The organism is Ruminococcus sp. AM42-11, assembly GCF_003480145.1.
Classification (GTDB): Bacteria; Bacillota; Clostridia; order Lachnospirales; family Lachnospiraceae; genus Blautia_A; species Blautia_A faecis.
Genome location: NZ_QUIO01000034.1, coordinates 1 through 43,921, shown reverse-complemented (window position 1 = coordinate 43,921; position 43,921 = coordinate 1). Strand labels below are relative to the sequence as shown.

Here is a 43,921-nt window from a genome sequence, read left to right as displayed (position 1 = left end):
AATTCTACCTTTCTGATAATCGTTACCTCCATCTGTTGATGGAAGCATTATACTACATTGGGACATTTTCCTTTATGGTATATTAGGACATTATCATAAATGGTTCATAATTCTTTTGCTTTTGCTTATGTTTGACTTGTTCTTTTTCTTCCGCTATACTAAAATATGTTTAAAAAATGCTTTCTGCAAGATGTGTTTCACAGTTTGCGTGAGATTTTTTGCAGACATTTTTTTCATATCTAATTCTATTTCAGTACTAAGGAGATTTTTCTATGGATTCAGATAAATTATCAGCTCTGCCTCAGGCTTTTCTTCATCGGATGGAGGATATGCTTGGGGATGATTTTGAACCTTTTCTGGCAGCTTATGAACAGCCGCGTACTTATGGGCTCCGGGTAAACACGGCAAAGATTTCCTGTGAGGAGTTTGAACAGATTGTGCCCTTTGAAGTAAAAAAAATCCCATGGGTTTCGAATGGTTATTTTTACAATGAGGATGTAAGGCCATCCCGGTGTGCTCTTTATCAAGCCGGACTTTATTATCTTCAGGAACCAAGTGCCATGACCCCCGCTTCCCGTATTTCGGTGGAGCCAGGAGAATATGTGCTGGATATGTGTGCAGCTCCTGGAGGAAAAGCAACTGCAGTTGGTTCCGCCCTAAAGGGTGAAGGACTTCTGGTTGCAAATGATATCAGCACTACCAGGGCAAGAGCACTGCTTCGAAACCTGGAACTGTTTGGGATTCCCAATCTTTTTGTTGCCAATGAAAAACCTGAAAAAATGGTAAAAAATTTTCCAGAATTTTTCCATAAGATCATTCTGGATGCACCTTGTTCCGGGGAGGGGATGTTCCGTAAGGAGGAAGCTCTTGCCAGGGACTGGACTCCTGAGAAGTCTGAGGAGCTTTCCAGAATTCAGAAACAGCTTTGTCTGAATGCGGCAGATATGCTGCAGCCGGGAGGCAGATGCTTTATTCTACTTGTACCTTTGCACCTTGTGAGGATGAGCAGATCATTTCCTGGCTTCTCAGGGAACGGCCGGAACTGTCTCTGATTTCCATGGAGGATTATGAGGGCTTTTCCACCGGAAATCCTGAATGGGGAGACGGGAATCCACAACTGAAAAAATGTGTGCGCATTTTTCCTCATAAGATGCAGGGGGAGGGGCATTTTCTAGCCCTCTTGCAAAAGGAGGGAACGGCTGGACCTTCCGCTGGTACTTCTAAGACCAGTCGTCTGGCTGCAGATGTCCGGAAGTATATGGAAGAATTTTTCAGAGAAATCGGGTTGAAAACTTTAGATGGCCAGGAGTTTGACTGGAACCGGGTGGAGGTCCGGGCAGATAAAGTTTATTATCTGCCGTCTGTTTCCTGTAATTTCAGAGGACTTACGTTTATTCGGAACGGACTTTATCTGGGAGATCTGAAGAAAAACCGGTTTGAACCGGCTCAGCCGCTTGCACTGGCTTTCCGGAAAAATGAAGCTGAAGCTGTGATTTCCCTTTCTGTAGATGATCCAAGACTGGAGCGGTATCTGAAAGGGGAAACTCTTACGATTGAGCCTGAGGAGGCTGCTCATTCTAAAGGATGGCATTTGCTTTGTGTGGAGGGGTATCCCCTTGGGTTTGGAAAGCTTGTAAATGGAACATTGAAGAATAAGTATCCAGCGGGGTGGAGAGTGTAAGGTTGTCAAATTTTTGCTTTCCCTTCCGCCTGCGACGTGCGTGGATGTGGCGTGCCTGGTCTGAGGGCTTTGCGGAGGTTCCGAGAAAATCTTAGAGGACAGGATTTTGCGTTGAAGACATGAGAGGACACTGTCTGAGCTCCGAAGGAGCGAGTTTGGCCTCTCATGTCTTCGCTTTTAGCAAAATCCTGTTCTCTTAGATTTTCCGGGTTCTTCGCACAGTTCTCAGATCAGGCACGCCACATCCACGCACCCTCTGCGAACACAAGCAATCATCCTAACAATATCTCTTTTTTCAACGTAAAGGAATAAATATACTTCTCTTTCACCCTACGCCCAGTCATTCTATGAAGTGCCTGAGCATAATCCTCCAGCTGGGTGTGATACAGATCAACCAGCTTCTGCTCTTCCCCTCTGCGCACACGATCCGTCTTGTAATCAACCAGCACGATCTCATCCCCTTCCAGAAAATAAGCGTCTATGATTCCCTGCACAAGCACACGTTCCTTGGGATCCCATGCCTCATCTATTTCAGCAGCACTTCTGGAAATGACAAAAGGCTGTTCCCTGAAAAGAAGCCCCGATAATGCAGCGACTTTCATTCTCTGCCCCAGTGCCCCATTCACAAAAGACTGAATATCTGAAATTCTGATACATTCTGCTTCTGCCTCAGACATTTTTTTGCTCTGAACCAATGCGTTGATCTGCTCTTTCAGCTGCTGTGCACTATCCGTTTTATTGTACTCAAGACATTCCATCACACGATGGTAAGCAGTACCTCTTGCCGAACCTGTGAACGCCTCTTCCGTTTCCTTCTTTTCCTCAATAAATCTTGGAACCAGCGGAACAATGTCCGGTTCGAAATATACAGCTTCTTCAATATCCGTATCTTCATGGTAACTCTTCTTTTTCAGATCCGATACGCTGACCTTCACCGGAATATCTTTACGATATTCATAAGGATATACAAATCCAAAACGCTTTTCCAGTTCCGCTTTGATTTCAGGATCCACGATTTTCTCACAATCCCAGTTATCCAGAATATCGTCTTCCATCTGCCCGACAGCCTGTTCCACCACTTCAGCCTCCGTTAAAGTCCGCGCTGTGATCCTTTTCACCTGAAACTCTGCCGGATCATCATAAAGCAGATTATCATGGGATGGCAGCAATCCAAACTCCTCAAAAAGTTCATCCATGCAGCGGTGCCTTGCAAGCGCAGGAAGCACATAATCCCAGTAAGTTTTTCCATTCAGTCTCGTTTCTGCCGGAAGAAGTTCCTGTTCATTTTCGCGGAATCTGTATAAAGAAAGCAGCCTTTTTTCCAGATTTCCTATTGTTCCGGTCATGATCAGTTTCTCCTTGGCACGCGTCAGGGCAACGTAAAGTACTCGGATTTCCTCCCCCAGAGTCTCTTCCAGAAGCTTACGGCGGATCACCTGCTTATACAGTGTTGACACAATCATCCGCCGGTCTGGCAAAATGGCGTCAGCGCCAAGACCGTAATCCGGATGAATCAGAAGTCTGGCGTTCAGATCCTGCATATTGAACTGTTTTCCCATACCGGCAAGGATTACAATCGGAAACTCGAGTCCCTTGCTCTTGTGGATCGTCATGATTTCCACGGAACCTTCTCCTGCGCCAGAAAGATTTACTTCGCCATAATCAACTTCATATTTTTGCAAATGTTCAATATATCGGACAAAATTAAATAAGCCTCTGTAACTGGTCTTCTCATAATCCATTGCCTTTTCCACCAGCATAGCGAGGTTGGCGCTCCGCTGTGCACCATTTGGCAGAGCTTTCGCATAATTACCATAGCCGGTTCTGCGGAGAATCTCAAGAATCAGCTCATGCACAGGAGTGTACACCGCAAGATCACGCATTTCATTCAGCAGGACTATAAAACCATGTAATTTGTGGTAAAGAGTTCTTTCCTGCCCCTCATATTCTTCCAGGAAATTCAACACGCTGTCATACAGCATCCCCTTCGGATGTTCTTCCCGCAAAACGGCAAGCTCCTGGGTAGTACATCCCACCAGCGGCGACCTCAGCACACCCGTCAAAGGAATATCCTGAAGAGGATTATCGCAGACCTGCAGATAATTCAGAATCGTAACCACCTCAAGTGCGGAAAAATATCCCGTCTTTGAAGCGGCATACACAGGAATTCCGTGGGCAGAAAGCACCTCTGTAAAGGTTTCTGACCAGCCGGAGGCGGTGCGAAGAAGGATTACAATATCTCCGTATTTCGCAGGACGATATTCTTTGGTTTCTTTATCAAGTACCAGCTCTTTTCCCACAATTTCCTTAATTCTGTGGGAAATAGCAAGAGCCTCCAGTTCCCGGGCATCCTTTCCTTCCATCAGATCCTCCAGTTCTTCAGAATCCTTTTCTACCAGAAGAACTTCTGCAGGAAGAAAGCTTTCCTTGTTTCCTTCCGGAAACACAGCTCCAGGATAAAGAGCTGCGGCTTTATCGTAGGCAATTCCACCAAGATCTGTTCCCATAATCTGACGGAAAATAAAGTTTGCACTATCCAATACCTGAGACCGGCTGCGGAAATTTTTATGAAGATCGATTCGCTGTTCCGTACTGTCCGTTAAACTGTACTGTTCATACTTTTCCATAAAAAGCTCTGGTCTGGCAAGGCGGAACCGGTAAATGCTCTGCTTCACATCACCTACCATGAATATATTTTTTCTTCCATCTGCCCAGCCGGAAACACAGTTAGTGATCATTTCCTGTACCAGGTTACTGTCCTGGTACTCATCCACCATGACCTCGTCATATTTCAGGGAAAGTTCACGTGCTGCCGGACTCATGTGATAAATATACTTGCTCTCTCCAGTCCAATTACCGTCGTTTTCGCCATTTTCTTCCGCTGCATGAACCCTTTGAATCAGGATTTCCAGCGCAAAATGCTCCATGTCCGTAAAGTCCAGAATATTTTTTTCCCGCTTCTTCTCTCCATACATACGGATAAATTCCCTGGTAAGCTCCACCAGCATTTCTACAGGCTCCCGGCAGGTTTCCAGAAGCACTGGAAGTTCCTCCTCCTTTACGGAAAAATACCGTGTTCCAATATCCTTTAAAATATCCTTTGCATTTTCCCGAAGAGATTTTACCTGCTCTTTCAGCGTATCATCTACAGGATCTTTTGGTTTCTTTCTGGAAAGAGCGGCAAAAGCCGGTTTGCCAAGAAGCTCTCCTGCTCCGTCAAAATCACCGGCGGCGGCTTTCTCTTCTGCTGCACGAATGAGGATGAGATCACTTTGCAGTGCTTCATCATACAGGTATGGTCCTCCTGGCGCATTGCAAAAGCTTCTTGCCTGGGTAATCAGTTCCTTTGCCTGGCAAAGATCCTCCGTAATGTTTTTCCATAACAAATTCATCCATTCTGATGATTTTACAGACTCTAAATCCGTATTTCTATAACTATCTATGCATTCTTCCAGCCAGGTATCCGGATATGGATTGCTCATGGCAGCATTATACAGAGAATAAATCAGTTCTTTGATTCCATCATCTGTTTTGCCTGATGCGTAGCATTCGATAAAATACTTAAACTTTTTGTCATCTTTTATGTAATAGTTCTCCAGAAGCTCCTTCATCACGTCCTCTTTCAGAAGCTTCAATTCTCCCTCTTCTCCTGTCCGATAACCAGGATCCAGACCAATAAGATGGAAATAATTGCGGATCACATAAGCACAGAAGCCATCTATCGTGGTGATCTGCGCCGTATGGATCAAGGTAGTCTGGCGCTGCAGATGCTCATTGTCCGGATTCTCACAGAGAGCATCCTCCAGGGCATTTGCAATTCGTTCCCGCATTTCCCCTGCTGCTGCTCTTGTGAACGTCATGATCAGCAGCCTGTCAATGTCAACAGGATGCTCCGGATCCATCACCTTTTTTAGAATTCGCTGCACAAGCACCGCAGTCTTTCCGGAACCAGCTGCTGCACTTACCAGAATATTCCGGTTTCTTAAATTAATAACCTGCTCCTGCTCTTTCGTCCAGTTCACTGCCATTATTCATCCACCTCCTTCACAAAAGCATCCCACAGCTCTTCATCTGTAAAGTTTTTCAGCCTGCGGAATTCATAGCCTGGAATGTCCATGTCAAAACCGCATACGCCGCTGTAAGGACAGTAGGTACAGGCATTTTTCTTTCCCAGCATATATGGAGAAACCTGGGCATCTCCGGTCATAATGGACTGTCTGATATGAGAAATCTTTGTTTTTACATAACGGTTTAAAATATCAAACTGCTCTTTTGAGGCTACAGAAGAATTTTTCCGGAAGCTTCCGTCTTTGTTAAAGGATACGGGAATTGACACAAGGGAACTGTCCATTTTTTGTACCAGTTCTTTATCTTTCAGAACCAGTCCGTTCATCTTTAGTTCCTTCAGCACTTTTTCCTGGACAGTCTCTATATCTGCATCTATTTTTTCCTGAATCATAGGATCCTTGATATTGTAATAAAATACCCCTGCAGGAATCACATCTTTATCCTTATGCTTGTTTTGCTCTACGGTAAGGGCACCGTCCATGTAGATCATCAGCTGCAGCTGCAGACCATGATACAAAGAAACCAGATCAAAAGAAGTATTCCCGGTCTTATAATCAATGACCCGGACATACAGCTTCCCATCATCTGTCTCCATAGTATCCACGCGATCGATCCGACCGCCCTGAAAAACAACTTCCACACCTTCCGGCTCAAATTCCCCGGATTTCAGCTGTTTCTGAATTGCCCACACAGTTCTTCGTACCATTCGCTTGGTGCGCTGAATCATATATTCATTGCGTGCACTGCTTTTTAGAATGGTATTGCCATAATCTGCACTTATTTCATCTACCAGGCGGTCTGCCAGCGCATCCCGCTCTTCCTCAGAAAGCTCTGCCAGAGAAAGCTTTTCTTTGTTCACTTCCTTTATCAGAGACTCCAGCACCTTGTGCATAATATTTCCCATATCCATGGCGCGGAATTCATACTCTGCACGCTCCGTAAGTTTGAGACCATACTGGAGGAAATGGGCAAAAGCACAGGCAGAATAACGCTCCAGCCTGGTGGCACTGTAGGGCGACACCTCTCCATAGAGAACCTTTGCCACACTTTCGCTGATAATATCGGCAGGCTTTCTGGTTCTGGAAGCCTCCACCAGCTTCCTGGCTAAAGTCCTATATTTAGGACTTCTAAGATACCAGCTGTAAAGCTCGCTGTACAAAGGACTTCCCTGTCCCACAGCGCCCTCTCCAAGACCTTTCAGGAAGCATTCCAGACTGGTTCCCGGAAGCTCCATGGCGTTCAGGCTGAATTCCTCATCACCTGCATTTTTCACCTCCAGTCCGGGATATAGAGCCTGTATACTGTGGATCAGATATGCAGGACTTATAGGTTCTCCTTTTCCATTTGATAAACTGTAGGAAAGGCACAAATGCTCACTTGGCTTTGTCAGATTCAGATACAGATAAAAGCGCTGGGTGTTCATCAGCTCTTTCGGACCTGGTGCAAGCTCCATTCCCTCATCTGCAAAGAATTCTCTGTCCATCTGGGTCAAAATTCCGCCAGAGTCTGTATTTTTCGGAATATTCCCCTCGTTTACACCTACAAAAAACAATGCCTTTATTTCTTTCAGACGGGTTCTTTCCATATCTCCAACAAGGACCTGATCCATACTGGGCGGGATCAGCGCAACCTTTGACTTGGCAAAACCAGTTTCCAGAAGCTGGACAAATTCCGTTCTTGTAATTTCTTCCTCTCCAAGGATCTCTACCATGCGGTCAAGAAGTTCCATAACAATTCCGTATATCTGGGCGTATTCTTTTTCCAGAGCTTTTTCTCCTTTTTCTTTAAAGAAAAGCTCCTGTTTCTTTAGTTTTTTCTGTATTTCACAGCTTTCGATAAACTGATATAAACTATAACAATATTCACATACTTTTCTCTTTCCACTGGAAATCCCTGAGCCAGGATCTCAGCCTCCCTCACAAATATTTCCCGGTATTCGTTCAGGACTTGAATATCCTCCGGATCCATGGTCCGGTAAACTCTCACCCACTTCTCGGACCACTTTTTGTAACCGCGAATTCCAAGGGCAAGCACATAATTCTCCAGCATATCCACCTGGTCCCTTGCAAGGCCTGACATATCACAGCGCAGATACCGGAAAACACTTTCGTAGGAAAAACCCTTTGTAACCATTTCAAGAGCAGCACGAATATATTCTATAAATGGGTTCATCAGAATGGTGTGCTTCTCATCCAGGAAGTAAGGGATCCGGGATTCCTCGAATACCTGAGATGCAATACTTTTGTACGCCTCCAGATTTCCGGTAATCACAGCGATTTCTCCGTATTTCAGATTTTTTTCACGGACCAGACGGCGTATTCTCCTGGCTGTCTCTTCCAGTTCTTTTACAGGGGATTCTGCTGCAAATATGCAGATTTCTTCCTGTTTCTTCTCATAGACAGATCTTCTGTAGCGGAAAAGATGCTTCTCCAGAAAGTCAAGAGAGGTGAAATTTCCAAAGCGGCCCTTTCTCTCATCTTTCAGAAGAATGGGATCATCCAAATTGCTGGTCAGATCGGACAAGGTGTGGATCATTTTCCTGCTCATATAGAACAACTGATGTGGTTTTCCCATCTGTAAAGGATTTTCTCCGGCATCCATGGTAACAGTTACCAGAACCTTATCGCAGACATTTAAAAGTTCCCGGATCACGTTCATCTGCACCGGAGTAAAACCGGTGAAGCCATCCAGAAGGAGTACGGATTTTTTCAGTTTATCAGAAAAAGGAATGGCTTTTTTCAAAGCGTCCATCACGCCTTCGCCGGTCATATAATGACCTTCCAGATACTGAAGAAAGGCCTGATAAAGGACACCCACATCCTGCATTTTCATATGAAGAAGAGAGTCCTCCCCTGTTTTTCCCAGCATGTCCTGCAGTTCTTCTTCCCGGATATCATACTGCATAAATTCTGAAATCAGAGATTTCACTTCGTCCAGATAGCCCGGTTTGTTCATCTGGCTGCCAAGATAGGGCAGATTTTTTCGATGCTGCTGCACCAGCTTCTGAAGAACCATACTTTTTCCAGTGTCATCCAGAAGCACTTCCATGGCACCGCCTGTCTCCTCGAAAATACGATAGGCAAGGCGCTGAAAGCTGAGCACATCGATATTCAGGATTCCCTTTCCGGGGTGCATTTCGACTACGTTTTTCTGTGTCTGCATGGTGAACTGTTCCGGGACGATAATATAGTACAGGTGCTGTGGATTTTCCATAGATTCCCGGATGATCTGTTCACATGCATAATGCGTCTTGCCAATACCGGAGCTGCCGATGATGAATTGTAGGGACACGTTTTTTCCTCCTTCTGCCAATTGTATGGAATAAAAAAAGCCTGTATCTGATAAAAAATCATTCTGTTTTATATTCTATCATATTTTCCATGCTTTGATAATAGGATAGAATAAGAAGATTAAAGCCTGGTTTTTGCGGCCAGGATTATTTTTTTCATTATCAATGCGATACAGGAGGCGCAGTCCATGAGTTCGAAAACCAGGATCATCGTGTTACATATGAAGGAAGTGGTATATACCATTGCCTTTCTGATTCTTGCTGTTCTTCTGGGAATCCTGATCTACTTTATGTTCGGGCCTGGAAAAAGCCAGACTACTTCTGCTGCCGGAGAGGGGCTTTATACGCCTGGCATTTACCGCAGTTCCCTTACTTTGAATAAAAATACTTTTGACGTGGAGGTTACAGTAGATCAAAACAATATCCAGTCTATTGAGCTGGTAAATTTAAGTGAAAGCACCACTGCCATGTTTCCGCTGGTAAAGCCTTCTCTGGAGTCACTGGCCAGCCAGATTGTTGACAGCCAGTCCCTGGACGACCTGAAATATTCCACAGACAGGAAATATACGTCACAGCTGCTTATTTCTGCCATTGAAGATGCATTAAAAAAGGCGGAGAACCATGTAAGTTCTCCGCCGGCAGAGCAATAAACAAACCTAATTATTTCCCACCTTTACAGCTGCATGCTCCGCGAAATACAGCTGTAAAATACATGGAAAGCATACCGCACAATCGTTTTATACTTCAAGCTTCTCCAGAGCTTCCATCCATACCGCTGCGCTTGCATCACTTGGCATACGCAGGTCACCTCTTGGAGACAGCGCCACACTACCTACCTTCGGGCCGTCAGGAAGACAGGAGCGTTTGAACTGCTGGGCAAAAAATCTGCGGTAGAAGATTTTCAGCCATTTCAGAATCGTAGCCTTGTCATAGGTACCCTCAAAGGTACGGCAGGCAATGCGATAGATCTTATCCGGTTCAAAGCCTGCACGAAGCATATAATACAGATAAAAATCATGAAGTTCATAAGGACCAACCAAATCTTCTGTTTTCTGCGCGATCTTGCCGTCCTTAGGCGGCAGAAGCTCCGGACTTACCGGAGTATCCAGAATATCCAGAAGAACTTCTTCCAGCTCTTTCTCTCCGCAGGTATCTGCATAATAGCGGACAAGATGTCTTACAAGCGTTTTGGGAACAGAGGCATTTACACCATACATGGACATATGGTCTCCATTATAGGTTGCCCATCCAAGAGCAAGCTCGGAAAGGTCACCGGTTCCCACAAGAAGTGCTCCCTCCTGGTTTGCCATATCCATAAGAATCTGCGTACGCTCTCTGGCCTGACAGTTCTCATAGGTTACATCATGAACGGAATCATCGTGACCGATATCACGGAAATGGATATTTACCGCCTCTTTAATATTGACCTCCGTCAGAGAAGCACCAAGGCACCGGCTTAATTTGCAGGCATTCTGGTAAGTTCTGTCTGTGGTACCAAAGCATGGCATGGTAATGCAGCGGATATTCTCAGATGGCAGTCCCATCAGCTGGAAAGTACGTGCAATTACAAGCAATGCCAGTGTAGAATCAAGTCCCCCGGAAAGTCCGACCATTGCCTTTTGGCAGTGGATGTGGCTCATTCGCTTCTTAAGTCCCATAGCCTGAATGTTCAGAATCTCCTCGCAGCGCATATCACGCTCTTCTTTTACAGAAGGTACGAAAGGATAGGGGGCAAACTTCCTGGTAAGAGAGGTCTCTTCCACTTCCACATCAAAAGGTACGATCTGGCAGTCAGCATCATCAGATGCCGGATAGGTGGAAAGTCGTCTTCTCTCATCTGCCAGTCTCTGCACATCAATTTCTCCGTAGATCACAGTGTTCTGGAAGCGCTTCGCCTCTGCCAGCATGGTGCCATTCTCTGCGATCAGGTTCTGTCCGCCAAATACCAGATCCTGGGAGGATTCACCCTCTCCTGCTGTGGCGTAAATATAGCCGCACACCAGTCTGGCAGACTGACCCTTCACCAGATCACGGCGGTAGGAATCCTTGCCAACCATCTCATCACTGGCTGAAAGATTGACGATAATATGGGCACCGCCCTGTGCCAGATTTACACTAGGCGGAAGTGGAACCCACAGATCCTCGCAGATCTCCGCGCCAACTGTCAGCTCCGGCAGTCCTTCACATGAGAAAATCAGATTGCTGGCAAAAGGTACGCTTTCCTCCCCAACTGTCACATCTGTCCACACATCCGCCCCGGAAGCAAAGTGTCTCTGCTCATAGAATTCATTATAGTTTGGAATGTGAGTCTTAGGTACAAATCCAAGAATATTTCCGTGGTTCAATACTGCTGCCACATTGTAGAGCTTGCCGTTCATCCGCATAGGAAGTCCCACAAAGATCAGCGCATCCACATCCGCAGTCTCCTCTGCAATAGTCAGAAGGCTCTCCCAGGCACTGTCCAGCAGTCTTCTCTGAAGGAAAAGATCCTGGCAGGTATAGCCTGTGATGCAAAGCTCCGGCAACACCATCAGCTTGGCATGCTGTGTCTCCATTTCACGGATTACTTCCAGAATTGCCCTGGTATTGGCCTTACAATCAGCAACTGTAACCTGCGGCGTTCCTGCCGCTACTTTAATAAATCCCTGATTCATATCCTAATCCTCTCTTATCTAACCATTTCCACGCCTTAGAGCATGTTTGAAAAAGGCTTTCTGCAAGATGTGCGTCTACGACGGAAAATAGTGATTCTGTCTCAATTCAGCTTATTTGCATCTTCTTAGAATTTCTTTCAGCTCTTCTACTGTAAAATTGTAGTTGGTATTACAGAAATGGCAGTTCATCTCGATTGGCTTGCCTTCCTGGATCATTTCGTTTAATTCTTTTCTGCCGATGCTGATCAACGCTTTCGCTACTCGCTCCTTGGAGCAGTTGCAGTGGAAGCGGGTGTCCATCTTCTCGTTAATCTGCATGTCAAAGCCTTCCAACACTTTCTCCAGCAGACTCTCCGGGGTATGTCCTTCCTCTAACAGGTTGGTGACAGAGTTGATCTTCTGTACGTTCTGCTCTAACCTGGAAATCACTTCTTCCTCTGCAAATGGCATCAGCTGTACAATAAACCCACCTGCCTGGCGTACTGTATTATTCTTATTCATCAGGACTCCAAGTCCAACTGCGGACGGTACCTGCTCACTTGTTGCAAAATAATAGGTCAGGTCTTCTGCAATCTCACAGGTCTGAAGCATAACCTGTCCGCTGTAAGGCTCTTTTAGCCCCATATCTTTAATCACAGTCAGGAATCCAGGACCAACTGCTCCTGCAACGTCCAGCTTCCCTTTGGAATTTGCTGGAATGCAGACATCTGGATTTCCTACATAGCCCTTTACATTTCCCTGGGAATCGGCAGTTACCGTAATTCCCTGAAGTGGACCGCCGGCCTTAATCTGAAGGGTAAGAACATCTTTTTCCCCCTTCATCATGGAGCCCATCATGCTCCTGCAGTCAGAAGTCTTCCAAGCGCTGCCGTAGCCACCGGACTTGTATTATGGTGCTCTCTTGCAGTCTCCACCATCTCAGTGGTCACTGCCGCAAATGCACGGATCTGGTCGTTAGCTGCAGTCGCGCGGATGATATAATCATTCATGTGTATTCTCCAATCTATACTGTTATAATGTTAATCGTAATCCTATAGCTATTTATCTTATTATTATATTATCATTTACCATGTTCCCTTACTACAAAGGTAAGCCTTCCGCTATCTTCCTTCGGTGGCTCCAGTGTATAAGCATCATACACTGCCAGAAGCTCCATTCCCGCTTTTCCAATAAGTTCCTTGATCTTCTCCAAAGAATAGGCTCTCTGATAGTGAACCTCCTCATCCTTCTCATAAAGTCCGTCTTCTCTTGGAAGAAACAGAGCCAGCTCATACGTATTAATCCCGGTCTCCTCATCATAACTGTTCTCCCAGATAAAGCTTCCCTCATCCCGGTTCTCAGCAATCGTAGTATTCCCGATCATAGTCTGATACTTATAAACCGTATTCATATCAAACAGAAAAATCCCCTGAGGATCCAGATAATTATTTACCAGGGCAAACACATGCTCCAGCTCCTCTTCCTCTGTTATGTAATTCAGACTGTCACACACGCTTACCACAGCCCGTACGGTTCCATAAAGTTCAAACTCCTGCATATCCTGAAGAAGATACAGGATGTCATGCCCGGACTCTACCCGTTTCTCCATGGCCTCTGCCAGCATTTCCCCGGAATTATCCACTCCGATCATGTCATAGCCAGCCTCTGCCAGTATCTCAGTCATGGTTCCCGTACCGCAGCCAAGATCCAGCACAAGTCCGTCTGTGATTCCCTGCGCTGCAAGCTGCTGCTTCAGCCATTTGCCCCAGGTCTGGTAGTCCACATTGTCCTGGAACATATCATATACTCTGGCAAATTCGCCATAAGCCTGAAAATTATCCATATTCCCTCCAACTGTCACGGACACAGCCATCCATCCCGGGTAGCTGTGTCCGTGTAAGTCAACATTCTGCTTTTTCTGTTATTACTCTACAGGCATATAATATACGTCTGCACCTTCTCCATGCCAGTAATAATCCACATCATTTTGATCGTAAACGTCCTCATTATTTACAAAACGATAGGTATTTCCATCAAAGTCAACCCAGTTTCCATTTCCATCCGGAGTAATTACAAGGGGATGGCCATCGGAGTTACGGTAAATAGTTCTGGTCTGGTTGGTGTCTGTAAGCTGCTCCTGGGTAAATCCGCCGGAGTTTGTGATTGTTCCATCACTGCTTCCATCACCTGAGGACGCAGAATCAGTACCTGCACTCTGTGTTCCGTCAGTGGAACCATCTGTACTTCCCTCAGTGCTTCCGTCTGCACTGTCAGAAGACTGTACCGGTGCAGCAGCTTTCAAAGAAGACTCTCCTGCAATTCCGAAGGAATCAATTGCAGCCTTAACTCCTGCATAAGAAGCCTCATCCACAACAGATCCGCAGATATTGTAATACTCATCAGAGCTCTTATAAATTTTATGGATCGCATAAACATATCCGCCGCTCTTGGAAGCATCTGTGTACTTCACAGTGTAAGAATAAACGCCTACTCCCTCCACATCACTGGCGGTATAATCCTGGATCTCAAAGTCAGTACCTTCTGCAAGGTCAGAAGCCTGCTCTAATGCCACAGCCAGATCCTGCGTATCCGGAAGCATAGCAGAAGACATGTCCTCTTCTCCCTGTCCATGAAGGATCAGGATCTTACCCTGCTCCAGGGATTCGAAGCTGAGCATATCTGCCTCATCCGCCTTATTGGACCAGGTAGCATCTGGAAGCTTAATGGAGACAGCCCCATTGCTTGATGTATAGGTGCTGTCCTGTACGTCTGGCGCGATGGTTGGCTCCGGAGTAGGTGTAGCGGTTGCTTCCGGAGCAGGTGTCTCAGTTACCACTACCTGTTCTTCCGGCTCGTCTCCGCCAAAACTGCAGCCTGTAGCAGCTGCAGAAACAATTGCTGATATCGTTAAGATGCTAAAATCTTTTTGTTCTTCATAGTATCCTCCTTATTTCTTTTCATAAGTAAATTTTGTAAATCTACATTCTTCTATTTCATTAACAAAACGAAAATATTTCTCGTTTATAAAAATCTCCCGAGCTGTATTTTACAATTTTATTACAATCCTGTCAATGGATTTCCCACTGCAGAATCTAAATTGTTACTGTTCACTCCGTTCACAGTAACACGCTTCGCGATGCACAGAAATCATGCTTTGCATGATTTCGCGCCGCAACTCTCGGGTTTTCTGTGAACTTTGTTCACAAAAAACACCTCGCGGAATATTACCAGTGAACAGTAACTCTAAATTGAAAATATTATAAACTTTTGTGACGAACTTTATACATTTTTTCAAAGAGTGTTGGTAAAATCCTGTCTGCAAAATGTACATTGCATTTGACAGCATGTTCCGACAACCTGAATTTCTTTTTTTATTTTACGCTCTGTTTGTCATACTTTTGTAATATTTATTTTCCGTATTCGTACATATGCAATTTATGAAGCGCTCTGGTAGCTGCAATATAACGTCCCTGTTTTGCAATCGGGCTCTGATCTGCTGCAGGGAACAGGGAAAATACCTGGTCAAATTCCAGACCTTTTGCAAGATAAAACGTAGTAACTGTAAGGCCTTTGCAAAAGCTGGTACTGTCACGATGCAGGTACGAGAAACGATTTTCCACATCAAACCCTGTATTTTCCAGTTTTTCTTTCAGAATGCGGGCGGCATCTTTTGCCTCAGATTCCGTGCGAAGGATCAACGCAGCTGTCTCAAACTGTTCTGCTCCCAGCTGAAGCTTATTCACAAGCTCATCCAGAGCCACTTCCATTGCCTGCTGTTTTTTCCCTTTAAAAAATAATTCTTCCACTGGCTGGCCATGACGATCAAACAGATCCATATCTGTAATCCCTGCAAGCTGATTCGCATAAGAAGCAATCTCCACAGTGTTTCGGTAGCTTTTGTTCATGACGATCCTGCGGATCTCTTTTCCGAAATTTCGTAAAACCCAAGGACATCCTGAGCCTCATCTTCCATAGTCTGGGCTTTGTCCCCCAGGATGGTCATACGGCAGGGAAACATCATTTTAAGGATCAGATACTGAAGCCTTGAATAATCCTGCATTTCGTCTACTACCAGGTGCTTGATACCATTGTGACTGGTCTGGCGAAGAAGGCGGTACTTCATGTAAAGCACCGGATAGACGTCCTCGTACCGAGCTTTCGCTCCTGAAGCTGTACATGGGGAAGTCCCGGATAGCCGCAGCTTTCCAGAAAACGGCTGTAGATCACATAGAGATCCTGAGTCTCATACATATTCATGAATTTCTCCATTACAATGGCACGTTCTTCCTCATCCATATCATTGTCCCGAAGCGTCTCTACCTCATCAATGAAATTCTCTGCAACTGCCTCCATACGTGATAACAGAGGGATATCCTGGAATTTAAAATAAAAAAGATCAATGATCTCCTCTTCTTTTTTCGTAAAGTTCTTATATTCCACATCACGAAAATCCATCAGCTCATCTTCTAAGGAGGTGAGATACCCCTCCATCCGATTCAAAAATTCCCTGGACTGTTTTTCCTTATATAAGGAAGGCATATCCGGGAAATTCAGGCTGCGCTCAATCTGGTCATAACGGTCTTCACAGTCAGATACCGTATCTTTTAGCTGTCTGTAGGCAAAAAGATCAAAGCTCATTTCTTTAATATTTTCCTCTCCCAGTTCTGGAAGTATATGGGAAATATAATCAGAAAAGATGCTGTTGGGAGACAGGATCAGGATATTGGAGGATTTCAGATTCTTGCGGTCGTGATACAAAAGATAGGCAATCCTGTGCAAGGCAATGGAGGTCTTACCGCTTCCGGCTGCGCCCTGGATTACCATGATCTTATCCCTGGTGTTTCGGATGATGGCATTCTGCTCCTTCTGGATGGTGCGGACAATATTTTTCAGCGCAGTGCTGCCTCCGCTGCCAAGCTCTGCCATAAGAATCTCGTCATCAATCTTCACATCACTTTCAAACTGGTAAATCATACGGCCATTTCGAATCTTGTACTGCCACTTAGAAGCAATTTCACCGCAGATGGTTCCCAGCGGTGCCTGGTAAGACGCCGGACCTTTATCATAGTCGTAGAAAAGCCCGCTGACAGGAGCACGCCAGTCATAGATCAGCGGCGTATGCCCTGCCTCTTCTGCGAAATTTCCGATTCCAATATAAAAAATCTCCGGCTCCTCATCCCCTTCAAATACGAAATCCACTCTTCCAAAGAAAGGGGAATCCAGCATTTTACGAAATCTTTTTCGCAGATGGATCTGCTGCTCGTTGGCGTTGATCTGGTGAAGAAGCGCCTGCTGGTTATCGAAATTTTCGTAGCCATACTGGTCCATCTCCGTATAGTTCTCCCAGTAATACTCATGCATTCCTTCGATATCCTTCTGTCCTTCCAGAATGGACTGGCTGATATGGGCGATTCTGGTTTCTAATTTATCTGTAACGTATGCAAGAAAAGCTGCTCCGTCTTTATTATCAATTGTCATTGGGGGTATACTCCTTTAACATTCGCGCTGCAGCCCTTTCTACCAGTCTTGTAAAAAGACACCTAGGGCTGCGGCAATAAATGAGTTTTTTCGTTGTCATGACTTTGTCCCTGCCTTCCTTTTCGGCAGAAACTTTGCTCCATTATACATTATCTGCGGGTAAAAGTACAGACAGCAAATCCCTGGATTTTTTCTCTCTGAAGACAAAAAAAACAGCAGTTTTTCCGTATATTTTCCGAAAAAGCTGCTGTATTTTTTTATCTGTTTCACTTACTTTTATGCAGTCTGCGTCTTATCAAACTGGCTGTTGTAAAGATCTGCGTAGAAGCCTTTCTTTGCAAGCAGCTCTTCATGGCTGCCCTGCTCGATAATGTCGCCATCCTTCATAACCAGGATCAGATCTGCGTCCCTAATGGTGGAAAGTCTGTGAGCGATGACAAAGCTGGTTCTGCCTTTCATCAGGTTATCCATAGCTTTCTGGATCTGTACCTCGGTTCTGGTATCAACGGAGGAGGTAGCCTCATCCAGGATCAGGATCTTATTGTCTGCAAGAATGGCTCTTGCAATTGTCAGGAGCTGCTTCTGGCCCTGGGAAACATTGCTGGTCTCCTCATCCAGAACCATGTTATAGCCTCCCGGCTGCTGCATGATAAAGTTGTGGATATGAGCAGCCTTTGCTGCTGCGATCACTTCCTCATCGGTAGCATCCAGCCGTCCATAGCGGATGTTTTCCATAATGGTTCCGGAAAACAGCCAGGTATCCTGAAGCACCATTCCAAACATTTCATGAAGCTCGCTTCTGTTGAAATCTTTTACATCATGGCCATCTACCTTAATAGAACCACTGTTTACATCATAGAAACGCATAAGCAGCTTAACCATGGTAGTTTTTCCTGCACCGGTAGGCCCTACAATCGCAATTTTCTGACCATCTTTGACCTTTGCCGAAAAATCGTGGACAATGATCTTTTCCGGATTGTAACCGAAGCTTACATGATCAAATTCTACATTTCCGCTGAGCCCGTCAATAGAAACAGCATTCTCTTTGGTGGTCTCCTCTTCCTCCTCATCCAAGAACTCAAACACACGCTCGGAAGCGGCTGCTGAGGACTGAAGCAGGTTGGTTACCTGTGCGATCTGCTGGATGGGCTGGGTAAAGTTACGGATATACTGGAAGAAGGACTGAATATCACCTACTTCAATAGAACCCTTGATCGTGAACCATCCTCCAAGAAGGGCTACCATAACATATCCAAGGTTTCCAACAAACTGCATGACCGGCATCATGATTCCGGAGAAAAACTGGGATTTCCATGCTGATTCGTAAAGCTTCTGGTTGTCTTTTTCAAATTCTGCAACTACGTCTTCTTCTTTATTAAATACCTTCACTACATTGTGTCCGCCGTAGTTCTCTTCAATCTGGCCATTTACCTCCCCCAGATACTTCTGCTGTGCCTGGAAATATTTCTGGGAGTGCTTCATAACGAAATTGATGATAAGCATAGACATCGGAAGGATCAGAAGGGCAGCCAGGGTCATCCACACATTGATGGACAGCATCATCACAAATACACCGATCAGGGTGGTAACTGATGTGATCAGCTGGGTAATACTCTGGTTCAGGCTCATCTGAAGGGTATCCACATCGTTCGTTACGCGGGAAAGGATTTCTCCGTTTGTCCGGCTCTCATAGTAGTTCATTGGGAGGCGGCTGAATTTCTTTGAAATATCTTTACGTAAATTGTAGGTGACATCGTTGGAAATTCCGGTCATCACATAACCCTGGATAAAGGAGAAGCAGGCACTTGCCAGATACAGTCCTAATGTCCATAACAAAATATAGCCGATTTTTTCAAAATCAATGCTTCCGGTGCCGTTTACCTTGGCTACCAGACCGTTAAAAAGCTCTGTTGTTGCCTTTCCAAGGATCTTTGGTCCTACAATGTTAAAAATGGTTCCTGCAATTGCAAACAGAAACATGAGAACGAAACGGAATTTGTAGCGTTCCATGTATTTCAAAAGTCGTTTCATTGCTCCTTTAAAGTCTTTTGCCTTTTCCCCGGAGTTCATTGCACGGCTCCGATGACCACCCATCATAGGGCCTCTGGCTTTGTTTTCACTCATGCTAATTCCTCCTCTGAAAGCTGTGACATGGCGATCTGGCGGTAAACCTCGCAGTTCTTCATCAATTCCTTGTGGGTGCCGATGCCTGCCATATTTCCGTCATCCAGCACAATGATCTGATCTGCATTCAGGATAGTGCTGATTCGCTGTGCTACGATAATCGTGGTAATATCCTTTGTCTTTTCCTTCAGAGCCTTGCGAAGCTTGCTGTCAGTCTTGAAATCAAGTGCGGAAAAGCTGTCGTCAAAGATCAGGATTTCCGGCTTTTTGGCAATCGCTCTTGCAATGGAAAGACGCTGCTTCTGGCCACCGGATACATTATTTCCTCCCTGGGAAATAGGTGCTTTGTAGCCTTCCGGTTTCGCTTCAATAAAGTCATCGGACTGGGCAATCTGAGCTGCCAGTTTTACATCTTCCTCTGGCATATCCGGCTTACCGTAACGAATGTTGGAATCGATGGTTCCAGAGAACAGGACTCCCTTCTGAGGTACATAGCCCAGACGGTCACGAAGCTCATGCTGTGTCATATTTCGTACATCCACACCATCTACTTTTACACAGCCCTTCGTTGCATCATAAAATCTGGGGATCAGGTTGACCAGTGTACTCTTACCGCTTCCGGTACTTCCGATGATAGCAACAGTCTGGCCTTTTTCTGCCTTAAAGGTAATATCGTTGATGACATTTTCCCCTGCTTCCGGATAAGCGAAGCTTACATGGTCAAATTCGACCGTTCCTTTTTCCTGCTTATCTGGCATTACCGGTTCCTCCGGATCATTTACAGATGGCTCCATTTCCAGGACCTCACAGATTCGGCCGGCTGCCACGTTTGCCCTTGGGAGCATAATGGAGATTGCTGTGATCATCAGGAAGGACATAATAATCTGCATTGCGTACTGGATAAATGCCATCATATTTCCTACCTGCATAGTTCCATTGTCAACGCCATGTGCACCGAAATAGATAATCGCTACAGATACACCGTTCATGATCAGCATCATGATCGGCATCATAAATGTCATACAGCGGTTTACAAACAGGTTTGTCTTTGTCAGATCCATATTTGCTTTTTCAAAACGCTCTTCCTCATGCTTCTCACGGCTGAACGCGCGGATAACCGGGATTCCGGTAAGGATTTCCCTGGTTACCAGGTTCAGACGGTCAATGAGAGTCTGCAGCCTGGTGAATTTCGGCATTGCAATCTGGAACAGTACAAAAATAACAATCAGAATGATAGCTACTGCGGCTCCAAGGATCCAGGTCATGGAGGAATCGGTCTGGAGAACCTTGAGCACGCCTCCGATGCCAAGGATGGGCGCATACAGAACGATTCTGAACATCATGGTCATAACCTGCTGCACCTGCTGCACATCGTTGGTACTTCGCGTGATCAGGGATGCAGTGGAAAATTTATGATATTCGTTGCTGGAGAAATGAATGCCTTGCGGTATACATTATCTCGCAGATCATGTCCAAGGGCTGCTGCCACTCTTGCTGAAAGGAAAGTAACACTTACAGCGGCCAGCATGATCACCAGCGCCATCAGGACCATCTGGATTCCGGATGTCCGGATGTAATTCATCTGAATTGCATCCAGATCCTCGCCCATAGCTTCGTATTCTGCTTTCACACCACTGACAGCGGCCTGTGTAAGAATAGATTCCGGCATGTCGGAAAGCTTCTCATCTGCAGCCTCCAGCATCTGTTTTTTTGCATCCTCCGGCATTGCTGACAAAACCTGCATTGGGTCCGTTCCTTCCGGTACCTGCATCTGGGAAAGCATTTTCTGGCTCTCTTCACTGCCAGAGGTAAAAGAGGTGTACATCATCAGAGGTTTGCACAGAAGATCGTTTAATTCCTCACGTTTATCCCCTGTAATGCCATCTTTCAGTTCATATGTGTCTCCATCCAGGACATAAGAGTCCTGAACTTCTTTCTGTGTGTCTTCGTCCATAAAAATCTGCAGATTTTCCATTGTGCTCTGACGCATTTTTTCCGGAACACCATCTGGTATTCCCCCCTGCTGGATACCTACGTTAATTACCTTGGAGGTATAATCCGGCAAGGACAGATCACAGTATGCCTGCAAAAACAGCAGTCCAATGATCAGGACGATATAGCCTGCTGATTTTTTCAGATACTTCATTAATTTAATCATGCTTGGGTTGTCCTTTCTACATTTTTTCAAAACATCCAGGCTTTTCTGCCTTTTGCTTTGTTTTTCAGTTTCCTGTGCTACTTTTTATTATGGCAAAAATGTCCCATGCACATTTCTTCCGGTGAAAATTCTGGTGCTGGCATTGCCTCAATATTTTCCTTGATCTGTATGCAGAATCGTTTCATCAGACATAACTCACTTTCGGAAAATCCGGTCAGAACCTGTTTTTCTCCTTCCTTTACCATTCGCATACCTTCATTAATTATTGCTTTTCCTTCTTCTGTAAGATAAATCCGGCTTATGCGTTGATCTTTTTCATCCTGTTTTCGAACTATAATACCGATTTTTTCTAGGCGTTGGATACTTACGGTAACAGTAGGCGGCTTCACGCCTAACTGGCTGGCCAGTTCTTTCTGGCTGCATCCGTCTTCTTTCCACAGAACAGCCAGAATCGGCATTTGTCTTGGATGGATTCCCAGACCTTTTAATTTACCAAAGCATTTTTCCACATACATGCGGCTGATTTCCATAATCAGACGTTGAATGCTTTTCTCATTGTCATTTTCCAAATTCTCACCTCACTTGCTGTCTGAAACTGGAATACAGGCTTTAGAGTGTGTATCACAGTTTCAGGTTCCTGTTCAGCTTTCTTATATTAGTTAGCCGACTAATTTTATAGTTTACACTTTTTCACAAGAAACGCAAGTGTTTTTTGTGCAGTTTATATTTTTTTTAGATTTATAGCTTAATTTTATTGAATTGAAAATATGTATTTATTTTGTCGACTAATTATTATGTATATGACCACAGTATCTGTTGTCCGGAGTTTTCATGATAAAAAGAATCCTGCTTGCAGGATTCTCCATTTACGGCGGGTCGCCTGGAGCGACAACACCCCTTCCGCCGCAGTGCAATCCTGCCCGGCAGGCTTTTTATGTAATGCGTAACAGGAATTTCCTGTTACAAAAAATACCGCCTGCCAAGCGGTTTTCACAGCTTTGACAAGCGGTATTAAATTATTGAATATTGTGATTTCAAATAAACTGGTTTGTCTCTTCGTCGTAGTGGTAGTCGATGGAATCCATCTTATCCAACAGAGATTCCCTGTTCAGTCCGCGGCAGGTGCACAGTGCTTCCAGAGAATCGTAATAATCCCGAAGCTGGGTATTTACATAACTAAGCAAAATCATAGGATCTTTTGGTATCATAAGACTTGGACTCCTTTTCTTTTCCTTTACTTCACTTTAACCACATACTCTCCATTCTCCACATCCAGTACCAGTGTATCGCCGGTATGGACTTCACCTGAAAGGATCTTCCTGGCAGTCAGTGTCTCTACATATTTCTGAAGATAACGCTTCAGAGGTCTTGCACCGTAGACAGGATCGTAACCATTGTCAATGACATCCTTCTTGGCTGCATCTGTCAGTTCAAGGGAAAGCTCCTGGTCGGCAAGCCGGTCATTCAGCTCTTTTACCATCAGGTCAACGATACTACCAATATTATCTTTTGTCAATGGCTTAAACAGAATGATCTCATCCAGACGGTTCAGGAATTCTGGACGGAAATGTCCGCGCAGATCATCCATAACCTCTTTCTGGGCTTCCTCCTTGATCTCACCATTTTCATCAATACCATCCAGCAGATAAGGAGATCCGATATTGGAGGTCATGATCAGGATTGTATTCTTGAAGTCTACAGTACGTCCCTGGGAATCGGTAATACGACCATCATCCAGTACCTGCAGAAGTACATTAAATACATCCGGATGTGCCTTCTCAATCTCATCGAAGAGTACAACGCTGTACGGTTTCCGACGAACAGCCTCTGTAAGCTGTCCGCCTTCCTCGTATCCAACATATCCCGGAGGCGCTCCGATCAGTCTGGATACAGAGTATTTCTCCATGTACTCACTCATATCGATTCGAACCATATTCTGCTCATCATCGAAAAGAGTCTGTGCAAGGGTTTTGGCAAGCTCTGTTTTACCAACACCGGTTGGTCCAAGGAACAGGAAAGAACCGATTGGTTTGGTCGGATCTTTGATTCCTGCTTTGGAGCGAAGGATGGCATCGGTTACACGGCGTACACCTTCATCCTGACCGATGACACGTTTATGAAGCTCATCCTCCAGATGAAGCAGTTTCGCGCGCTCACCTTCTGTCAGTCTGGCTACCGGAATGCCGGTCCAGCGGGAAATGATCCTTGCGATTTCATCGTCTGTTACTACTTCATGGACAAGGCTTCTGTCACTCTCTTTTGTATTGCGTTCTTCGATTTCCAGCTGCTGCTGTAATTTCGGCAGCTCGCCATACTGCAGTTCGGAAGCTTTCTCCAAATCATAGTTCTGTCTTGCGATCTGAATCTGTTTGTTCATATCCTCAATCTGTTCACGAAGCTTCTGAAGCTTCTCTACAGAATGTTTCTCGTTCTCCCACTGAGCCTTCTGGGTGTTAAAGGAATCCTGCATTTCCGCAAGTTCCTTCTGAAGTTCTTCCAGACGCTCTTTACTTAAATTATCGGTCTCCTTCTTCAGAGACAACTCTTCCATTTTCATCTGATCAATTTTACGGCGTTGTTCATCCAGCTCAGTCGGCATGGAATCCAGCTCTGTCTTGATCAGGGCACAGGCCTCATCTACCAGGTCAATTGCCTTATCCGGAAGAAAACGGTCTGTAATATAACGATGTGAAAGTGTTGCAGCTGCAACAAGTGCACTGTCTGTGATTTTAACACCATGGAATACTTCGTAACGTTCTCTCAGACCACGAAGGATAGAAATAGTATCCTCCACAGTTGGCTCATCTACCATAACCGGCTGGAAACGACGTTCCAGGGCGGCATCTTTCTCAATATACTGACGGTATTCATCCAATGTAGTAGCGCCGATGCAGTGAAGCTCACCACGGGCAAGCATTGGCTTCAGCATATTGCTGGCATCCATTGCACCATCTGTTTTACCTGCACCAACGATCAGGTGAAGCTCATCAATAAACAGGATGATCTGACCTTCGCTCTTTTTTACCTCTTCCAGAACTGCTTTCAGACGTTCCTCAAATTCACCACGGTATTTGGCACCTGCTACCAGTGCACCCATATCCAGGGCAAAAATTTTCTTCTCCTTCAATGCTTCCGGAACATCTCCTGCTACAATTCGCTGTGCAAGACCTTCCACAGCAGCTGTTTTACCAACACCAGGTTCACCGATGAGAACCGGGTTGTTCTTGGTCTTACGGGAAAGAATACGGATCACATTCCGGATCTCACTGTCACGTCCAATGACCGGATCCAGCTTCTGGCTTCTTGCCTTTTCCACAAGATCTTCGCCATATTTATTTAAAGTATCATAAGTGGCTTCCGGATTGTCGCTTACTACACGCTGATTTCCACGTACTGTGGAAAGTGCCTGCAGGAAACGCTCTTTGGTAATGCCAAATTCGCTCCAGATTTTCTTCATACTAGGGCTTGGATATTTCAGCAGGGCCAGGAAAAGATGCTCTACGGATACGTATTCATCTCCCATTGCCTTAGCTTCGTCTTCTGCGTTTACCAAAGCCTTATTCAGATACTGTCCGAATCTAAGTTCTCCGCCGGATACCTTTACCTTGGCATCCAGAGCTTTCTTTACAATATCAATAAAATAATCTTTATTTATTTCCATTTTCTCAATAAGCTTGAGAATCAGACTGTCTTCCTGTGTCAGGAGGGTATATAACAGATGTTCCTGTTCGATTTCCTGATTGCCGTATTCGTAAGCAACCTTCTCCAGATCCTGAACAGCCTGTACGGATTTCTGCGTAAATTTGCTGATGTTCATAGGCTCTCCTCCTTCAGCTGATATTAATATAAAGCGCAGCTTCCGCGGCTCTTTAAAAAAGTAACTCGCAGGGGCTGCGCATTTATAAACATTTATAATGATTTCCTTATTACGGTTATTAATATAGCACTGATTGTTAGCACTGTCAAGATGTGAGTGCTAATTATTTTGTGGAGATTGTGTGCACGCTACGAGCCATGCAAAATAGCGGTTTAAATCTTGTATTATTTTGTCTGTATCCACGCTGTCCTCCTACCTTATAATTTTCCAATTTGATTTTCGTTTTGTTCCGCCCTGTACCAAATGTCCATAATCCTTTTTTCCAGGTGACATTGTCATCACATTCACACCGAGTTTATGTAACCATTTCACGGATGTACGCGCCAGATAATCCTCCGGATCATCCCCGATCATTGCAATCATTGCACAGTCTGAACCTGTTTTGCATTTCCAGTATGCACCATAAAATCCATCTGATTTCACATCAAAATGTCTTTTCATCATCTATATCATCTCCTGCTTGTATAATATCAGCCACGTTTCTCCATAACTATTATTTTATTTGAGATGTTCCGAACGATTGGAAACTTTCCTATCACATGATAAATTGGCATAAGCTCTTTCATTCCTTCAATCAGACTGACTTCCTGTCGAACAGAAAATGCCGGTATGATTCTTTGCAGTTCCTTTCCATTCTTAACTCCCCATGTGAATTTTGCATTGCTCCCCTCTATAGATTTTTCTTTCACATGTTTCACAACAAAAGGGGACATGGTTTCAATCATTACGGTTACCTTCTGGAATGATTTCTCAATAATAGAAAACATTTTTCTAATATCCTTTTCACACAAATACATTGTAAGACCTCGATTATTACCAGAACATTCTCACCATGATAATCGATATCATCTACATAGAATTCATCCATTGCAGACTTTGCAATCTGATATACCGGACCAGTTTCGGTAAGGAACTGACTCCTTATCTTCATCGTTTCTGGCAGATCCACATTGTACCAGTGCAGATATTTTCTCTCCATCCGATAACATCTGGTATCCAGTCCACATGCAATATTTATAACAACTGTATTTGCATGCTTCTCCAGATATTGCTTAACCATCCGGTCTAATACGATTGTTCTCGCAATTACGCCATAATTCATGGCTTTATCCTTATCTGCTTTGGAAAAGTTATAGTCCAGCTTCTCCACAAGTTCTACTGCAATCTCATCCTTGATTTTGGCATTTTGCTTTTTTGTTTCTTTTGCTCTTGCATACAAAGTCTGTACCATCGTTTCCGGCACACCTGTCACATTCACTTTTTCTTTCATTGCCTGTCGCCTTCTCCCTTAGGCTTTCTCACAACACAATGCATCCTCATACCTTTACGGATTTCAAATTTTTCTACTTTTAACCCTGATTTTCTGCAGCACTTCATGACCATATCTCTTGTTGGTACCTGGACATCTCCGTGTCCGCATATATTTGCCAGAGGCATTTCCAGTGTATTCATCAGCCATACCAATACTTTATTGTCACTGGTCACATCTCTCAGAATCAATCTTCCATTTGGGCGAAGACATCTTTTCACACTGTCAAAAAATGCCTGTGGATTTGGATAGTGATGGAAGCTCATAGAACAAATAATTGCATCAAATGAATCGTTTTCAAAAGGAAAATTCTCACAGTCTCCCACAACAAATATTGCATTTGGAATATCTTTCTTTTTTGCCTGTTCAATCATCGCAGGAGTCAGATCCAGTCCTGTATAATGCCGGTCTGGATATTTTTCTGATAATAAAGAAATCATCGGAGCAGGTCCGCAGCCTGCATCCAATAAATCTCTAAATGGCTCCTTCTCTAATTCTTCCAGAATATCCGGATAATCCTTCTTGCACATTTCGTAAATACCAGCATGGTTACTTTCATATCTTCCTGCTGCTTTTGTAAACTCGTTGATTGATAATTTTTTGTATTCTTCGTTTTTCATGCTTTTTTCTCCAATCACACCTGCACCATAAATCAATATTCTCATAGAAATCTGTACTCTTTTACATTTCCCAATAAATTGTTATCATGCATATTAGTTGTATCTAACTCATGTTTTCTAAAAAACCGTGTGAAAACAAAATTGGAATCCCACACGGTTTCTTTTCTGCATTCAGTATATCACTTTTATCTGGTTTATCAACCAGTTTTTGTTATTATGTCTCAGTTTCAGAAGAATCCATATTTTTCCATCCATAGCGAAAAATGGAAATCGCCATAGAAACCTCACTGACTATTTCGTCTAATATTCCTGCCCTGGAACCAACAGCAATTTGTAGTAAACAGTATACACATCCTGTCATTTAATGCATTCCATAATGATCTTCTCACATCTGTCATATCCAAGCTGTGAACTGTTCAGACACAACGTATAATTACTGGCCTTTCCCCATTTATGCTCCGTGTAAAAGTTATAATTTGTCATACGTCTTTTATCTGTGTCTGCCATCATTTTCACTGCTTTCTTCTCATCTACATTATATAAGCGAATGATCCTCTGTGTTTTCTCCGGCATATTTCCATGAATAAATACATTCAGAACATCGTCACGGTCTTTCAGGATATAGTCCGCATTTCTTCCAATGATCACGCAAGGGGCCTTCTCGGCTAGTTCTAAAATAACTTTTCTCTGCGCCTCATGTACCATATCCTCCACAGATCTTCCTGTGATGTCACGTCCAGCAAGTGCATATGCAAACATCCCTTTTTTCGGAGATAATTCTGCATTTTCCTGAATGTATTCTGGCGATAATCCGGACTTTTCTGCAATTTCATTAATAACATTTTTATCATAATAGGCAATTCCCAGCTTCTTCGCGACTTCTTCTCCGATAAAACGTCCACCGCTTCCAAATTCTCTGCTGATTGTAATGATTCTTTTTGCCATTTCCAGTTCCTCCTTACCACAAAGTATCAACTTTGTTTTTTCTGATTCTTTTTAAAAATACATATCCTACCAGACATGCAATTACTTCTGTAATCGGAAATGCCCACCAGATCAGTGAAACGCCTGCCTGACCAGTTCTTACAAACAGGGAAAAGATTCCTGCCAGCGGCAGAATGATAATAAGCTGTCTCAAAAGTGAAATAACCAATGATTCCACACCACCGTCCAGCGCCTGATAAATGCCCTGATAAGCAACATTGATTCCGGCAAAGAGGAAGCTTACCGAGATCACTCTCATCGCGCCGATAAAATATTCTCTTGACTGTCCTGCATTAAACAGTGTTGCAAATGTTCCGGGGAAAATCTCCGTAATTGCAATTCCAATAATCATTAATGCAACGGTATAAATAAGTCCATATTTGATACCATCCTGAATTCTCTTTTTACTTCTCATTCCATAAGCAAATGCAATGATCGGAGTGATCGCATCTCGCAGACCAAATGCAAGGAAGAGAACAAACTGCTGGACTTTATAGAACAATCCATAAGCTGTCTGTGCTGACGGATTGAACTTCAGGATCAGATTCATCACATAAACCATAATAGACATCAGTGCCTGAGCGATAATCGCCGGAAGTCCGATCGCATAGATTTCCTTGATAATTCTGCCATCCGGCTTCATGTATTTTGCCCCATGCTCAAATTCCTTATCTAATTTGATATGAAAGATAAGCAGTAATACTGCGGATGCTACCTGTCCAATTACAGTTGCGTAGGCTGCACCTTTCACTCCCATTTCCGGGCAAGGTCCAATCCCATAAATCATGATCGGATCAAGGATGATATTTATAACTGCTCCAACCACCTGACCGATTGTAGAATAAAGAGAGCGTCCTGTGGCCTGTAACAGCTTTTCAAACAAAGAAAAGAAGATGATTCCAAAAGAAATCACACAACATATCCGCAGATAACTTACTCCCATCTCAAGTACTTCTGCATCTACTGTCTGAGATGAAATATATGCTCTCACTCCAAAGATGCCAAATAATAAACAAACCACATAAATGATCACACCCAAAAACAGGCTGTTTCCTGCTACCTTCGCAGCTTTTTTACGGTTTCCCTGTCCCAGTGTCCTTGCAAGAAGTGCATTGGTTCCTACACCCGTTCCGATTCCCACTGCCACCATAAGCATCTGAACCGGGAATACCAGGGTCAGTGCATTTAGTGCTGCTTCACTGCCCACTCTCATATTTCCTACAAACGCACTGTCTACAATATTATAAACAGCCTGCAATGCCATGGATAAGATCATCGGAATTCCCATCTGGACCATCAGCTTATTCACCGGCATCTCCTTCATCTTGTTGCTTTCCGCCATTTTGTTTTAACTCCTCTCTTTTTCTGTAAAAAAAAGCGCGCACCCTGTCATATAAGCTGGACTTACGCTGACAGGCTACACACTTTTTCATGGCGATATTCATTTTTAGTAAAACAAAAACGAGCAGCTTGTAAACTGGATTTACGCTTACCTGCTACTCGTTTGATTTAATTATATTGCCTGTTTTTCTAAAAGTCAAACAAATTTTTTTGCGTTTTCTATACAATTCCTCCATTTTTCAAATACGATTGTCAACTCTTTGATTCATATAATCAATAATTGTTTTACAAATTTGCTGCTTTGGTTTTCCAAGAGCAATTCCAAGCTCTACATATAACAGATTTTCGGCCACCTGAAAATATCTTGCATCTGTAGTAGTGCACTTTTTTCCTTGTGCAAGCCTTTTTTGTTTTCGTTGATAAATCATTTTTATAATAGCAACTAAGGCTTCAGGATCATTTGATTTTACTGCCTCTTTATAGCTTTGCTCTCTCATCTTTTCATTATTTGTCCATGCTGTCGGAATCTCTGGAATTCGTTTGATCAGATTCCATGCTTCCTCTTTTGTCAGACACAGTCGCAGCCTCGAAGCTGAATTTGAAACAGGAACATATATCTTTTCCTTTTCATCTTCTACTGGTTTCATGAGATAATACAATTTATCATTTTTTTCATCCTGCGGATTCAAATATAGAATGTTCTCTATTTTACAGATACCTGTAACTGGTTTGCTGACAAAATCTCCAATTTCATATTTCACAAAATCCTCTCCTTGCTGCCCGGAACTCTTATTCCGTAAAAGTATAACGTACAAAAGAACCCTGTTTGTCTCCTGTTACTATTACAACATCGCCGCTCTCATTGCATGTAGATTCCAGAACTGGAAATCTTCCGTTTTCTTTTACATAAGCTTCCGGACTTACTGCTTCTGCCTCAATCAAAGTTTTTTTACTGTATTGTTCTCCTCCACACGGATTTATTTCTTCAATAAAGATTTCATATTCATGCATGTATGGTTCCTCCTGAAATTCATTTTATAAACAACAGGCAGCATATAAGATGTTGCTTTCCCGCATCACTACGCTGCCTGCCGTTATTTTTATTATAAAACCATTTTGTTCTTATTTCAAAAGCGTTTTTTACTAAAAATGTATCTTCTTTTTTTAGATATTATTACCATATGTTTACATATACTCAGGCTGTTTCATACGTTCCAGATCTTTTCTGGTGTTGTGTCATTATATCTCACTTCATTCCAGACAGAAAAAAACGCAAGCCATATTTCTATGACTTACGTCTTTTTACAAATTTTACAGGAGACCTACTCTGATTACCTGCGGTGGCCAAGTCTGCCTTTAAAATCCTCGTAGCCGAAATCCGTCAGACGTTCCATGGTTTTATCACCATGCCGCAGCCAGATATCAGGCAGAGGCATTCCGTTAAAGGTATTGTTTTTGCAGGTTGTATATATGGCCATATCGCCAAACATGAGAAGATCTCCGTATGCCAAAGGCTTTTGGAAGCTGTAATCTCCTATAACATCCCCGGACAGGCAGGTTGGTCCTCCAAGACGGACGGTAACGGCATGCTCTCCTGGCTCCCCTGCTCCAAGAAGGGGAGGACGGTAAGGCATTTCCAGAACGTCTGGCATATGACATGCAGCACTTCCGTCCAAAATTGCAAGCCGGGTATCACCATTTTGCAGCACATCTAGCACGGTTGTCAGAAAGAATCCGGCATTTAAAGCCCACGCCTCTCCAGGCTCCAGGTAAATATCCACCTTCCATTCTTCCTTTGCCGCCTTAATGCACTTTTCAAGCCGTGCAATATCATAACCTGGTCTTGTAATATGATGTCCTCCTCCCAGGTTCAGCCATTTTACCTTAGAAATCAGATCTCCGAATTTCACCTTCACCGCTGCAAGAGTGGTTTCCAGATCAGAGGAATCCTGCTCGCAAAGGGTGTGAAAGTGAATACCATCCAATAATCCGGTCAGATCCGGATGTATTTTCACAGCGGTCTCCCACTGTGCTCTCGTGGTACCCATACGACTTCCCGGGGCACAGGGATCATAAATTGCATGTCCTTCCTGGGTAGAGCATTCCGGATTGATCCTGAGCCCTACGCTTTTTCCGGCCTGCTTCGCTCTTTTTCCAAATCGAAGAAGCTGGGAGGGTGAGTTAAACACTATATGATCTGCGAAGCAAAGCAGCTCTTCAAATTCATCCTCACGGTATCCGGCACAAAATACATGTACCTCTTTTCCTGGCATCTCCTGGGCGCCTAGCCTTGCTTCGTACAGTCCACTTGCTTCTGTTCCAGCCAGATAAGGCTCCAGAAAGTGATAGCAGTCATAATTGCTGAAAGCCTTCTGCGCCAGGAGCATTTTACATCCTGTTTTTTCGGCGATCTTTCCCATTAATTCTGCATTTTTTATAAGCGCTGTTTCGTCAAGAACATAACAAGGCGTCTTGATTTTCCAGAATTCCGGCGGAATAACTCCGCCGGATGCTGCAAAGGGTGGTCTTGTATCTGTTTTTTTCATTAATCAACCAGCTCCGGATTATGATTTTCACTGCGTGGAAGTCCGTATTTGTCAAGTGCCTCCAGGAACGGATCCGGATCAAATTCTTCTACTGTATACACTCCTGGACAAATCCATTTTCCGGTAAGCATCATTAATGCCCCACACATGGCCGGAACGCCTGTCGTGTAGCTGATTGCCTGGCTTCCAACCTCCTTATAGCATTCCTGATGGTCACAAACATTATAGATATAGTAGGTTTTCTCCTGTCCATCCTTTACTCCGGTGAAAATACAGCCAATATTGGTTTTACCTTTGGTACGGGGACCAAGGCTTGCCGGATCCGGAAGAAGAGCCTTCAAAAACTGGATGGGAACAATTTCCTGTCCGTTATAGTTGATCGGGGTAGTAGAAAGCATCCCCACATCCTCCAGACAACGCATGTGATCCAGATAGCTCTGTCCAAAGGTCATAAAGAAACGAATTCTCTTTACTCCCGGAATTGTCTGGGCAAGAGACTCGATTTCCTCGTGATGAAGAAGATACATGTCCTTATCGCCAACCTGGTCAAAATCATATTCCCGCTTAATGGCCATCGGAGGAATTTCCACCCAATGTCCATTCTCCCAGTAGCTTCCAGGAGCGCTTACCTCACGAGGTTGATCTCCGGGTTAAAGTTGGTTGCAAACGCATATCCGTGGTCTCCTCCGTTGCAGTCCAGAATATCAATGGTATCAATCTGGTCGAACTCATGCTTTAATGCATATGCACAGTATGCCTGTGTAACGCCCGGGTCAAAGCCGCAGCCAAGGAGTGCAGTAAGTCCTGCCTCTTCAAATTTCTTCCGGTATGCCCACTGCCAGGAATAATCAAAATATGCGGAAAATCCAGCTTCCTTACAGCGTTTTTCATAAATAGCCCGCCACTCCGGATCATCGGTATCTTCGGGCTCATAATTTGCCGTATCCATATAGTTTACGCCACATGCCAGACAGGCATCCATAATTGTCAGATCCTGGTATGGAAGTGCAATGTTCATTACCAGATCCGGTTTGTAACTATTGATCAGCTGGATCAGCTGGTTTACATCATCTGCATCTACCTTTGCTGTGGTAACAACTGTTTTTGTTTTTCCCTCCAGCTTCCGGGCAAGGGCATCACATTTTTCTTTTGTCCTGCTTGCAATACACAGTTCTGTAAATACCTCATCTGCCTGACAGCATTTCTGGATTGCTACACTGGCTACTCCGCCGCAGCCGATTACAAGTACTCTGCTCATATTTTTTATCTCCTTATTTTATATTTCACTATCGCAGCTGTTTTTATTTCGCCACTGCCAGCAGCAGTTCCCTGACCACCTTGCATGCTGTGGCTGTGGAAACACCGCTTGGATCCAGCATAGGTGCCAGCTCATTGACATCTGCTCCCACAATATTTAATTCTGATACCTTCCGGATAGCCGCAAGAAGCTCAAGGAAGCTTACGCCTCCCGCCTCCGGTGTACCGGTTCCCGGAAATACGGATGGATCCAGGCAATCCAGATCAATGGTAAAATATACCGGAACCTGCTCCCTGTCCAATTCCTGTATGGTCTCTTCCAAGCCTTCAAAGGTAAAGGGATGAAAATCTGTATGCTCCCTTGCAAACCGGAATTCTTCTCTTTCCCCACTTCGGATGCAAAACTGATGAATCCGTCCATCTCCCAGAATATCATGGCATCTGCGGATGACACACGCATGGCTTAAACGGGCACCAAGATAATCATCCCTCAAATCTGCGTGGGCATCAAAATGAATAATATGAAGCCCTGGATACTTTCTGGCTGCGGCTCTTACAGCCGCCAGTGTCACCAGATGCTCGCCGCCTAAAAGCAAGGGTATCTTTCCTGCTTCCAGAATTTCCCAGGCACGATTCTGTATATCAGCAAGTGCCATTTCACTGCTGCCGAAGCAAAGCTCCAGATCTCCACTGTCAAATACCTGAATATCTGTAAGGTCGCGGTCCTGATAAGGGCTGTAGGTTTCCAGTCCAAAGCTTTCATGACGAATGGCAGAAGGGCCGAACCTGGCTCCAGGTCGAAAGCTTGTGGTAGAATCAAAGGGCGCTCCGTAAAGAACAATCCCAGCTTCCTCAAAGTTGCTGTCACAGCCGATAAAATTCTCAATATTTGGTAAAATCATAAATCAGTCCTCCACCTCCTGAAGCATTTCCTCCAGAAAAGCCGGGAGATAAAATGCACCTCTGTGAAGCCTTGTGGTATAGTAACGGGTGCGAAGATTCAGGGCGTTCCATGCCTCCGGATCCAGATCATCCACCGGATGGTACTTTTTGCTTGCAAAACCAAACAGCCAGTAACCGGCAGCAAAGGTAGGAATATGTGCCTGGTAAACACGACTGATCTGGAACGTACTGGCAATTCTTTTGTGACTGCGCTGCATGGCATGGGCGTCCTCAGAATAAAAAGGACTTCCCTGCTGATTGACCATGATTCCATCCTCTTTCAGCGCATTATAACAGTTTCCATAAAATTCTCGTGTAAACAAGCCTTCCGAAGGACCAAAAGGATCGGAAGAATCCACAATAATAAGGTCATATTTATTTTCACAGCGTCGGATAAATTTCAACGCATTTTCATAATGAAGGTGCACTCTCCTGTCATCAACTGCAGGCATTTCCCGGAAGATAGGCACGACAGGCTTCCACTACCATGGGATCCATCTCTACCAGATCAATATGGCGGACACGGTCATATCTGGTCAGTTCACGTACAACTCCGCCGTCTCCGGCTCCGATCACAAGAATATCCTTGGCTTCTTTATGGACAGCCATAGGTACATGGGTAATCATTTCGTCATAAATAAATTCATCACGTTCCGTGAGCATTACATTTCCGTCCAGTGTAAGAACCCTGCCAAATTCCGGTGTCTCAAAAATATCAATTCGCTGATAGTCGCTCTGCTTTGAGTAGAGCTGACGGTTTACCCGGATACTATGCTTCACATCCGGTGTATGAAATTCCGAAAACCACATTTCCACTTTCTTTACCTCCCTGCCAGAGTATGTTTTAATATTATTCCCGCAAGATGTATGTCACAATTTGCAGACAGCCTTTTTCAAACAGTTACTGTTCACTCCGTTCACAGTAACTTCAAACATGCTCCAGCACATTTAACCGTAATATATCCGGATCTTCCGGACCTGTCATGTTGCATCCTTTTGCCTTGGCATATTCAATGTAATCCAGGATTTCCGGGGTGATCCGTTCCCCTGGAGCCAGAATTGGGATTCCCGGAGGATAACACATTACAAATTCACTGCATACCTTTCCTTCCGTTTCCCTGAGAGGAAGGCTGCATTTTTCTGCATAAAAAGCTTCCTGAGGGCTTGTTACTACCTGGGGATCAATATATTCCTGATCCAGCAATCCTGATTTATCCTTCTGAAAACGCCTGCGGATCTCCGCAAGGGCGCTTACCAGCCGCTCTACTTCCTGGGCACGGTCTCCAATTGACAGATAAGCCAGAATATTTCCGATATCACCAAATTCGATCTGAATATCATACTCATCTCTCAGAATGTCGTAAACCTCAATTCCTGCAAGTCCGATATCCAGAGTATGTACACTTAATTTCGTAATGTCAAAATCAAAAACCGAATCTCCATTCACCAGTTCTTTTCCAAATGCGTAATAGCCGCCAATGGCGTTAATCTCTTCCCTTGCATATTCTGCCATATCTGCTACCTGATGGAAAATCTGACGTCCGCGCTGTGCAAGATTCCGCCGGGAAATGTCAAGACTTGACATCAGAAGATAGCTTCCGGAAGTAGTCTGGGTCAGGTTGATGATCTGACGGACATAGCCGGCATGGACGCCAGGTCCAGTCAGAAGAAGGCTAGACTGGGTCAGGCTTCCGCCGCTTTTATGCATGGATACAGATGCCATATCTGCACCAGCTGCCATTGCCGAAACCGGCAGGCCTCCTCCAAAATAAAAATGAGTCCCATGGGCTTCATCTGCCAGACACAGCATTCCTGCTTCATGAGCCATCCGCACAATTGCACGAAGATCACTGCAAATTCCATAATAGGTAGGATTGTTTACCAACACAGCTACTGCATTGGGATGCTCCTTAATTGCCTTTGCCACCTGCTCACGGCGCATTCCAAGAGAGATTCCGAGTCTCTGATCTACTTCCGGATTCACATAAACCGGAATTGCTCCGCACAGAACCAGCGCATTCAGCACGCTTCTGTGAACATTGCGGGGAAGGATGATCTCGTCTCCCCTCTTACAGGCAGTTAACACCATGGTCTGTACAGAGCTTGTAGTTCCGCCAACCATGAGAAAGGCGTGAGCTGCTCCAAAGGCATCTGCTGCCAGTTCTTCTGCCTCCCGGATCACAGATACAGGATGACAGAGATTATCAAGAGGCTTCATGCTGTTTACATCCACGCCTACACATTTCTGCCCCAGAAACTCAGTAAGCTCCGGATTTCCTCTTCCTCTTTTATGTCCTGGCACATCGAAGGGTACCACCCTCATGCGCCGGAAATTTTCCAGAGCCTCGTGAATTGGTGCACGATTCTGGTCCAGTTTAAAACGAGTTCTGTTCATTGTGTCTCCATTTCCAGTTCCTTTGTCTGTATAAAGAATCCTGTTTGCAGGATTCTCCGCCTGCAAAGGGGCGTCTTCAGCGCCATCTGCTCTTCCGCTGCAGTGGAATCCTACCCGGCAGAGCTTTTTATATAATAGGAAATTCCAACGTAATTTTCTATTACACAAAAAAAGCAGGCTGCCTTAAAAACGCAAACCTGCTTGGATCATTCTTCCCGATTCTATCTCCATTGACTTATAATAAATATAGGAATCCTCGTATTTACATAAAATAGAAATCCGGATGATATATGTCAGAGTCTATATAGCAATCATACTTTTACTACTCTTATTGACCGTTTCACAAGTCTGCGCATTAGGCGCATAGTGGTTATCAAAGGAACCAACTTATAAAATTTGAGCTTCTAACTCAATCAATAAGGCAACCAAAGTTACCATCAGCGGCAGTGGACCCGGCTGTCCGTATGGCCTTAACCCCAAATGGAGTGATCCAAAATAATTGCTTTGAAAAGACTCTTTCTTTGTCTTTCAAAATCTTCATAAGCATAGCACATATGAAAATGCATGTCAACTGTTTCATTTTATGATACCAGCAGATTGTTTCATTTTATAATACCAGCAGATTGCAGAAATGATTTTCCAAACGCGCTCCTGTGCTGCAATGAAGGAAAGGCAAATATTTTTCTTGTCAAAACAAAATATTTTTCTAACATTTTCATTGAAATTTATGATAGTATATGATATTCTGTGTGTTAGTGTGTTTCTACACAGTACGAATGACCGTCATGCTCGTACATTTTATAGAAAATGTATAAGCAGGTTTTTCGTAACTCAGGAGAGTCTCTTCAAAAAAATTTATGGAAGAGCGCCGAAGGTGTACGCAGCATTTGTAATGCTGTTAATCTCTCAGGCAAAAGGATGGAGGAAAGAGAACATGTTTACACAAATCAACAACTTTATCACCTGGTTTGACGGAGTAGTCTGGGGACTTCCGTTAATCATTCTGATCCTGATCACAGGATTCCTTTTAACCGTTCGGTTAGGCTTTTTACAGGTAAGACATCTGGGAAAAGCACTGAAATTCATGGTAAAAAATGAAAAAGGCGGCGAAGGTGAAGTCACAAGCTTTGGTGCGCTCTGCACAGCTTTGTCCGCAACTATCGGAACCGGTAACATCGTAGGTGTTGCCACTGCTATTGCTGCCGGCGGACCCGGAGCCCTGTTTTGGATGATCGTTGCTGCATTCTTCGGAATGGCAACCAAATATGCAGAAGGACTTCTGGCCATCAAATACCGTACCATCGACAAGGACGGACACGTTCTTGGCGGACCATTTTATTATATTGAGAATGGTATGGGAAAACAGTGGAGATGGCTTGCGAAAATTTTTGCATTCTTTGGAGCCGGAGTCGGTCTTTTCGGAATTGGTACCTTTACTCAGGTAAACGGTATTGCTTCTGCAGTAAAGAACTTCTTTGACCCGGATACCGTACACACCGTTTCCCTTTTTGGAAATACATATTCCTGGGCAACTGTAATCGCCTGCTTGATTCTTACCTTATGCGTAGGACTTGTAGTTCTTGGCGGTATTCAGCGTATTGCAAAAGTTCCCAGATCATCGTTCCATTTATGGCGGTTCTTTATGTTGCACTTGCACTGATCATTGTGATCACAAATATTACTGCAGTTCCTGGTGCCATCGCTACAATTGTAAAAACAGCCTTCAACGGAAGTGCCCTTGCAGGCGGTGCCATGGGAACCATGGTTGTGGCAATGCAGAAAGGTATTGCCCGCGGTATTTTCTCAAACGAGTCTGGTCTTGGTAGCGCTCCTATTGCTGCAGCTGCCGCTCAGACAAAGGAACCGGTTCGCCAGGGACTTGTTTCCATGACCGGTACTTTTATTGATACCATTGTAATCTGTACCATGACAGGTCTTTCCATTGTCATTACCGAAACCTGGAATACAGGACTTGAAGGTGTTGCGATTACTACTGCAGCTTTCCAGAAGGGACTTCCCTTCCCTGCACAGTTTGCCTCCTTTGCTCTTATGCTGTGCCTGGTATTCTTCGCATTCACAACCATCCTCGGATGGGATTATTACGGTGAGCGCTGCCTGGAATACCTTTTCAACCGCAACATGACTGCAGTAAAGACTTACCGCTGGTTATATATCATCTGCGTCTTCTTCGGACCGTACATGACTGTTGCTGCTGTCTGGAACATTGCAGATATCTTCAATGCCCTGATGGCCTTCCCGAACCTGATTGCGCTGCTTGCTTTAAGCGGTGTAGTCGTAAAGGAAACAAAGGATTTCTTTAAAAAACATAAAAATTACGAATAAGATAAAATAAAAGAAAGAATTCCTCTCCTGAAAAACATAGAGCCTTGTCTGATACGATGCTTTTAGCCAGTCAGACAAGGTTCTTTTATGTGTAACTTTCCTGCTAAAAAGAGGCAAAACATGTTTGCCCCTGTCTTTGTTCCAATCCTTTTATAAGGAATTCGGATTAAACAGATCGCTGATGCTGTCTCCGTTTCTGTGAATTCCGTCTACAGAAAACTCTGCCCACTCTCCGATGTTGGTGGCGTGGTCGCCGATTCGCTCATAGTATTTGGAGATCATCAGAAGATCAAGAACCTCGTCACTGGAAAAGTCCATGGTGTTCTGGTCCAACGCATTTCTTACTTTATCGAAAAGATTATCCAGAATATCATCACTGCTGATCACCTTTTTTGCCAGGTCACTTTTTCCCTCTACATAAGCGGTAACACTGTCATTTACCATATGCATGGCATAATCTGCCATTTCCTGAAGCGGGATGGCTGTTACTGGTATATGAACACTGCCTGTGTTCAGAATCTCCGCAATATCAGTAGCCTGGTCGCCGATTCGCTCCATATCTGTTACCATCTTAAGTGCTGCGGAAATTTTACGAAGATCAGTACCAACCGGCTGCTGTTTCAGAAGAAGCTGCATGCACAGAGCCTCAATATTATGCTCTTTGTCGTCAATCTCCTTCTCAATTCTTCCAATCTCCTTTGTGGCAGCCTCACGGACCTCCACGCTTGCCAGAAGCTGACAGGTCTTCATGATGGCCTGACCGCACAGATTTCCCATTTCCAGGACCTCATCTGAAAGCCTGAAGAGCTTTGCGGTATACACATCTCTCATATCAACCAAACCTCCCTGTAATATACTCTTCTGTTTTCTTGTTCTGTGGTCTGGAAAACAGTTCTGTAGTATCGTTATATTCAATAATCTCACCCAGCAGGAAAAATGCAGTCTTGTCAGAAATACGGGCTGCCTGCTGCATGTTGTGAGTTACGATCACGATGGTGTAACGGTCTTTTAATTCCAACGCCAGATCCTCAATGTGGGATGTTGAAATTGGATCAAGTGCAGAGGTAGGCTCATCCATAAGAAGTACCTCCGGCTCTACTGCAAGAGCTCTTGCAATGCAAAGTCTCTGCTGCTGTCCGCCAGACATACCCAGGGCGCTCTTTTTCAACCTGTCTTTTACCTCATCCCAGATAGAAGCATTTCGAAGAGCACGCTCTACGATATCGTCCAGTTTTTCCTTGGAATGAATTCCATGAGTACGAGGTCCATATGCAATGTTATCATAAATGCTCATTGGAAAAGGATTTGGTTTCTGGAAAACCATCCCAACACGTTTTCTAAGAAGGTTTACATCAATATCCCCATAAATATCCTCACCGTCCAGACAAATATCGCCTGTGATCTTGCAGCCTTCCACAAGATCGTTCATACGGTTTAAGGATTTCAGCAATGTGGATTTTCCGCAGCCGCTTGGACCAATGAACGCGGTAATCTTCTTTTCCGGAATCTCCAGATTAATATTTTTCAAGGCATGGAAGCTGCTGTAGTACAGATTCATGTTTTTTACATCTATTTTACCCATAATTCTCCTTGCTGCAGAAATTTTTAGTTCTATTGCATTTTCTAAACAACTCTGCTGAGTGTGAATTTTTATCAAGCTGACGTATCGCCTGCTGGCAATATTATCATATATGAAAGTTAGTTGTTTCTCGCCTATTGCGCTGCCACAACTGCATACATTAGCAACACCTGTGGCACTTACTGTCCGTTTGTGGCTTTGCTTAAGTGCTTTGCACAGAAACCGGATACCCAGTTCAGCACAAGTACGAAAAGCAACAGAATAACTGCTGTAGCATAAGCCTGATCCATGTAAAGTCCCTCACTGGAAAGCACATACATATGTACTGCCAGGGTACGTCCGGATCCCATCAGACTGGATGGAACCTTCGCCACAGCACCGGCAGTATAAATCAGGGCTGCAGTCTCACCAACAATACGTCCTGTCGCAAGTACCACACCGGAAAGGATTCCAGGAATTGCACTTGGAAGCACCACTTTAAACACGGTGCGGAGCTTTCCTGCCCCAAGGCCAAAGGAAGCTTCTCTGTACGCATCCGGGACACCCATAAGTGCCTCCTCTGTAGTACGGATGATCAGCGGAAGGATCATAATCACCAATGTCATAGCTCCCGCCAGAAGGGAATATCCCCAATGGAGAGCAGTACTGAAAAACAGAAGACCGAACAGACCGAAGATAATGGATGGAATTCCCTGAAGAGTCTCTGTTGTAATACGGATGATCTTAACCAACTTACTTCCTTTTTTCGCATATTCAACCAGATAAATTGCTGCAAAAATTCCAAATGGCACTGCGATCACCAGAGATAACAGGGTGATGATCAAGGTGTTGATCAGTGCCGGCATCAAAGATGCATTGTCAGAATTATATTCCAGTGCAAACAAGTCTGGTGTCAGATTTCCAACACCTTTTATCAGAATAAAACCAACAAGAAACGCCATAACTGCCACTGTAATAATTGCAGATAACCATACCAGGAGCCTCAGGATGGCAGAACCAGGATGATTTTTCCAATAAGATAATTTATTTTTACTCATCTTCTGCTCTCCTTTTCAGGGCTGATACACACAGGTTGATAATCAGGATGAATACGAAAAGTACAACACCTGTAGCAATCAGCGCTTCTCTGTGAAGATCGGTTGCATAGCCCATTTCAATTACAATATTTGCGGTCATGGTTCGAAGTCCTTTGAAAAGTCCCTGTGGCATCCAGGTCTGGTTTCCAGCTACCATGATCACTGCCATCGTCTCACCAATGGCACGTCCGATTCCAAGAACCACGCCAGCTAATACACCTGATTTTGCAGCCGGAAAAACAGTGCCAAATACACTTTTTTCGTGGGTTGCTCCAAGTGCCAGTGCCCCTTCATAATAACTTGTGGGAACACTTTTTAAGGCTGGTTCTGCAACGCCGGTTACCGTTGGAAGGATCATAATTCCAAGAAGTACAGAAGCTGTCAGCATGGTACTTCCATCATGACCGGTAAGCTGTCGAAGCAGCGGGACAAACACTGTCAAACCGAAAAATCCATAAACAACAGATGGGATTCCTGCAAGGAGGTTTACCATTGCCTTTAATGGTGCATACAGCTTTTTCGGACAATAAAATGCAAGGAAGATTGCAAGCAGAAGGGCTGTTGGAACTCCCACCACAATTGCCCCTGCTGTTACATAAATACTTCCCAGAATGAATGGAAAAATTCCATACAGTCCATTGGATGGCTTCCATTTCATTCCAAACAGAAAATCTGGCAGACCAATCTTCGCCATTGCCGGGATTCCGTTTGCAAACAGGAAAATGCAGATTAATGCAACGGCTAATACGGAGGTACAGGCCGCTGCGAGGAATACAAATTTCATTACATTTTCATTGATCGATTTCATATAAAATAAGTTCCTTTTTTATTCGGAAAATTTGGATCCTGCAAAGCTTTTAACCGGCTTTGCAGGATTCCTTTTTCTATTTCATGTTTCATAATTGTAAAGGTACTTTATTTCTTTACTATTCACCAGTAACGTTCCGCAAGGTGTTTTTTTTGAACAGTAACTTTATTTCTTATTATTTTGCAAGGTCTTCCCAGGTTGTGATGTTGCCTGTGTAAACATCTTTTACCTGCTCGCTGGTAAGCTCCTCAACACCACTGTCGTTGTTTACGATTACAGCGATACCATCTTTTGCAATTACAGTTGCGGTAAGACCAGCCTCTGTCTCACTGTCTTTCAGGTCACGGGATGCCATACCGATATCGCAAAGTCCGTCGATTGCAGATGTCATACCGGTTGTGGAATCGCTCTGCTGAACCTCAATTTCAACTTTGTCATTTACTGTTTTATAGCCTTCAGCAAGTTTTTCCATAACAGGTGTTACAGAAGAGGAACCAGCTACTACAACTTTTCCTTCTACAGCAGCTGCTTCGTATGCAGGTTTGTCGCCTACTGAGATGTATCCGTTGTCTTCAATAATCTTCTGTCCATCTGCACTCATGATGTATGTAATGAAATCCTGTGCCGCTTCGCTTACATCATCCTTTGTTGCAATGTTGAATGGGCGGACTACTTTGTAATCTCCGGATTCAATGTTTTCTGCTGTTGCCTCTGCTCCGTCGATTTTTAATGCTGTTACACTGTCATCCAGAGAACCAAGAGATACATATCCGATTGCATTTACGTCCTGTGCTACTGTGCTTAACATAACGGATGTGCTGTTTGTGATCTTTGCTGCTTCTGTTGTATTGTCTACTTTATTTCCATCTGCGTCTTTTTCTTCAATTCCAAACAGTTCAATGAATGCACCTCTTGTACCGGATCCGTCTTCTCTGGAGCAGATTGTAATATCTCCGGAAGCTGCTGCCATTGCTGTTGTTCCCATTGTTGCTACTCCTAATAATGCCGCCATTGCTACTGCTAAACCTTTTTTCATAATTCATTTCTCCTTTTCTTCGCGGTCCTTATGTTTTTTACCTTTCTCGCGATTACAGTTGTATCTTAATGTTTGGATGTAAAATGCACTAGCTTTTGAATGTAAAATTGGGGTAAAATATAGCAAGGGTATTTTAGATATTTTTTACACAATTGCTATTTAGTGTGTTGGTCGTTATTCCGGACGCGATTTCACAATGTATATTCACCGCCGCGCGTCGCAACGTTCCGGCAAGCTAATGACTAACTACGACTAAGACGCTCAGGAAAGCCTTCGCGCCTAAGTCTCCGTAAGTCATGGATCTCGCCTCCACTAAAACCGCTCCTGAAATGCGCGGCTTGCGAATATACATTGCAAAATCGCTGGTTACTGGAAAG

32 protein-coding genes, 5 pseudogenes and 1 riboswitch are annotated in these 43,921 nt (G+C 44.2%); of the genes and pseudogenes, 4 read left to right on the top strand and 33 right to left on the bottom strand.

Features of this window, described 5'->3' with window-relative positions:
- Positions 1 to 272: 272 nt before the first annotated feature.
- Together DW904_RS25880 and DW904_RS25875 are read left to right on the top strand one after the other, a co-directional pair.
- A complete protein-coding gene (locus DW904_RS25880; RefSeq protein ID WP_347562189.1) occupies positions 273 to 1,052 on the top strand; it encodes an RsmB/NOP family class I SAM-dependent RNA methyltransferase in 780 nt (259 codons plus the stop codon).
- Entirely contained in the window at positions 965 to 1,681 is a 717-nt protein-coding gene (locus DW904_RS25875) for an RsmF rRNA methyltransferase first C-terminal domain-containing protein (RefSeq protein ID WP_347562188.1), read from the top strand. The genes DW904_RS25880 and DW904_RS25875 overlap by 88 nt, the downstream gene beginning before the upstream one ends.
- Positions 1,682 to 1,953: 272 nt before the next feature.
- Here the strand turns inward: DW904_RS25875 and addA are convergent, their stop codons facing one another.
- From addA to DW904_RS24170, 3 genes are all read right to left on the bottom strand, one after another.
- Complete coding sequence (gene addA, locus DW904_RS17060; RefSeq protein ID WP_118583002.1) at positions 1,954 to 5,709, bottom strand: helicase-exonuclease AddAB subunit AddA; 3,756 nt, start codon at positions 5,707 to 5,709, stop codon at positions 1,954 to 1,956.
- Positions 5,709 to 7,478: a PD-(D/E)XK nuclease family protein gene (locus DW904_RS24175; RefSeq protein ID WP_243110468.1), complete on the bottom strand. Its 1,770-nt coding sequence runs from the start codon at positions 7,476 to 7,478 to the stop codon at positions 5,709 to 5,711. The genes addA and DW904_RS24175 overlap by 1 nt, the downstream gene beginning before the upstream one ends.
- Before the next feature lie 77 nt (positions 7,479 to 7,555).
- The gene (locus DW904_RS24170) at positions 7,556 to 9,040 is read right to left on the bottom strand and encodes a 3'-5' exonuclease (RefSeq protein WP_243110467.1); all 1,485 of its coding nucleotides are present in this window, start codon (positions 9,038 to 9,040) and stop codon (positions 7,556 to 7,558) included.
- Between the two features lie 186 nt (positions 9,041 to 9,226).
- Here DW904_RS24170 and DW904_RS17050 point away from each other — a divergent pair, with 186 nt between their 5' ends.
- Positions 9,227 to 9,688 carry a hypothetical protein gene (locus DW904_RS17050; RefSeq protein WP_118582999.1) on the top strand — a complete coding sequence of 154 codons (462 nt, stop codon included), beginning with the start codon at positions 9,227 to 9,229 and terminating at the stop codon, positions 9,686 to 9,688.
- 87 nt (positions 9,689 to 9,775) lie between these two features.
- Here DW904_RS17050 and DW904_RS17045 read toward each other — a convergent pair whose 3' ends face one another.
- The 25 genes and pseudogenes from DW904_RS17045 to DW904_RS16940 all read right to left on the bottom strand — a co-directional run bounded on the left by DW904_RS17045 (position 9,776) and on the right by DW904_RS16940 (position 36,702).
- Positions 9,776 to 11,692 carry an NAD(+) synthase gene (locus tag DW904_RS17045; protein WP_118582996.1) on the bottom strand — a complete coding sequence of 639 codons (1,917 nt, stop codon included), beginning with the start codon at positions 11,690 to 11,692 and terminating at the stop codon, positions 9,776 to 9,778.
- Positions 11,693 to 11,803: 111 nt separating this feature from the next.
- Positions 11,804 to 12,681, bottom strand: a pseudogene (gene hslO / locus DW904_RS17040) (Hsp33 family molecular chaperone HslO).
- A gap of 71 nt (positions 12,682 to 12,752) precedes the next feature.
- Positions 12,753 to 13,514 carry a class I SAM-dependent methyltransferase gene (locus DW904_RS17035; RefSeq protein WP_118582993.1) on the bottom strand — a complete coding sequence of 254 codons (762 nt, stop codon included), beginning with the start codon at positions 13,512 to 13,514 and terminating at the stop codon, positions 12,753 to 12,755.
- Positions 13,515 to 13,595: 81 nt separating this feature from the next.
- The gene (locus DW904_RS17030; RefSeq protein ID WP_243110466.1) at positions 13,596 to 14,507 is read right to left on the bottom strand and encodes a hypothetical protein; all 912 of its coding nucleotides are present in this window, start codon (positions 14,505 to 14,507) and stop codon (positions 13,596 to 13,598) included.
- A gap of 571 nt (positions 14,508 to 15,078) precedes the next feature.
- Positions 15,079 to 15,576 carry a hypothetical protein gene (locus tag DW904_RS25870; protein WP_347562187.1) on the bottom strand — a complete coding sequence of 166 codons (498 nt, stop codon included), beginning with the start codon at positions 15,574 to 15,576 and terminating at the stop codon, positions 15,079 to 15,081.
- A complete protein-coding gene (locus tag DW904_RS25865) occupies positions 15,573 to 15,794 on the bottom strand; it encodes a UvrD-helicase domain-containing protein (RefSeq protein ID WP_347562190.1) in 222 nt (73 codons plus the stop codon). Before DW904_RS25865 ends, DW904_RS25870 begins: the two co-directional genes overlap by 4 nt.
- Positions 15,791 to 17,149 (bottom strand): UvrD-helicase domain-containing protein, encoded by a 1,359-nt coding sequence (locus tag DW904_RS17025; RefSeq protein WP_347562186.1) that lies wholly within the window; start codon positions 17,147 to 17,149, stop codon positions 15,791 to 15,793. Before DW904_RS17025 ends, DW904_RS25865 begins: the two co-directional genes overlap by 4 nt.
- Before the next feature lie 276 nt (positions 17,150 to 17,425).
- The gene (locus tag DW904_RS17020) at positions 17,426 to 19,273 is read right to left on the bottom strand and encodes an ABC transporter ATP-binding protein (RefSeq protein WP_118582987.1); all 1,848 of its coding nucleotides are present in this window, start codon (positions 19,271 to 19,273) and stop codon (positions 17,426 to 17,428) included.
- Positions 19,270 to 21,431: pseudogene (locus DW904_RS17015) on the bottom strand (ABC transporter ATP-binding protein). Before DW904_RS17015 ends, DW904_RS17020 begins: the two are co-directional and overlap by 4 nt.
- Before the next feature lie 77 nt (positions 21,432 to 21,508).
- Complete coding sequence (locus tag DW904_RS17010) at positions 21,509 to 22,000, bottom strand: MarR family transcriptional regulator (protein ID WP_243110465.1); 492 nt, start codon at positions 21,998 to 22,000, stop codon at positions 21,509 to 21,511.
- 465 nt (positions 22,001 to 22,465) lie between these two features.
- A complete protein-coding gene (locus tag DW904_RS17005; protein WP_118582984.1) occupies positions 22,466 to 22,639 on the bottom strand; it encodes a DUF4250 domain-containing protein in 174 nt (57 codons plus the stop codon).
- A 26-nt stretch (positions 22,640 to 22,665) separates the two neighbouring features.
- The gene (gene clpB, locus DW904_RS17000) at positions 22,666 to 25,248 is read right to left on the bottom strand and encodes an ATP-dependent chaperone ClpB (protein ID WP_118582981.1); all 2,583 of its coding nucleotides are present in this window, start codon (positions 25,246 to 25,248) and stop codon (positions 22,666 to 22,668) included.
- A 252-nt stretch (positions 25,249 to 25,500) separates the two neighbouring features.
- Positions 25,501 to 25,752 carry a hypothetical protein gene (locus DW904_RS16995; RefSeq protein WP_243110464.1) on the bottom strand — a complete coding sequence of 84 codons (252 nt, stop codon included), beginning with the start codon at positions 25,750 to 25,752 and terminating at the stop codon, positions 25,501 to 25,503.
- A 26-nt stretch (positions 25,753 to 25,778) separates the two neighbouring features.
- Entirely contained in the window at positions 25,779 to 26,033 is a 255-nt protein-coding gene (locus tag DW904_RS25860; RefSeq protein ID WP_347562185.1) for a hypothetical protein, read from the bottom strand.
- A gap of 5 nt (positions 26,034 to 26,038) precedes the next feature.
- Positions 26,039 to 26,578, bottom strand: a complete 540-nt coding sequence (locus tag DW904_RS16990) for a class I SAM-dependent methyltransferase (RefSeq protein WP_347562184.1) — start codon at positions 26,576 to 26,578, stop codon at positions 26,039 to 26,041.
- The gene (locus DW904_RS16985; protein WP_347562183.1) at positions 26,575 to 27,282 is read right to left on the bottom strand and encodes a class I SAM-dependent methyltransferase; all 708 of its coding nucleotides are present in this window, start codon (positions 27,280 to 27,282) and stop codon (positions 26,575 to 26,577) included. Before DW904_RS16985 ends, DW904_RS16990 begins: the two co-directional genes overlap by 4 nt.
- Before the next feature lie 312 nt (positions 27,283 to 27,594).
- The gene (locus DW904_RS16980; protein ID WP_118582978.1) at positions 27,595 to 28,182 is read right to left on the bottom strand and encodes a cytidylate kinase-like family protein; all 588 of its coding nucleotides are present in this window, start codon (positions 28,180 to 28,182) and stop codon (positions 27,595 to 27,597) included.
- A 13-nt stretch (positions 28,183 to 28,195) separates the two neighbouring features.
- Positions 28,196 to 29,563 carry an MATE family efflux transporter gene (locus tag DW904_RS16975; protein ID WP_118582975.1) on the bottom strand — a complete coding sequence of 456 codons (1,368 nt, stop codon included), beginning with the start codon at positions 29,561 to 29,563 and terminating at the stop codon, positions 28,196 to 28,198.
- Between the two features lie 238 nt (positions 29,564 to 29,801).
- Positions 29,802 to 30,323, bottom strand: a complete 522-nt coding sequence (locus DW904_RS16970) for a CarD family transcriptional regulator (protein WP_202187758.1) — start codon at positions 30,321 to 30,323, stop codon at positions 29,802 to 29,804.
- Between the two features lie 28 nt (positions 30,324 to 30,351).
- Positions 30,352 to 30,573, bottom strand: coding sequence for a hypothetical protein (locus DW904_RS16965; protein WP_118582969.1), 222 nt, complete (start codon positions 30,571 to 30,573; stop codon positions 30,352 to 30,354).
- Positions 30,574 to 30,893: 320 nt separating this feature from the next.
- Entirely contained in the window at positions 30,894 to 32,108 is a 1,215-nt protein-coding gene (locus DW904_RS16960) for a carboxynorspermidine decarboxylase (protein WP_118582966.1), read from the bottom strand.
- A pseudogene (locus DW904_RS16955) lies at positions 32,108 to 33,366 on the bottom strand (saccharopine dehydrogenase family protein). Before DW904_RS16955 ends, DW904_RS16960 begins: the two are co-directional and overlap by 1 nt.
- A gap of 43 nt (positions 33,367 to 33,409) precedes the next feature.
- The gene (gene speB, locus DW904_RS16950; protein ID WP_118582963.1) at positions 33,410 to 34,267 is read right to left on the bottom strand and encodes an agmatinase; all 858 of its coding nucleotides are present in this window, start codon (positions 34,265 to 34,267) and stop codon (positions 33,410 to 33,412) included.
- A gap of 3 nt (positions 34,268 to 34,270) precedes the next feature.
- Positions 34,271 to 35,123 (bottom strand): annotated as a pseudogene (speE, locus tag DW904_RS16945) (polyamine aminopropyltransferase).
- A gap of 112 nt (positions 35,124 to 35,235) precedes the next feature.
- Positions 35,236 to 36,702, bottom strand: coding sequence for an aminotransferase class V-fold PLP-dependent enzyme (locus DW904_RS16940; RefSeq protein WP_118583008.1), 1,467 nt, complete (start codon positions 36,700 to 36,702; stop codon positions 35,236 to 35,238).
- An 822-nt stretch (positions 36,703 to 37,524) separates the two neighbouring features.
- A riboswitch (glycine riboswitch) is annotated at positions 37,525 to 37,634 on the top strand.
- Positions 37,635 to 37,636: 2 nt separating this feature from the next.
- On the opposite strand from DW904_RS16940, the pseudogene DW904_RS16935 reads away from it, so the two are divergent.
- Positions 37,637 to 39,045 (top strand): annotated as a pseudogene (locus DW904_RS16935) (alanine/glycine:cation symporter family protein).
- 150 nt (positions 39,046 to 39,195) lie between these two features.
- Here DW904_RS16935 and phoU read toward each other — a convergent pair.
- The 5 genes from phoU to DW904_RS16910 form a co-directional block, all read right to left on the bottom strand.
- A complete protein-coding gene (gene phoU / locus DW904_RS16930) occupies positions 39,196 to 39,876 on the bottom strand; it encodes a phosphate signaling complex protein PhoU (protein ID WP_118582960.1) in 681 nt (226 codons plus the stop codon).
- A gap of 1 nt (position 39,877) precedes the next feature.
- Complete coding sequence (gene pstB / locus DW904_RS16925) at positions 39,878 to 40,627, bottom strand: phosphate ABC transporter ATP-binding protein PstB (RefSeq protein ID WP_243110463.1); 750 nt, start codon at positions 40,625 to 40,627, stop codon at positions 39,878 to 39,880.
- A gap of 176 nt (positions 40,628 to 40,803) precedes the next feature.
- Complete coding sequence (gene pstA, locus DW904_RS16920) at positions 40,804 to 41,661, bottom strand: phosphate ABC transporter permease PstA (protein WP_118582957.1); 858 nt, start codon at positions 41,659 to 41,661, stop codon at positions 40,804 to 40,806.
- The gene (gene pstC, locus DW904_RS16915; protein WP_118582954.1) at positions 41,654 to 42,508 is read right to left on the bottom strand and encodes a phosphate ABC transporter permease subunit PstC; all 855 of its coding nucleotides are present in this window, start codon (positions 42,506 to 42,508) and stop codon (positions 41,654 to 41,656) included. Before pstC ends, pstA begins: the two co-directional genes overlap by 8 nt.
- Positions 42,509 to 42,683: 175 nt before the next feature.
- Positions 42,684 to 43,544, bottom strand: coding sequence for a substrate-binding domain-containing protein (locus DW904_RS16910; protein WP_118582951.1), 861 nt, complete (start codon positions 43,542 to 43,544; stop codon positions 42,684 to 42,686).
- Positions 43,545 to 43,921 lie beyond the last annotated feature (377 nt).

Excerpts from the sequence above, each read along its gene's own strand:
- DW904_RS25880 (WP_347562189.1), top strand. The coding sequence starts at position 273 with ATGGATTCAGATAAATTATCAGCTCTGCCTCAGGCTTTTCTTCATCGG.
- DW904_RS25875 (WP_347562188.1), top strand. The coding sequence starts at position 965 with ATGCTTTATTCTACTTGTACCTTTGCACCTTGTGAGGATGAGCAGATC.
- addA (WP_118583002.1), bottom strand. The coding sequence starts at position 5,709 with ATGGCAGTGAACTGGACGAAAGAGCAGGAGCAGGTTATTAATTTAAGA.
- DW904_RS24175 (WP_243110468.1), bottom strand. The coding sequence starts at position 7,478 with ATGGAACTTCTTGACCGCATGGTAGAGATCCTTGGAGAGGAAGAAATT.
- DW904_RS17050 (WP_118582999.1), top strand. The coding sequence starts at position 9,227 with ATGAGTTCGAAAACCAGGATCATCGTGTTACATATGAAGGAAGTGGTA.
- DW904_RS17045 (WP_118582996.1), bottom strand. The coding sequence starts at position 11,692 with ATGAATCAGGGATTTATTAAAGTAGCGGCAGGAACGCCGCAGGTTACA.
- DW904_RS17035 (WP_118582993.1), bottom strand. The coding sequence starts at position 13,514 with ATGGATAATTTTCAGGCTTATGGCGAATTTGCCAGAGTATATGATATG.
- DW904_RS25870 (WP_347562187.1), bottom strand. The coding sequence starts at position 15,576 with ATGAACAAAAGCTACCGAAACACTGTGGAGATTGCTTCTTATGCGAAT.
- DW904_RS25865 (WP_347562190.1), bottom strand. The coding sequence starts at position 15,794 with ATGAAGTACCGCCTTCTTCGCCAGACCAGTCACAATGGTATCAAGCAC.
- DW904_RS17025 (WP_347562186.1), bottom strand. The coding sequence starts at position 17,149 with ATGACAATTGATAATAAAGACGGAGCAGCTTTTCTTGCATACGTTACA.
- DW904_RS17020 (WP_118582987.1), bottom strand. The coding sequence starts at position 19,273 with ATGAGTGAAAACAAAGCCAGAGGCCCTATGATGGGTGGTCATCGGAGC.
- DW904_RS17005 (WP_118582984.1), bottom strand. The coding sequence starts at position 22,639 with ATGATACCAAAAGATCCTATGATTTTGCTTAGTTATGTAAATACCCAG.
- clpB (WP_118582981.1), bottom strand. The coding sequence starts at position 25,248 with ATGAACATCAGCAAATTTACGCAGAAATCCGTACAGGCTGTTCAGGAT.
- DW904_RS16995 (WP_243110464.1), bottom strand. The coding sequence starts at position 25,752 with ATGATGAAAAGACATTTTGATGTGAAATCAGATGGATTTTATGGTGCA.
- DW904_RS25860 (WP_347562185.1), bottom strand. The coding sequence starts at position 26,033 with ATGATTGAAACCATGTCCCCTTTTGTTGTGAAACATGTGAAAGAAAAA.
- DW904_RS16990 (WP_347562184.1), bottom strand. The coding sequence starts at position 26,578 with ATGAAAGAAAAAGTGAATGTGACAGGTGTGCCGGAAACGATGGTACAG.
- DW904_RS16985 (WP_347562183.1), bottom strand. The coding sequence starts at position 27,282 with ATGAGAATATTGATTTATGGTGCAGGTGTGATTGGAGAAAAAAGCATG.
- DW904_RS16980 (WP_118582978.1), bottom strand. The coding sequence starts at position 28,182 with ATGGCAAAAAGAATCATTACAATCAGCAGAGAATTTGGAAGCGGTGGA.
- DW904_RS16975 (WP_118582975.1), bottom strand. The coding sequence starts at position 29,563 with ATGGCGGAAAGCAACAAGATGAAGGAGATGCCGGTGAATAAGCTGATG.
- DW904_RS16965 (WP_118582969.1), bottom strand. The coding sequence starts at position 30,573 with ATGCATGAATATGAAATCTTTATTGAAGAAATAAATCCGTGTGGAGGA.
- DW904_RS16960 (WP_118582966.1), bottom strand. The coding sequence starts at position 32,108 with ATGAAAAAAACAGATACAAGACCACCCTTTGCAGCATCCGGCGGAGTT.
- speB (WP_118582963.1), bottom strand. The coding sequence starts at position 34,267 with ATGATTTTACCAAATATTGAGAATTTTATCGGCTGTGACAGCAACTTT.
- DW904_RS16940 (WP_118583008.1), bottom strand. The coding sequence starts at position 36,702 with ATGAACAGAACTCGTTTTAAACTGGACCAGAATCGTGCACCAATTCAC.
- phoU (WP_118582960.1), bottom strand. The coding sequence starts at position 39,876 with ATGAGAGATGTGTATACCGCAAAGCTCTTCAGGCTTTCAGATGAGGTC.
- pstB (WP_243110463.1), bottom strand. The coding sequence starts at position 40,627 with ATGGGTAAAATAGATGTAAAAAACATGAATCTGTACTACAGCAGCTTC.
- pstA (WP_118582957.1), bottom strand. The coding sequence starts at position 41,661 with ATGAGTAAAAATAAATTATCTTATTGGAAAAATCATCCTGGTTCTGCC.
- pstC (WP_118582954.1), bottom strand. The coding sequence starts at position 42,508 with ATGAAATCGATCAATGAAAATGTAATGAAATTTGTATTCCTCGCAGCG.
- DW904_RS16910 (WP_118582951.1), bottom strand. The coding sequence starts at position 43,544 with ATGAAAAAAGGTTTAGCAGTAGCAATGGCGGCATTATTAGGAGTAGCA.